The following is a 55,640-nucleotide window of genomic DNA, read 5'->3' on the forward strand; positions in this document are numbered from 1 at the left end:
CTGGGACGGCCTGACCCGCTTCCTCGATGATGGCCGGCTCGAGATGGACACCAACGGCGTCGAGAATTCGATCAGGCCAATTCCCCTCACAAGGAAGAACGCGCTATTTGCGGGCTCTATCGACGGCGCGGAAACCTGGGCCCGTATCGCCTCGCTGATCGGAACCTGCCGCCTGAACGGCGTGAACCCCGAAGCCTATATCGCGGCAACCCTCCGCAAGATCCTCGACCAGCACATGCAGAGCGATATCGCCGAGCTTATGCCCTGGAACTTCGCTGAATAGTCACGCGGCAAGCCGAAGGGTGGTCAGGCTGCGCTTACCGAAGATGATCGCGCCGAACAAGTGGCTTCCCGAGATCCTCGGCAGCGCCGTGGCCAGCCTGACGCCGGACAGCATCCAGCGCTTCGCCGATCTGATCCTGATGCGCGCCAACGCTTGCGTGGAGCGGGCGGAGAACCCGGCCGAATTCGCCTTGGCGATGTCCGGGCGCAGCAGCATGGCTGCACGCGACTGGGCGGCAGGTTTCAGCTATGCCTGTGGGCACTTCCGGTCATCCTGGCCAGCGAAGTCGACCACGCATGTCGACCGGGCGATGATGCATCGGATCTCGGACGCCATGTCGACGGGGTTCACCGCGTCAGGGGTGAAGACCCTTGGCCAGTGGATTTCCGCAAGGCACGAGGACAATTGCAGGACGTAATGGAAGCGCGTCCTCGCGACCCCCGAAACGACGAAAGCCCCCACGAGGGGGGCTTCTGTGGCGGCGGATGTTGGTGTGTGTCGTCGGGTGCTGCCGAATGTCAAAATTCGGTTGCGGTGTTGATGTGGCGTTGATGTAAACGCGCTGACTTATATCCCCAGTGTTTCGCTCGGGATTGAAGTCTTTGATAATATTGGAAAAACTGGTTGCGGGGACAGGATTTGAACCTGTGACCTTCAGGTTATGAGGGCTACCCTGTAATCAGGAATAACTTTTTTATTTCTGACAGTTAGCGGATTCGCGACATCGCAACGTCGGCGTCGTGTCGCACGGAACAGCCGCAAACATCTGTGAAGAAACGGGAATCCGCGAGACGTGTCATCCGCGCTGGCTCTTGAAGCCTTCGTAGCGCGGTCGCAGGCGGCATTGCAGGAAGCTCTCCAGCAGCGTCAGGACCGGAACGCCGAGGTGGGCCGGAAGCAGGATGTTGACCCGATCCACATTCGTCCGGATCCAGTTTCCGATCTCGGCCCGATCCGCCTCGCCCAGGCCGATATGGTCGGCATCGGCGATGATGGAGGCCGCGAGCGTGCTCTGTGCACTGCCGGGGTTGTAGTGCTGACTGGTATAGCGTGCTTGGCTCTTGGGGCCGACCTTCCCCACCTTCAGCACGTCAGACCCGTGGGTGAAGACATAGACGGCCATGGTCCCCGCTGGCAGCCGCGTGGGCGGTGCGTGGGGCGCGGGTAACGCCTCAATGCGGATATCGCCAGCCGCGAGCATGACGCCAGCCAGCCGCGCAGCGGTGGCGAAATCAGCGAGGGTCTGTTCAGGCTTCCACGTCATGGCAACAGCTTAGCCGAGCAGCTTCGCCTCGACCATGGCCATGGCCTTCTGGTGGTCGGGCGAGGGGAACAGGTGGCCATAGCGTTCCATGGTCATCTGGATCGAGGAATGGCCGGCGAAGGTCATCACTTCCTTGATCGAGAAGCCCTGCTCGATCCATAGCGACACGGCGAAGTGGCGCAGGTCGTGCCAGCGCATCGTCACCTCGACCTGTTCCAGAAGCTTGCGGAAGCGGGCCTGCGTGTTGGTGTGCTGCAGGATGCCGCCCTTCGGCGCGGGAAACACCAGCCCCAGTTCGCTTTTCGGGCAGCGCAGTTTCCAGCGGCGCAGGGCGTTCAGCACCATCGGCCCGGCCGGAATGTCGCGGAACCCGGCCCGCGATTTCGGCTCGCCCATCTGGTTGTAGGCGTCAGCGCGCTGGCGGATGTGGATGAAGCCCTTCTCGAAATCCACGTCCTGCCAGCGCAGGCCCCGCAGTTCTGACGCGCGCAACCCGCCGAGGGCCGAGACGATCAGGTGCGGTTTGAAACCCTCGTCGGCGGCCTCGATCAGGGCGCGGATCGCCTCCTTGGTCGGCACCGGGGCCTTATGCTCGATGCGGCTGGACTTGATCACCCGCACGCCTTGGGCGGCATTGGTGAACAGCTGGCCGTTGTCGATGGCGTGGTCCAGTGCCAACTTCAGCACTGACAGCGCGCGGCGGGTCAGGTGTTCGGATCTGCCGTTCAGCAGCAAGCGGTCGCGGAACTCGTTGACATGGCGGCGGGTCAGTTGGGCGATCAGCTTGTCGCCAATGCCGATCTCGGGCGCGGCGATGTGCAGGCGCACGTAGTCGCTGTAGCCGCGCAGGGTGGAGCGTTCCATCCGCCGCCCGGTCTTGCAGCGCACCTCGCAATGGTCGAGCCACGCCTTCGCAGCCTCGGCCACCGTCGTGCTGTCGCTGTCGGCCAGATAGGTGTGGTTGGCGACCAGCGAGCGGACCTTGACCAGATAGACGTCCGCATCCTTTCGGCGCGGGAACAGCTTGGACCGCCGTTTCCCCGCCTGGTCGGTGAAGTCCACTTGCCAGCGGACAAGGCCCGAGGGCAGCGTGCGTTTGCGGATTGTGGCCATCATTTCCCTCCGTGAGCGTAAGAAACGGGACCAGTTGTCAAAGCCCGTTAATGGCGATATGAACCGTCTCAGATGCACTTGCAACGGATTGTTGCGCGTGTAAAGCCCTAGTTCATGATCGGAGCCCATGACAATGACAGCCAGCGAACGGAGCGGTGCGGAAGCGCCCGAACCGCTCTTTCATGGCGACGCGGAAGCGGTGGCGGCATCGGGGATGCCCTTGCCGAGCCTACGTGTCCTGCAAGCTGCCGGTGCCATTCAGGCGCAGAAAACCCCAAAGGAGCACGGCGGCTTCAAGCGGATGTGGCGCGAGGAGGATGTGCTCATCGCCTCGATCGGTGCCGCGATCAGCGAGCACTTCGCCTGGAACATCCGGATCGTGGCCGAGGCCATGGCAAAGACGCAACGGAGCACATGGTCCGCGCTGACAGCCTCGATTGCGGGGACCATCTCGCCAGAATCAGGCGTGCTGATCCGATCATCGCCGGACGACTGGCATCTCGACCTGATCGACCGGAAGTTCCTGTTCCTGCGTGTGCCGCCTCTTTTCGCCACCATCTTCCCCGACGCGCCACCAGGAAGGGCAGACCTCATCATCGGTTACGCAAAATCGAAGGACACCTTCCAGATGCTGCCGTGGCTGCTTGGCCATCAACAGGGCCGACAGAAGCTAGCTGCGAACTACACGCCGGATCAGGTCGAACATTTTTCGAAGCTTTACAGATTCGCCATCGCGACCCGCGCCAACGCGCTGAGCATCGCAAGCATCAACATCAGCATGCAGGTTCGCGCGGCTTGGCGCCGCCTCCACGGACTTGACGCCCACTTCCTGCAGGAAGCCCTGCGCTAGAAAGGAGACCCAGCCATGACCAAACACCCCGGCCCCGTCGAAAACCTTCAGCAGACCGCAACCGAAGTGACGCTCGGCGATGACCTCCTTCGCGGCGCGGACGAGATCGCGAGGTTCATGTTCGGCGACGTAAAGCACCGCCGCAAGGTCTATTACCTGACTGGCGAGGCCCCGAGGGGCATGCCGCACTTCAAGATGGGTTCGGTGATCTGCGCCCGCAAAAGCACGCTGCTGAACTGGATCGCGCAGCAGGAGCGTTTCACCCCGGGCGAGTGACGGCAGCCGCAAATGTCCTGAGGTCCGCGATCCGGTCGCGGGCTCCATTTCCATCAGATGCACAGCGAACCCCCGCCCCATGACCCTTCAGGACAATCCGCTCAACTTCAACAACGTGCCGCCCAAGCGCAAAGGTCGTACATCCCGGCGCATATCTGTGGCCCGGGTGGCGGAACTGCTGAACGACCGGATCGCTGATCTTGCCGTGGAACTTCTCGGCACCCCGAACCGCGCCCTGTCCAGCGCGCAGCAGTTGCGCTTCGGGACCAAGGGCAGCATCGCGGTGGAAATCTCGGGGAAAGATGCCGGGCGCTGGTATGACCATGAGGCCGGAACGGGCGGCGCCGGGCCGGAACTGATCCGTCACCACTTCGGGATGGACGAAAAGGATGCATGGGACTGGGCGCGCAACTGGTTGGGCGATGCGGAAATGCCTGCCTCCTGGACCAGCGCCAAACCGGCCACGACCAAGGCCCCGACATCCGGCCCGGTCCGCACGGTGGAACTGTCGGAAGCCGAACTTGCCGCCAAGGTCGCCGAGATCCTGCGCCAGACCGAGGTTCCGAATGGCACACCCGTCCACAGCTATCTGGTCGGGCGCGGGATCGCCCTTCAGCCCCCCGACTGCATCCGCTTTCGCCGGAATGCTTATGGTAGCTATGGTGCGATGGTCGCGCTGGCAACCGATGCGGCGGGCGAGGTGCTGGCGATCCAGCAGGTCTATCTGACAGCCGAGGGCAAAAAGGCCCCGGTCAATCCGGTCAAGCGCACCAACAAGGCGGTCGAAGGCTGGGGCGAACGTTCCGCCGTGCGCCTGCCCGGCCGCGAACCTCTGGTGCTCTGCGAGGGTGTCGAAACCGCGCTGTCGGTCTGGCAGTCCACGGGTCAGGAGGTCTGGGCCTGCCTCGGCGTCTCGAACATCGGCCGCGCGCCCGTTCCCGAGAAGGCCACCGTGATCATCGCCCGCGATGGCGACGCGCCCGGCAGCAAGGCCGAGGGCATGATCACCCGCGCCGCCACCGCCCTCGCCCTGCGCGGGCTGACGGTGAGGGTCGCGACACCACCCGAGGATCAGGACTTCAACGACGTACTGCTGCGCGAGGGCGAGGAGGCCATTCGCAACCGGATCGCCGGGGCTGACCTGTTCCGCCCGGACCAGGCCGAGCAGGGCCGCAAGCGCCTCTACATCGGGTCGGACGTGGAGATGGCGAAGCGTGTGCGCGAGGATTTGACCGAACGCCATGGCCGCATCGTGCATGCCGAGGGCGAGTTCTGGCGTTACATTGGCACCCATTGGGAGGCGATCCCGGCCCACGAATTGCGCCTGCCCGTCCACACCTATGACGGCGCGAGCTTCGAGACGCCCGCGGGCGAGCCCTCGAACGTCAAGCTGACCCAGACCCGCGTCAACTCCGTCCTGAACGAATGTGCAGCCCTTTGCGCCGAACCCGGCTTCTTCGACACCCCGCCCGCTGGCATCAACTGCGCCTCGGGCTTCCTGCGCTTCGATGCGACCGGCACGCCGCATCTGGAACCGCATCACCGCAATCACCGCTGCCGCCACACCCTGCCCGGCCGCTGGGCCCCCGGCACCGCTGGTATCCCGCCCGAAGGCTCGATGCTGCGCCGTCTGCTGACCGGCAGCTTCAAGGGCGATTCTGACGCGCAGGCCAAATGCGACCTTCTGGCCGAAGTCTGCGGATCGGCCGCGCTGGGCTATGCAACGCGCCTAGTCCAGCCGCGTGCCGTCGTCCTGCATGGCAAGACCGCCGAGAACGGCAAGAGCCAGATCCTCGATCTCGCGCGCGGCCTCTTGCCCGCCAGCGCCATCTGTTGCGTTCCTGCTGCCAAGATGGGCGACGAGCGGCATGTCACCGGGCTGGTCGGGAAACTCCTGAACGCCTCCGACGAATTGTCGCCGGAAGCCATCGCCTCCAACATCTTCAAATCCGTCGTCACCGGCGAGCCGATCGAGGGGCGCGATGTCTACAAGAGTCGGGTCGAGTTCCGCTCTGTGGCGCAGAACCTGTTCGCCGCGAACCAGTTGCCGAGCTTCAAGGGCGGCGTTGATCGGGGCGTGCAGCGCCGCCTGCTGCTGATCCCCTTCACCCGCACCATCCCCCTCGAAGAACGCATCGAGGATATCGGCAAGCGCATCGCCTCCGAGGAAGCCGACCTGCTGCTGGCATGGGCGGTCGAGGGGGCTGCGCGGCTGATCCGCCAGCGCAACTTCGCCATCCCGGAAAGCTGCCGTGAGGCGCTGATCGAGTGGGTGCTGGGCGAGGACCCGGTGCTGGCATGGATCGACGCCTGCGTGAAGGTCGTGCCCATCGTGAACGGCGGCCCGATGCTCGCGACCCGCGATGCGCACCTCCGCTTCCAGAACTGGGCGCAGGCCGAGGGGTTCAAGCCCGAGAAGATCCCCGCGATCAACGGCTTCGTGCAGCGCGTCCAGGCGCAGGTGGCGGGGATCCAGCACAAGCGCACCAGCGCAGGCCGGTTCTTCCTCGGCATCACAGTGACGCAGTGGTGACGCAAGAATGACGGACTTTCAGCCGCAACCCATTGAAAGTGTTGAGATGACGCACTTGGCTTCAACCTTTTTGATAGAAGGGGAAAACCACCCAACCCTGAAGGGTCAGATTACCCCCTATATAGAATGTTCCCCGGACAGGTGCGTCATCTCAACACTATCAGAGACTTACGCCCCGCAGCCCGTCATTTCTGCGTCATTCTTGCGTCATCCGCCGCACCGCGCGGACAGGCCTGACAGGCATCAATCGGGAAGGGTCGGGAAAGCGTTGGTTCCTCCCGGGCCAATTCGTATGCGGGGGAGCGCAGCGCATAAGCCCGCCAGCGTCAGGGGGCGGAAATGACTAAACTCGACAGCGCCGAGACCAAGACCGCCTTCGCCGCCCGCGTCGGCCTGACCAAGGGGCGCATCTCGCAGCTGGTGGCCGAGGGCCTGCCGGTGCGCGCGGACGGGCGGATCGACGTGGCGGTAGGCCTCGCCTGGATTGAGGACAACCTCGACCCCGCCCGCCGCAACAAAGGTGGTGTCAGCCCTACCCCTGCCCGCGTCTCCACCACGCTGGCCGAGGCCAAGCGGCTACATGAGATCGTGAAGGTCCAACGCGCCAAGCTGGCCTTCGAGAAGGAACAGGGGCTGCTGGTGGAAACCGCCGCCGCCACCCGCACCGTCTTCGCCCGCGCGCGTGCCGAACGCGACGCGCACATGGCTTGGGTGCAGCGCACGGCGCCCCTGCTGGCGGCCGAGGTCGGGGCCGATCCGCGCGCCACCTTCGCCGCGCTGGACCGGATGATGCGCGAGCATCTCGAACACCTGGCCGACCTGCCCTTGGGGAGCTTTGGCGATGGTGCCTGACATCGACCTTGCCTGGCGGCGCGGCATACGCCCTGAACCGCCGATCCCGGTGTCGGACTGGGCCGACCGCCATCGCATCCTGCCGCCGACCTCGGCGGAACCGGGCCGGTGGCGCACGGATCGCACGCCTTATCTGCGCGCGGTGATGGACGCGCTGTCCACCTCCAGCCCCTACGAACGGGTTGTGCTGATGAAAGGCGCGCAGACCGGCGGGTCAGAGGCGGGGCTGAACTGGCTCGGCTACATCATCCAGAACGCCCCCGGCATCGCCATGCTGGTCATGCCCTCGCTCGATATGGTGCGGCGCAACACCACCGTGCGTATCGACCCGCTGATCGAGGCGACCCCTGCCCTACGCGATCTGGTCTCCGCGCCCCGTTCCCGTGATGCGGGGAACAGCCTGTTCCGCAAATCCTTTCCCGGCGGCCAGCTGGTGATGACCGGCGCCAACAGCGCGGTGGGGCTGCGATCCACCCCGGTGCGCTATCTGTTCCTCGACGAGGTGGACGGCTATCCCGGCGATGCCGATGGCGAGGGTGATCCCGTCGATCTGGCCATTCAGCGCACCACCACCTTCCGGGGACGGCGCAAGATCTACATGGTGTCCACGCCGACCCTGAAAGGTCACTCCCGCATCGAGGCGGCCTATCTCGACAGCGATCAGCGGTATTTCCACGTCCCCTGCCAGCATTGCGGCGCCATGGCCCCGATCACCTGGGCGCGCATCCGGTGGCCCGAGGGGCAGCGCGACGGCGCCTATCTGGTCTGCGAAGCCTGCGGCGGCGTGCATCATGAACACGACAAGCCTCGCCTGCTGGCCGCTGGAGAATGGCGCCCGACTGCGCTGGGCGATGGCCGCACGGCAGGGTTCCACCTGTCGTCGCTCTATTCCCCGTGGGAGACATGGGCCGAGATCGCGCAGGAGCACGCCCGCGTGGCCAAGGATCCCGCGCGCCTGCAGGTCTGGGTCAATACCAAGCTGGGCGAGTCCTGGGAGGACCAGGCGGGTGACACCGTTCCGGCTGATCCGTTGATGGCGCGACGCGAGGATTGGGGCAGCGATCTTGCCCCCGGCGTGGCCGTGCTGACGGCGGGCGTCGACGTACAGGGCGACCGGATTGAGGTGCAGATCGTCGGCTGGGGCCGCGACGAGGAAGCATGGGTCACCGACTACCGCGTCCTGTGGGGCGATCCTTCGGGCCCGCGCCTCTGGTCTGATCTGGATAGCGTGCTCAACGGCACCTATGGCGACCTCCCCGTGCGCGCCGTGGCGGTGGACACCGGCGGGCATCACACCAAGATGGCCTACGAATTCTGCCGCACCCGCCTTGCTCGCCGCGTCTGGGCGATCAAGGGTCGCGGCGGCCCCGGCATCCCGGTCTGGCCGCGCCGCCCCACGCGCAGCAACAAGGCAAAGATCCCGCTCTTCATCGTCGGCGTCGATGCCGTGAAGGACGCGGTCTATGCTCGCCTGAAACTGACCGAACCCGGCCCCGGCGCCATCCACTTCCCCCGCCGCCTCGACGCCGACTACTTCCGGCAACTGACCGCCGAACGCATCGTCACCCGCTTCGAGAAGGGCCGCCCCATCCGCTCTTGGCAACCCAAGCGCGACGGCGAACGCAACGAGGCCCTCGACACCTTCGTCTACGCCCACGCCGCCCTGCATGGCCTGATCAGCATGGGGATGCGGTTGAACGAGGAGGTGGAGGCTCATGCGGGACGCGTTACCGCATCAAACCGGGACATCATTCGATCACAATGGGTCCTACGCTGAGCATCAAGTCGCAAGCACTCGAAACGGCCACAAATCGTTAAGCGCCGATCAGAGCAAAGCCAAGACCTCTTGTGCCAGAACCTCGCTTCTGATTTCATCTTGGAGGACTACTAGAAAGGCGGAAGCATGCGCTCGTCCGGCAAAGATATCGTAGAGATGTTCGGGTTTGCTCCTGATGACACAACCGCAGAAAGCATTTCTTTCTTTAAGGACCGCCAATGCCCATTTGTGCCTGGAGCCTGCACCAAAACAAATCACGATCGGTCTGAGACATATGGAACGTGCGCCGTTACGTTAGGGTCAGCTGAAGTCATAATCTGCCCAAAGCGCCTTTATGCCAATAACTATGAGCCGTTTCAGCACGTAAAGTCGAAGATCTGGGGTGATGCCATCCCGTTAATAGTTGGCGGGACAACAGACGACCTTCGGAGGAAGGCGCTCAAACATCAAGAATGCGTAGTTGCATTTGGTCAAAACTCGGGGAGTGAAGTAACCATAAACTCAAATGGAAAGCTATCCATTGACTGGATTCTCCAACGATATCGCAACACTTCAGGTAGATTGGTTCCCATCGACTTTGCAGCGCTGGAGGTCCAAAGCATCGACATCACAGGAAACTACCGAGAAAACTTCACTGCTTACAAGAATTTGCGCGACGGAAGCCGTGTAAACTATATTCCGCCAGCCGGGCACGGCTTGAATTGGGCGAACGTTCATAAGCGACTCATCCCCCAAATTATTCGAAAAGGGAACGTCTACCACCACATGAGCAGATGCATAGCATTTGTTTTTGTCCTACCAAAGATTGTCTATGAAAAATTTGACGAAATCCTGGGAGATGTTGAGGAAGAATCAAACCACTCCAAGGATAATCTGACGGTATTCACATACTCCTTAGGAGGAAACGTCCCCGCTGGAAAAATACGCGGGTTAGTACTAAATGAGGTAAAGCATCATTCGTTGGCAAACATCGTTTTTGCATTCTCAAGCAATACGGAAGATGGAGCACCTGCAGCACTTGAGAGCAAGCTAAAGTCTCTGCTCTATTAAACCGCGAGAGACAATTGACTCGACATCCAAGGCGAGTTTTGACGCCCAGAATTATCGATGACCTCATCTCTGTAACCCAAACTTTCCTTCAATCTCAGACCTATTTCGCAGGCGAACAACGGCGGGACTGCATTTCCAACTTGTTCATATTGCTCCGTTAGCGAACCAAAAAACCGAACATGGTCTGGAAAAGACTGGATTCTCGCGGCCTCTCTAACGCTCAACACTCGATCTTGGTTAGGATGGATGTATGTTCCCCAGTGCGGGTCGCACTTGGTGAGGATCGTGCTTCCAAGTTGCTCAGGATGAAGCCGTCCATAACGCTTGGTGTGATCCGAGCGGCGCGCTCGCTTCATGCCTTTTGGAAGAAGGTCATGGGGAATGTCCCTCCAAGAACCTCCTGGCGGAATATGTTTCAAGCGATCTAAGTTCACCTTACCAAGGCGCGCACATTGGTGATTTGAAACTTTCGAACCAGCGATTCTTAATCTTTCTTGAAAATCACTTTGGGGACCAGTCAGATAATCACACAGCTCGTCACCACCGCCATTCTCAATTTGGGGAAGATCAGAGATCGCATCGCCTACGGTTACAAAGGAGCGATTGGCCGTCGCCTTCACCAAAGCCAAATCAAGGACAACGGATCGCGAAAACAAGGTCGTTGTGAAGTTTGCTCTCCCCTCAGCGAAATGCTTCGGGATTGGAAATAGCTCTAATGGCTCGACGCCAATACGGTTCGCCAAGATTATTGTACGCCAGCGCGCTTGCGGAACCCCGTAGTGAGGAGCGAAAAGAACTCTAACATCGGCGTGATAACCTAACGAGCGGAGGGCCGCTAGGATCTCCTGAACGGTTTGCCCACGCTCGAATGAAATCATGCCAGGAACGTTCTCAATTAGAATAAGCTTAGGTGAGAACTCCTCAGCAAACCGCAAATAGTCTTTGAACAAGTGGTTACGCTCATCCTCAAGCGACCGCTTAGGAGCATTTATGCTGAAGCCTTGGCACGGTGGCCCGCCGGCCAACAGATCTAGCTCCCCTTTTGCAAGGCTCAGCCGACGACGAATCTTACCGGCATCGACTTCACGGATGTCGCCAGTCTCGACTTCGGTACCGGGATGCGAGTTCTTGAGCGTCTCTGCGTAGCTGGGTGAGATCTCGTTGGCGAAAAGGCTGCTAAACCCAGCCATTTCGAGCCCCGTCGACAGTCCACCTGCACCTGCAAAAAGATCAATATGGGTCAGCAAATGGTGCACTCCTCTACGACCGACCCCATCTGTAGCATGCCCCAGCGGCCCACCGCAACGCCAGACCAAGCACGGTGTCGATTCCAAAAGTACATCACGGGGCAGCGCTGGATGGCGATCAGTTCCTCGAAGCACGACACGCAACTCGCACCTGGCGCAAGCGTCCTGCAACGCGTAGACGACGGCGCAGATTCGCGATAGGTCTTCTGCTCGGAGGGAACAAGCCGAACGGAGGCTCCGGATGCACCAAGACGCTCTCACGCACTTGTCCTTAAAGCTTCCCCATTTGCGTGAAATGTTTTCACAGCTATCACCAGTTGAACTTCCCACAAAGCAAGAGGTTGAAATTCCGCTGGCGGTAACTGAGATTATCGTTTCCCAGATGCTCTCCGGGCCATCTGCCGATGTCATTTTTTCAAGATTGATTGCAAAAGCTATCGGAACAGGGAATTCCAAGCCGTGGCATCTGACAGAGAAAGAGATTATGGAATGCGGAATCAGTAGGAGAAAAGCATTTGCAATTATTAATTTTGGAACTGCATTTGATTCTGATCCAGCCCGCTTCTCCGATTGGCCGACTCTCGCCCATGAAAGTCTGGTTCGTGAAGTAAGTGGCTTTTGGGGATTGTCGCGGTGGAGCGCTGATATCCTCGGGCTTTCATATTTCGGAAATCCTGATGTCTTTCCTGCTTCCGATGGCACTCTTGTTCGCGCAATAAAGGCTGCATGCGCAAACACTGAAGTGGGCGCAGAGGAGTGGGACATTGACGGTGCGAGTCCTTATCGTTCGCTCCTTGCCCGGTACCTTTGGAAGTCGATAGATACTGGCTTCTGGCAACAATCTGTGTGACTTTTTAAATACGCTGGCCAAGATTCTCAGCGCAACTCTGGCCTCAAGACATATCAGCATGTCTACCTTTCACTTCTACGTCACTATATCTCTTGGCAGTCTGCTGGGTGGTGATCGAAGGTTAGTTCCAATCATCCCCAGCCTTTCCCAACGGCTCTGATACCCCGGAGACGCCGCGCATGAGACACTCCGCGCAATGCGGACGCTCCTTCATCGCCTTCTCGGTCTCACGCGCACGCGCGGCTTTGACGCTGCGGGTGGCGGTCGGCGTTGGGAGGGGGCGCGGACGGTCGACGGGCTGAACACGGCGATCCTCGCGGGCGCGACCACGGCGGCGCGACGAGCCGGATGGTATGCGCGCAACAATCCGTGGGTCGCGGCAGCGGTGGACAGCCTGGTGGGCAATGTCGTCGGCGCCGGGATCAAGCCGCAATCCACCCATCCCGACCGGGCGGTGCGGGAACGACTGCAAATGCTGTGGCTGCGCTGGACCGATCAAGCCGATCCGGGCGGGCTGGCTGATTTCTACGGGCTACAGGCGATGGCCGTGCGGACGATGGTCGAGGGCGGCGAGAGTTTCGCGCGGCTGCGTGTGGTGCCCGACTCCCCTTCTGTTCCCCTCCACATCGACCTGCTGGACCGCGACCAGGTGCCGCTGGACCTGCACCGCGACCTCGGCGGCGGGGCGCGCATCCGAGCTGGCATCGAGTTCAACGCCGTTGGGCAGCGCACCGCCTATTGGGTGATGCGCGACCGGCCCGGCGATCCGCTGACCTCCCTGCGGCTGGACCCGCTGCGCATCCCCGCCAGCGATTGTCTGCACCTGTTCAAGCCGCTCGCCGCGGGCCAGTTGCGCGGCATCACCTGGCTCGCTCCGGTCCTGCTGCGCCTGCACGAGCTCGACCAGTTCGAGGATGCCGCACTGGTCAAGGCCAAGGTCGGGGCGCTGTTCACAGGCTTCATCACCGATCCCGATGGCACGGCAGGCGGGCTTTCCGGGAGCAACACCGGCGGCGCGCTCACCGTTGGCATGGAGCCCGGCAGCCTGATCCCGCTGCCGCCGGGCACCGACATCCGGTTTTCCAATCCGACCGAGCACGACGCCTATGCGCCCTTCGTGAAGAACCACCTGCGCGCCGTGGCCGCCGGGATGGGCCTGCCCTACGAACTGGTCTCGGGCGATCTGGAGGGCGTCACCTATTCCTCGATCCGCGCCGGACTGATCGAGTTCCGGCGCCGGGTCGAACAGTTGCAGCACAATGTCGTCGTGCATCTGTTCTGCCGCCCGGTCTGGGACCGCTTCGTGCGGCTGGCGGTGCTGACCGGCGATCTGCCCGCCCGCGACTTCGACCGCGATCCGGCCGCATATCTCGCCTGCGAATGGTTGCCGCCCAAATTCGACTACGTCGATCCCAAGAAGGACGTCGAGGCCGAGATCCTCGCCATCAACGCCGGGCTCAAGAGCCGGTCCCAGGCGATTTCTGAACGGGGCTACGACGCCGAACAGGTCGATGCCGAGATTGCCGCCGACAAGGCGCGCACCGACGCGCTGGGCCTGAGCTTTGGTGCGCCGCCTGTCGAGAAGGAGGACATCCCCGATGAATGACACCACGATCATCCCGACACCGATGGAATCAAACGTCGGGAACGGCAACGTTTGCCTACTCACCCGCCGCGCCGACCTGGCACCGGCCAGTGCCGATCGCGACGCTCGCACCGTGGAGGTGATCTGGTCCACCGGCGCGCCCGTGCGCCGCCGCGACATGGCTGGCCAGTACATCGAACGCCTCAGCCTTGCGCCCGAGGCAGTGGACCTGTCGCGCCTCCAAGGAGCCAGCGTGCTGGATGCACACCGGCAATCCGCCGTCCGCGATGTTCTGGGCAGCGTCCAGTCCGCCGCCGTCGATGGCCAGCGCGGCACGGCGCTGATCCGCTTCTCGGCCCGACCAGAGGTGGAACCGCTCTGGCAGGACGTCCTGTCCGGGATCCTGCGCCATGTCTCGGTCGGCTATTCGGTCGAGGAATGGTCCGAGACCACCGAGAACGGCGCGCGCGTGCTGACTGCAGTGCACTGGACGCCCCACGAGATTTCCCTTGTCCCCACCCCGGCTGACCCGGGTGCCCGCATCCGCATGGAGACCCACATGACCGACACCACCATCACCCCCGCCCCGCCCGAGGCGCAGACCCGCGCCGCGATCAACACCGAGATCCGCTCCATCGCCCGCATCGCCGGGCTTGACCAGTCCTGGATCGACGGCCAGATCGACGCTGCCGCCGATGCCGACACCGCGCGTCGTGCTGCCTTCGAGGCGCTGGCGACCCGCAGCGCACCCACGATCCGCACCGAACAGGTTCGCGTCGAGATGGGCGACAGCCACGATGACCCGGCCCTGCGCGCGCGCCAGATGGGCGAAGCTCTCTATGCCCGGATCAACCCACGCCATGACCTGAGCGAACCGGCGCGGCGCTATGCCTATGCCACGCCGGTGGACATGGCCAAGGAACTGCTGACCCTGCGCGGCGAGTCCACCATGGCGCTGTCGCCAGCGAGCCTCGTCACCCGAGCCCTGCACACGACCTCGGACTTCCCGATCATCCTCGGCAACACCGTGGGCCGGGTGCTGCGCGATGCTTACCAGGCCGCGCCCTCCGGCATCCGCCGCCTTGGTCGCCAAACCTCGGCTCGGGATTTCCGGGCTGTGAACAAGATCATGCTGGGCGAAGCCCCTCTGCTGGAAAAGCTGAACGAACACGGCGAGATCAAGGCCGGGACCATGGCCGAGGCGCGCGAGGCCTACAAGATCGAGACCTGGGCCAGGAAGATCGGCATCACCAGGCAGGTGCTGGTGAACGACGATCTGGGAACCTTCTCGGACCTCGCCCGCCGCATGGGCCAAGGGGCGGCAGAAACGGAGGCGCGGATCCTCGTCACCCTGCTGGAGGCGAACAGCGGCAACGGCCCGACCCTGTCGGACACCAAGGCGCTGTTCCATGTCGATCACGGCAACAAGGCGGCCAGTGGCGCGGTGATTTCCGATGCCACCCTGTCCGCAGCCCGGCTGGCGCTGCGCACCCAGAAGGGGATCGACGGTCGCATCATCCGCGTGACACCGAAGAACCTGCTGGTCCCGCCCGCGCTTGAGACGGTGGCCGAGAAGTGGCTGGCCACCATCGCGCCCGTCACCGCCGCCGATGTGAACCCGTTCTCGGGCGCGATGTCGCTGGTGGTCGAACCCCGCCTGACGAGTGCTACCCGCTGGTATGTCACTGCCGACCCCGGCGAGATCGACGGCCTGGAGTTCGCCTATCTCTCGGGCAACGAAGGGCCGCAGGTGGAAAGCCGGTCGGGTTGGGATGTCGACGGCGTGGAAATCCGGGTGATCCTCGATTTCGGCGCAGGCTTCATCGACCACCGCGGCTGGTTCCAGAACCCTGGGGCATAACCATGGCCGACCTCGCCCAACTCACCGCCTGGCGCGATGCCCTGATGGCCGCCCGCTATCAGGGCGTCCGCACCGTCGAATACGACGGCAAGCGGGTCACCTATGCCAGCGACGCGGAAATGGCGGCCGCGCTGGGCGACCTGAACCGCCAGATCACCGGCACCACGGCGCACATCGCCGTGGTCCGCATCCAATCTTCGAAAGGGCTCTGACCATGCAGAACTTCATCCAGAATGGGCACATCATCCGCGTGACCGCACCTGCGGGCGGCATCGCATCGGGCGAGGGATTGATCATCGGTGGCCTGTTCGGCATCGCCGCCTATTCCTCGGCCGAGGGCGATCCCGTCGAACTAGGGACCACGGGAGTCTACCAACTTCCGAAGGCGTCAGCCGCCGTGGTGACGGTCGGCACGCGTGTCGCGTGGGACAACACGGCCAAGAACATCAACGTACCGGGCGCCGGGCGCTTCCCGGTGGGCATTGCGGCAGAGGCGGCGGGCAACGGCACGACCAGCGTTGCGGTGCGGCTGGATGGCGTCGGGACCGTGGCTGCGTAATCTGCCCACAACATCGCGTTGCGGATTACAACGCGTTCTCGGGAATGACGATCTCGCGCCTCAATGTCATTCTACGTGCTTGCCCTCGCGGAACGCCATGTCGGTGATTTCGCGGAGGGGGGCGCGGTGATGGTCCAGCGTGCCGACATGCCCCCAATTCACCTCCTCGGGGCTGTAGCCGAAGTGGTCGGCGCTGTGCGCCATCAGCCGGGCCAGCATGGCGTCGATCTCGATCTTGGCGGCGATGAAGGCGTCCGCCGCGGCGTCGTTTGTCTTGGGCATGATCGTCCCCGAGTCGGTTACGAGGACATGACGGCTCTGGTTTGCTCGGAGATCAAGTTCAATCGGACACGGAACGTCCCGCGAACATCTGATGGCTTCCATGTCGCATGGGTGTTGCACGGAAGAAATCGGAACGGCTGTAAGCCTTTGGAATCGCGCGGAAAGATGTTGTTCGGTGTTGCAAACGCAAAAAGCGCCCCTTGGGGCGCCCTGCATCGGCCTAAGTCTTTGATATCTTGTTAGAAAATTTGGTTGCGGGGGTAGGATTTGAACCTACGACCTTCAGGTTATGAGCCTATATCCAAGCGATTCCAATAACTTAGAGAATACAGCCACTTAGCCAGCAACCCTTTGATATCGCGAAAATTCTGGCCCAGCATTCAGATGCATTCGCCGACATTCAACCGCAAACCGGGTACGAAACCAGCATTCGCGGGTTGATGTGGTGTTGATGTAGCGCCAACCCTATCCTGCCCGACCTTGATCGCGAGATGTCCTCTTCGTTATGACTGCCTCTTCGACGCACCCGGCCTTCAGGTGCCAATCGAACGTGCGGCCTGGATGCGGTGCCGATTTGTCAAGACCGTCCATTCGAACTTGCTGCGGCCACAGAGTCCATTGGGAAGGCCCAGCGGCCAAGCTTGGTGCATTGACGATGCGCGAGCACAATCCTCCTCAACGCAATCTCGGCAACGCATGGTGACTGCCCAAGTTTCGATACTCCGCGGGTGGCAATCGCTTTAACCCCAGCACACTGACGTTTCGGCAATCCGTCATGCTTCTCCCTTGCTACGGCGCGACAGCTCGGCGACCCATGGCGAATGGTTGCCTTCCTGAAAGACGATCGCGAGTTCTTTGCGTGGACGGGTGACGCCGACATAGAAGAGCCGTCGGGCCTCGCGCAACGCCGCGGGAGACTTTCTGTCGCGATGGGACGGGATGTCGTCCGCATTCATGCCGTAGAGGATGGCCGCGTCGAACTCACGCCCCTTGGCACTGTGCAATGTACTGAGGCTCACGCGCCCGCTGCCCTCTGTTCGCCCTGCGAAGATGTTGAGGGGCATGTCCTTGTCTTGCGCGGGGTCCGTCTTCGAGATGAGTTCGGCCAGCACCTCCCACTCGTGCTGTGGGTTGCGCGCCACCGCGCGCCAAGGTGGGAGCAACTCGCGCGAAAATCGCTGCAGCCAAGCGTGCGCGCTCTCGCCGGCGCCGACGCCGCTGTGCAGAAAGGAGATAAGCTGACGTGAGACGGTTTGCTCCTCAGCGTCGCTCGCGCGTCCACCGAACACCAGAGCGAGCGCTTGGCCGAGTAGCCGCGCATAAGGTGGGTCCGCATCGCGCCAGCCGCCCGCAACCCAAGCAGCGCAGTTCTCGACGAAGCGCGCCAAGCGCGAGCTACGCTTGATTAACGCGTTGCCATTGGTGCGAACATACGGGATGGCTTTCTCGTCGAGCGCAGCGGCGATCTTGTCGCCAAGCCAAGCAGCGCGATATAGAATTGCGACTTCTTCATGGGGATGGCGCTCAAGCAATTTCGGGAGGATCGTGGTCGCAATCGCACCTGCTTGGGCGTCATGTCCGCCTTTGACCTTCCAGAAGGCGAGATCGCCCTCCGGTGCACCGTCGGGTCCGCGATAGTCGCGCTCCTCGCCCAAGGCCCCTAGCGAGGCGCGGATAATCTTTGCACCCGAGCGATAATTAAACCGAAGTCGTACTGCGCGGACACCCGGTCGCGCGAGCAAGCTTTGCAAGAGTTCGGGGTTGGCGCCAGCGAAGCCATAGATCGACTGATCGGCGTCACCCACCGCGAACAACCGCATACCGCCCTCGAAACAGAGCAGCAGCACCAACTCATGGAGCGCGTGGCCTAGATCCTGATACTCGTCGACAAAGATGATGGGGAAGCGGGCGCGTAGCGCTTCGCGGATCCAAGGACGCGACTGAATCATGCGAAAGGCAATCAGCGGCATATCGTCGAAGTCAATGAGGCCGCGGCGGCGCAGATCAGCCTCGTAAGCTTCGATGAAGGATGCGAGCTCGGGGTTTCGCGCGCGCCACGCCTGCAGCGTTCGATCGATATCGCACCGCCGCTTCTCCTCGGCGAAACGCCAGCGTTCATGGGGATCGAACTGATCCCCGAACACCGCACGGTAGGCTGTCTCGACAGCTGTGCGCCGCTCGGCCGTGTCAGCCACGCGAAACTCGGGCGGTAGCAGCCCCGGAATGCAGCGCGCATAGGGCATGATCACCTGATTAAGAGCAAAACTGTGGACGGTTCCGATGAAGCAGCGGTCGCTTGTATGGATGCCAAGACGGGCGAGCCGAGTCTCAAGCTCAATCGCGCACTCATTGTTGTAGGTGATGCAGGCGACCCCGCGCGGGTCAACCACGTCCTCGACGAGCGCCCGTGCCATAGCGGTTGTAAGCGTCTTAGTCTTACCGCTTCCGGGGCCGGCCAGTACGACGCAGTGCCCACGCTCGCGAACCGCGATGCTTTGTTCAGGATTAAGGTCGAGCTCGGCCAGAGCCTCGACGAGTGCTCGTTGATTAGACACGGTCGGCGACAAAGGCGATGGCGGCGGAAATATAGGGCGGCGGGGTGACCCCTAACGGCATTTTCTTCGCGAGTTTGGCGCTGAGGCGCCCTTTACCTATGTCCGCGATCATGGCGAGCAGATACGCGGGCTCGACCGGAGTTCCCGCTCGCCATGCAGCTATCCTATCTGTCCGAGTCTTCCCGAATTTTTGCTCATTGAGGATGTCGAGCAAAGCGGTCCGTAGGCCGGGTGTTGCTGCCACCGCGATCTCGAAGGTCCGGTCGTTCAGAAAATAGCCGAACTTTGCCCAGGCGGCGCTGAAGGCTTCGAAATCAGACTTTTCCCAGTGTGCCCGGTCGTCCAACGTCAACTTTGGCTGGCCCGTAACAAAACAGAGGTCATCGTGTATGTCGAGCACGCGTGTCAGGCCGAGTGGCACCTTGGTCCCATCGAGCGGATCCCAGTCAGTGATGACGGCGAACGGGAGTCCAAGGCTGACCGCGAGCTTAACATAGGGGCTGAAATTGACGCCCGCGACGTTGCAAACGGTGATACCGAGCCGGTCCAGGTTTCTACCGAGCGCGTCTGCGAAAACCGGGACCAATGCCTCCTCGGCATCACCCTCGACGAAGAGCACGCCACGCGCAAACAGAAGCTCCGAGCGAGTCGCAGTCAGGTAGCGCTCAATATCGTCGAGCTCGTCAGGCGTAACCGGCAGTTGAGCAAGTGAATAGGCACATGTGGCACCGGCCTGCGCGCGCAACTGAACGATAGAGCGGAGCGGAGCGACGGCTGCTAGAGTCGGTGAGTGGCTGGTGACGATCAGCGCCTGAGCCGGATCGCTCGCGTTGAATAGCTTGTCGAACACAGCGCGCTGCAGCTGCGGATGTAGATGGGCTTCCGGTTCCTCAATGCTCAGCAGCGAATAGTTTCGCTCGTTCTTGGCGCGGCGCCACGCGAACTCGGCGAGCTTCAAAGCAATGAGTGCTACATTGGCCGAACCGAGACTGGCTTCCGACAACGTCCGCTTGCCACCGTCGATGTACATAGCGATCGCGCGAAACAGCCGAAGCGGATCAGCGGGCGCGAAACGGAGACGTGCGTCAATGTCATGGGCATTTCCGGCAAGATCGAGGATGCCTGAACGCAATGAAGCCTCCAGCGCCTGAATCGAAGGAAAGCCCTCGAGCTTCCGCGTCGCGGTTTCGAGATCGCTCGCAACGCCCTCGAGTTCAGCGCGATTAACGGCGGCAACCGCATCCTCGAGCAGAGGTCGGAGCGGTGATGCGCGCCACGACCCCAGTTGACCCTCGGCGTCACGCAAGGCGTCGAGAAGATCGATCGCGATCCGTCGGCGCACACGCGGTTGCACTGCACGGGCTTCATCGCCGCCGCCATAGACCAGAAACTCGCAGTCCTCACTCGATTGTGGCGCTCCCGCGACCTCCGCCTTCTTCCGGTAAACATAGCTCAAACGGGCGACGGTCGGATCGGCCGCCGTACGAAAGTCTGTCAGCAACGCAACCAAGGCATCGTCATCGTCGAAAGCTGCGAAGTCGAGATGCACTTCGATCACCGGATTGGCGGCGAGATCGCAGCCATCCCAGAAGTCGGTGAGCTTGAGTTGGCGCGCAGCATCAGGAAGGGTCGCATCGAGGACAAGTCGAACGGCGTACAGGAGGTTGCTCTTTCCCACGCGGTTTTCGCCTAATAGTACTACATTCCCCGCCAGCGGAATATCGATCGCCTGAAAATTACGGAAATTTCGAATACTCAACTTAGCCAGTCGCACAAGTTTTCCTTTCTCCGAGCGTCATGGCAGCACCCCCAAATCCTCCCGCTGAAACCCATCCACCATCGCGCGCAGCGCTTCCGGCGCGACCACCTCGACCTGATTCCCCCATTTGTACAGGTGCCAGACCATCTCGATCCAGCCTGAAGCGGTGAACTCGACGCGCAGGCTGCCGTCGGGTTCTTCGGTCAGCTGCTGGGTGGGGTGGAACTCGAACTCGCGCGCGACGGGCGCCGCGCTGGGCGTGAACCGCCAAGTGACAGGACCGAACTCCGCATCCGCATGGAACGATCCGAACGCCTCGGCCGCGAAGGCATCGAGGTCGAAGTCGGGATCGCGGACGAAGGATTGCCCCGTGATCGTGGCCTCGACGATCCGGTCGAAGCGAAACCGCCGATAGGCCCGTCCGTTGTCGATGTCACGAGCGATGAGATACTGCCGCGTGCCGAGCAGGAGACCATAGGGTTCGACCCTGCGCGGCTTGGGCGTGCCATCCTTCGCCCCCTTGTAGACCATCTCCAGCGAGAACGGCGCCTTGATGCCGGCAGCGATGTTGCCGAGGATCATCGGTGCAATCCGGATGCGGGGGCCTGGACGACAGGCGAAGCCTTGCGCCTCGAGGAGCGCGCCCGCATCCGCTTCCGCACGCCGGGCATGCGACGATGGCATCAGGGCGAGCAGCCTGTCGCGCAGCGCCGTCAAAGCCTTCGCGTCAAGGTCGGCCCCGTCGCGCTGCGCGCGGCGGATGCTCATGTCCAGTGCTGCGAGTTCGCTGTCACGGATGCCCTGCATGCGGACCAGCGTGGTGTCGCCGAGCTTCCACCAGCGGCGACGCTCTCGATCCGTGGTGTATCTGACACTCGGGAACGCCATCTCGAGGCCGCGGATCATGCGCTGGGCCGTGCGCTGATTGACCCTGAACTCCTCGACGACATCGGCCAGGCTGATCCCCTGGTGGCGGGCGGCCGCCATCTCGGCAAGGCGGATCAGATCAAGACTCTTCTCGAAGGCCATCGGCGCGCCCATCCACGGCAGGTTCTGACAGGGAGGCTAGGTCATAATAAACCGGAGCGCGAGTCGTTTGACGATTCGACTCCCATAAATCGCAACGGCGGCGCTCTTGATGACAACAAGCACCCCCACACCCGGCCCCCATCGGGCTTTCAAGGTGTGGGTCCAAGAGAATGGAGCGCACATGAAGCTGCCACAAAGAGAGTTCTTCACCGTTCACGAGGTCGCCGCGCGCTGGGGCTGCACCATCGCCGACATCGCAGGCTGGTCCGCCACCGGGAACATCGACATCGTCACCGGGATCCCGCCGGCCAGCTGCGGGGAACGGATCGTCGCGGGCGAGGTGATCGTCTCGGCCTTCGACATCCTGCCGATGTTCCGCCGGTGCGGGACCGGGCCACAATACTCCCGGGTTCGTCGCGTCCGAACCAGGGGCGAGACCGAATGGCTGCTGATCACGGACCCGGTCGACGGGATGGAGGTATCGGTCGCCGACCTTCTGATCGCCGGGCCGCAGGTCCAGCGCTTCGAGGAGAAGAACCAGCTGTTCCCGCGCGTGAGCGGCGGCACCGGCTCGGTCTCGCCCTATGATTGGGAGGGCATGCTGCAGGCTCTCACGCTCCGTATTCACGAGAATGGCCTGCCCGCCTCGCAGGGCGAGCTTGTGGCCGAAATGCAGGAATGGTTCGTGGCGCAGTCGGAGGGCGGGGAGGTGCCGGACGAGCGCTCGATCCGCCGCCGGATCACACCGGTCTGGCGCGGGCTCACAAGGGCACCCGCGAAGACCTGACGGCCCGGCTACTCTCAGGCAGATTTCCGATCAGCTTCCTGATCATGCACGATCTTCAGCCGTGGTCGCACCGCGCTGGCCACGGCGTCCAGCCCGGCGCGCAGGGGCGCATCAAGAAGATGCGCGTAGCGCTGGGTGGTCTGCATCTGGGTGTGCCCCAGCAGCTTGCCGATCATCTCGAGCGAAGCCCCGCCGCTGACCAGCAGCGAGGCGAAGGTGTGCCGCAGGTCATGGATGCGGACATCCTTGATCTGCGCCGCCTTCTGGATCCTGATCCAGAAGCGGCGGATTTCCTTGACGGGCTGCCCCGGCACATCGCCGGGAAAGAGCCACGGGCTGCCCTTCAGCACGAGCAGCTGGCGCTGCCGGACGATCGCAGCAACATCCTCCGAGATCGGCACGCGATGGACCTTGCGCTGCTTGGTGGTCGAGGCGGGCTTCGACCAGACGCCCAGCTCCAGATTGAACTGCTCGAAGCGCGCCTGGCGCACTTCCCCTACACGCGCGCCCGTAAGCATGCAGATCCGGATGATGCCGGCAGCGCGCTGATCGGGGTCGGCGTCCAGCGCGGCAGCGAGCCGGTCGATCTCGTCCTTGTTCAGGAACCGCTCGCGCGGGTTCTCGATGCGCCGATGGAAGCCGTTGGCGGGGTTGTCAGGGCGCATCCCCCACTCGATGGCGAGGTTGAACATCTTGCGCAGGGCTTCGCCTACGCGGTTGGCGCGCACGGGTGTGGGCTTATGGGGTTGCAGCTTGCGGGCCCGGTTGTTGGGCTTGGCCTTGTGGGGCCGCGCCCTACCCTCGGCGATCTTGGCCAGCAGCTTCTCGACATCGGCCTTCGTGATCTCGGCGACCAGCTTCCTGCCCCAGTGCGGCGCGACCAGCTTGGTCATCATGGATTTCTGATCGGCAGCATTCAGTTCCGCGAGCCGCGAGACATGCTCCCTGATGTAACGGTCGATCAGATCCTGCACGCGGGGCGCGGCTCGGATCTGGTCACGTTCGGCGAGTGGGTCGCGGCCAAGATCGACATCGCGCCGCAATTCCCGCGCGCGGTCGCGCGCGGCCGTCACCGTCCATTCCGGCCAGCGTGCAAATGTCATACGCCGCTGCCGTCCGGCAAAGCGGTAGTCGAAGGTGAAGGCGCGCCCACCGCCGCGATAGACGCAGACCGCGAAGCCCCGGATATCGTCATCGAAGATCTGGTAATCACGCCCCTCGGCAGGAATGGCGTCGCGCAGCACCTTCTCGGTCAGACGAACCCGTTTCGGCATCGAGGCACCTCCTTTCCCTGTCCATGACGCGTAGATTCGCGGCACAGGCAAGGTAATCCTCGCGCCCGACCGGCAGGGTGGCGCTGACCGGCAATGGCTCCGCCCCACCGTGCCACCCCTTGTTTCATTGGGGTTTCGCGGCGGCGCCCCCAAGCCTGGCCGGATCGATGGCGTGGCCTTAAGCGGGGCAGCGTGGCACGATAAGGCCTTTCATGAAAATTCCCGTTTGAAATCAGAGACCGGCACGGAAACCGGCATGTCACTGCCGGCCATTGCCACCCTTGCCACCCCTGAATGCGCCTGAACGTGGGCCAGCATCGCCGATTGTCCGCGAAATCGATGGATTCGGCTCCTGGCCTGGTCCGGGCACCCGGCAAAGGCGCAACTTCCCAATGCGACCGCTCCGCTGCACCGCAGCAAGAAAATCGCCAAAGCCAATAAAACAAGGGGTGGCACGGGGTCCGGCAGGTCACTGCCGGTCACTGCCGGTCAGTGCCACCCTGCCACCCCGAGGCCTGTGCTTCTGCTGGGAAACCACGTTCGCCCGCTCCGGGCGACAATCGGGAGAGAGCAGATGACACATCCTGAAGGGAGTACCGTCGCGCCTGGCACCCCGGGCGGCACGCTGTTGCAAGGCTGGATCAGCCGCACAGACCTCGCGCGCGAACTTGGCGTCTGCGAGGAAACGCTTCGTCGCTGGGCAGACGCAAGGCGCGGCCCGCCTTTCGTGAAGGCCGGCAGGAAGATCCTCTATCGGCGCACAACCGTCCTCGAATGGCTGGAGAAGCAGGAGGATGCGGCGCCCCGCCGCGCCCGCGCCGGAGGCCGGCGATGACCTCGCATCTCTCTGGCACGTGCGCCCCCACCGACAGCCAGCGAGCCTGGCCCGCGGCACGCATCGCCGAGGCGCGCGCCGTCATCGCCGACGTTGCGCATCACTCGGACCACCTGGTCCGGCTCGCTTGCAATGTGCTGAGCGCGCATGGCGAGACCGAGGCCGAGCGTCGCGACGCCCGCGCCCTCCTGTTCGTGATCGAGGCCCGCTGCCCGGCTAGGCATCGCCGTGCCCATCGCGCCGACCACGATGATGCGCCGGAGGTGCGCCGATGAAGCGCCGTGGCACACCCGAGGCCGATCTGCAGCGCGCGGTGTTGCAGGCGCTGCGCTTTGCCTTGCCCCGCACTGCCATCATCCACCATTGCGCTAACGAAGTGACCGAGGCCGGACCGCGCGGCGCGAAACGCCAGGCCATCCTCGTCGGCATGGGCGTCCATCCGGGCTTCGCCGATCTGATGATCCTCTGCGAGGGCCACGTCCTGTTCCTCGAGTTGAAATCCCTCAAGGGGCGGCTCAGCCCGAGCCAGGAGGCGTTTCGCGATGCCGTGCTGGCGCAGGGGCACGGCTGGGCAATGGTGCGCTCGCTCGACGATGCGCTGGGCGCGCTGGCGGATCATGGGTTCACCACGCGTGTCGCAGCCCCGGTGCGGAGGCCTGCGCCATGAGCCACGAGGCCACCAACTGGGCCATCAAGCAGCGCGGGCTGAAACCGACCACCAAGATCGTGCTCTGGCATCTCTGCGACCGGTTCAACCCGGATTACGGCTGCTTCCCTTCACAGGACCGGCTGGCCGAGGATTGCGAGATCAGCCGGTCGACACTGAACGAGCATCTCGGTCAGCTCGAGGCGGCAGGGCTCCTGCGCCGTGTCCCGCGCCTGCATCCCGTCACCAAGCGGCAGATGCCCACCCGCTACATTCTGGGCTTCGAGCCGGGCTTCACACCGCATGTGCCAGACCCGTGTCCGGAAATAGGACACGGAAATCTGGACGGCGGAGAAACTTGTTCGGAACCAGCGCCTTTCGAGGACGATGCGCCCGTCGAGCCAGAGCCGTGTCTGAATTCCGGACACGGTTGTTCAGCCCGAACCGTGTCCGATTTTCCGGCCGAGCCGTGTCCGGAAAATGCCGAAAGCCGTGTCCGGAATCCGGACACTAACCCTGTAAGGGAACCTCTAAGAAAACCAGTAAAGGAGGAGGAGGGCGCGCAGGCGCGCGAGGCCATCTCCGAGGAATTCTTCGGGGAGTTGATCCGGGCGCTGGGCCTAGACCCCGCCGCCCTGCCCGGTTGGTGGCAGGGCTGGCCGCCCCGCGAACATATCCGGCGCTGGCGCGACGATCTGGGGCTCGACGAGGACGCGATCCTCGCTGTCGCCGAAGCCTCTCGGCGCGATCATCCCGAACCGCCCGATGGGCCCAAGGCGCTCGACCGCGCGATGCAGCGCGCCGCCCAGCGCCTGAAGCAGACCGGCGCGGCGGTTGCGAAGAAGGGTCCGGCAACCGGCAACGGAGAGACCCGGCGCCGGAAGCGCGACGATGGCCCCAGGCCGAGCGATGACGAACTGGCGGCATTCTACGCCGATCTGGTGAACTCCGACCGTTTCCTGCCGCCCAGCACGATCAGCAACACCATGCGCGACGCCATGCTGACCCGCGGGCTCGTGACAGTCGAACGCCTGCGCGAGCGCGGGGTGCGGTGAATGGCATGGTGTCTCGTCCCCGGCACGGATTGTCCCTCTGCGCAGGCGGCGGAGGCCTGGATATGGGCCTCATGCTCGCCGAGCCCGGCTATCACACCCGGTGCTTCGTCGAATGGGAGGACTGGCCGCACGCTGTCCTCGTCGCAGCCCAGCGCGCGGGGTACTTCGCTCCGGCGCCGATCTGGACCGACCTGCGCAGCTTTGACGCCAAGCCCTTCCGAGGGGCGTTCGACATCGTCCTCGCCGGATATCCCTGCCAGCCCTTCAGCGCCGCAGGGAAACGCGGCGGCGCCGATGATCCGCGCCATCTCTGGCCCGACGTTGCCCGGGTCATCGGGGACTGCCGCCCAGCATGGGTCTTCCTCGAAAACGTCCCCGGTCACGTCACCCTCGGGCTCGAGACCGTCCTGCGAGAGCTTTGGGGCATGGGCTACACGCCTGCGGCGGGTCTGTTCAGCGCGGCAGAAGTTGGTGCGCCGCACCAGCGGCTGCGCATCTTCATCCTGGCCCACACCGATGAGCCTGCATCCCGGCACCGCAAGCTACAACCCGGCGGGGAACAGCGACTTCACCCGCAAGGCCGAGGCACTGGCGCTGGGCATCACCAGCTGGTCGACGCCAAAGGCGACGGACGGGGCGAAGGGCGGGCCCGGCCAGAGCTATGGCTCGGGCGGGACACCACCCCTGCCCGCGCAGGCAGCGCAATGGCCGACGCCGGCCGCGCAGAACTGGAAGGGCAGCTCGGAGGCGAGCATCACCCGCACGGATGGCAAGTCCCGGATGGACATCCTGCATTACCGGGCGGAGCAGGGCTTCACCCACCCGGACCCGGCGACCACGAGGCATGGCGCACGATCCTCGCTGCACGCCCCGATCTCGCGCCGGCTCTGGGCTTCGATGACTGCCTCGCATGGGCGCGTCGTCTCGCGGCGGATCCTGAAGGGTCGCGCGCGGCGCCGGCTGAACCCGCTCTTCGTCGGATGGCTGATGGGCTGGCCCATCGGGCACGCGCTCTGCGCCTGCTCGGCAACGGAGTTCACCCTCTGGCAGCAGCACATGCGTGGCGCTCTCTCGCAGCTGCCCATGGCCTCGGGCCCGTGGATCTGGCGGCCGACGGATGCGGCTCCGCGCCCGGCGCAGATGGATTTCCTTGAAGGATTGCAGCCGTGAGTTTCCACAGCAGGATTGGCCGCGCTGGCGGCACCAAGATCAAGCGCGCGCTGGGCGTACAGGCGGCGCTGGAATGGGCGTTCCGGGTCGAGAAGGCGCAGCTGGAGCTTCCGCTGCCCCAGGACGTGACCGAGGACGGCTTCGGCTTTGGTCTCGAATACGTCCTCCTCCAACGCGCCGCGCTGGGCTGCAAGGTCGACGGCGGCCAGCACAAGATCGGCGGCTACACCCACGAGGACGCCGAAGTGATCGCCGCCACCGTCGCCGGGATCCCCGACAGCCTCGGCGGCAAGCGCATGGCGATCCGCGTGGCCGAACTGGCCCGTGCCGGGCTGACACCGGACTGGATGCCGGGTGCGGTGCCACGCTGTCTGCCCGTTGAGGTGAAGCGCAACCAGCATGGCGAACGGGCCAGCACAATCGTGGTCGGCACCGAGCGCGTCCTCACCCGTGGCAAGTGGCGCACTGTCGAGGTTCTGGCCTGTCCCGTGACCTTCTCCCCGCATCCCCACCAGATCGACACCGCGCGTCGGGCCTATGACGACTGGTGGCAGGCGCTGGGCTGGATCCGGGACGGGCTGATCTCAGGCGAGATGCTGCGAGATGTGGAGGTAACATCGGCGATGCCGGTGCCACAGCCCTGGACGCGGGGGCGTGCGCCCGGATAGGAGAACATCATTGCCTTTTGGCACACAATAATTATATTGATGCCAAAGGAGAAAGTCATGCAGTTCGCCACGGTCCAACCGATCATCGCCCGCCCCGACCTTCCCGTCATCACGGATGAGGAAGCGGCAGCGCTGGCGCGGGCCACGGTGAACCTGTTCCGCGCCTGGGGCCTGACCGACGCGGAAGCCCGCACCCTGCTCGGCGACATGGCCCAGCGCACATGGGCACGCTGGAAAACCGGCGACATCGGCCGCATCGACCGTGATCTGCGTGCCCGGATGGCCATCCTGATGGGGATCCACAAGGCGCTGCGCTACCTCTTCACCGAGCCTGCCCGGGGCTATGCGTGGATCCGCAAACCCAGCGAAGCCTTTGGCGGTCACAGTGCTCTGGACATCATGCTGCGCGGCGAGATCACCGACCTGATCGACCTGCGCGCGTATCTGGATGCCGAACGGGGTGCCTGGTGAATGTGCCTGCCCGCCGCGTGACATGGCCCCGCACTGTCCGCATCATCCGCTCGATCCACCCGCCCATCGACCTCTTCGAGGACATCGCCGACCCCGCTGACTGGGAGGCGCTCGCCTCGGCCGAGGCCAAGTTCAACCCGCGCATCCGCGACAGTATCGGCGATCTCTCCAAGGTGCCGGTGGCACGCCGCGTGACCGGGCCGGGCGCGAGCTGGGTCATGGCGCCCTTCGTCCACTGCTCGCCACTGCGCCCCGGGCGCTTCTCGGACGGCAACTTCGGCCTCTACTATGCGGGTGACCGTACCGAGGTGGCCATCGCCGAGACAATTCATCACCACGCCCGCTTCATGCGGGCTACGGAGGAGGCTCCCGGCTGGACCTCGCAGTTCCGCGAGCTGATCGGGTCCATCGATGCCGATCTGGACGACGCCACCGGGCGCGCCGCTCTGCTCGACCCCGACGACTACCGCCCCTCGCAGATCTTCGGCGCCGAGCGCCGGGCGGCCGGATCGAACGGCATCACCTGGCCCAGCGTCCGCTATCCGGGCGGGCACTGCATCGCGGTTTTCTGGCCCGACGTTATCCCGATCCCGACGCAGGGGGGACATTTCGCCTACCACTGGAACGGAGCCACCGTCGATTACGTCAAGCGGCTGGAGACAGGCGAGGTGATGGCCGTGATCTGATCACACATTTAACATGCACCGCAACCCGTTCATCTGGCGCGCGAATTTCTGGATTTCCCGATCCGGCTGGAATACGGTCGGGTCAACGGCAAGAAGAGGCGAATACCCCATGGCATCCATCGACAACGGCTCCGACCTCGGGATCGAGGCCAGCCTGTTCAAGGCCGCCGACAAGCTGCGCGGCAACATGGAGCCGTCGGATTACAAGCACGTCGCCCTCGGCTTTATCTTCCTCAAGCACATCTCGGACGGTTTCGAGATGAAACGCCAGGCCCTGCTGGCCGAATACCCGGAGGGCGCCGAGGATCCCGACGAATACCTCGCCGACAACATCTTCTGGGTGCCGCAGGAGGCGCGCTGGTCCCACCTGCAAGCCAGTGCGAAGCAGCCCAGCATCGGCAAACTGATCGACGAAGCGATGATCGCCATCGAGAAGGTCAACCCGTCGCTCAAGGGCGTCCTGCCCAAGGACTACGGCCGTCCCGCGCTCAACGCCGTCATGCTGGGGGAACTGATCGACCTGATCTCGGGCATCGCGCTGGGCGAGGGCAAGGACAAGGCCCGCGATCTGCTGGGCCGGGTCTACGAATACTTCCTCGGCCAGTTCGCGGGCAGCGAGGGCAAACGCGGGGGTGAGTTCTACACCCCCCGCTCGGTCGTCCGCACCATGGTCGAGATGCTGGAACCCTACAAGGGCCGCGTCTACGACCCCTGCTGCGGATCGGGCGGCATGTTCGTGCAGTCGGAGAAGTTCGTCGAGGCCCACGGCGGCCGCCTGGGCGACATCGCCATCTACGGGCAGGAGTCGAACTACACCACTTGGCGGCTGTGCAAGATGAACCTAGCCGTGCGCGGGATCGACGCCGACATCCGCTGGAACTCCGAAGGCACCTTCCACAAGAACGAACTGCCCGACCTGCGCGCCGATGTGATCCTGGCCAACCCGCCCTTCAACATCTCGGACTGGGGCGGTGAGCGGCTGCGCGAGGATGCGCGCTGGAAATACGGGCCACCCCCCGCGGGCAACGCCAACTTCGCCTGGCTGCAGCACATCCTGCATCATCTGTCGCCCACCGGCACGGCGGGGGTGGTGCTGGCCAATGGCTCGATGTCCTCGACCCAGTCGGGCGAAGGCGAGATCAGGAAAGCCATGATCGAGGGCGAGGTCGTGGATTGCATGATCGCCCTGCCGGGGCAGCTGTTCTATTCCACCCAGATCCCGGCCTGCCTGTGGTTTCTGGCCAAGGACAAGTCGAACGGCATAGCCCGCGACCGCCGTTTGCGCGACCGGCGGGGAGAGGTACTGTTCATCGACGCCCGCAAGCTGGGCCATATGGTGGACCGCACGCGGCGCGAGTTCTCGGACACCGACATCGCGCGGATCGCCGACACCTATCACGCCTGGCGGCTGGGCGAGGGCTATGCCGACGTGCCGGGCTTCTGCAAATCGGCGAGCCTCGAGGAAATCCAGTCCCACGGCCACGTCCTGACCCCGGGCCGCTATGTGGGCGCCGAGGCGGCGGAGGAAGACGAGACGCCCTTCGCCGAGCGTTTCGCCGCCTTGCAGGAGCAACTGGAGGCGCAGTTCGCCGAGGCCGAGGACCTTACGGCAACCATCCGGGCGCGGCTGGCGGGGGTTGGGGTGTGAAGTGGGCCGTGCTTCCGCTCGGTGAACTAGCCGCCAGCTCAGACGGGGCCATTTCGATTGGTCCTTTCGGGTCAGCCATGAAAGCGGACACTTATACTGAACTTGGCGTCCCGGTGGTTCGCGGGACCAACATTTCCGATACACGTGCATGGAAAGGAGACTGGGTACATATCCCCGAGGAACTGGCAGAACGCATGAAGCGCTGTTTGGTCTTTGCGGGCGACTTGGTGCTCCCGCATAGGGGATCAATCGGCGAAGTCGCAATAATTCCCGATGACGAGCGAGGAAGATACTTCATCTCCTCCAGTTTGATGAAAATCACATTGGACAGGGAAAAAATCGAGCCCCTTTTCTGCTATTATTTTCTTCGGTCCGCTGAAGGTCGCTCCGAAATTCTTCGGTTCTCCTCCTCGGTTGGCACTCCCGGAATAGGACAGCCCTTAACGTCCCTGCGACAATTCAAGGTTCCGGTCCCACCACTCCCCGAACAGCGCGCCATTGCCGCCACCCTCGGGGCGCTGGATGACAAAATCGAGTTGAACCGGAAGATGAACGCCACGCTGGAGGCCATGGCGCGGGCGCTGTTCCGCGACTGGTTTGTCGATTTCGGCCCCACCCGCGCCAAGGCCGAAGGCCGCGCCCCCTACCTCTCCCCCGACCTCTGGTCCCTCTTCCCCGACCGCCTCGACGCCGAGGGCAAGCCGGAGGGGTGGGAGACGGGTACCTTATCTGGCCTCGTGTCGTTCAATCCGAAGGAGGCTTTGAGGAAGGGCACCGAAGCTCCCTACCTCGACATGGCCGCATTGCCGACCCAAGGCGCGAACCACGCTGAACCGACCCAGCGTGCCTTTGCCTCAGGGTCGAAGTTTCGGGATGGCGACACACTGTTGGCTCGGATCACTCCGTGTCTCGAGAATGGGAAGACCTGCCTGGTTCATGGGTTGGGGCAGGAAACCGTCGCGTGGGGATCGACCGAGTTCATTGTCATGCGTACAAGGCCCCCCCTGCCGCCTGCCTTCGGCTACCTTCTGGCACGCGACGAAGATTTCCGAAGCGCTGCAATAAGATCCATGACTGGCACCTCGGGCCGGCAGCGAGCAACCGTGGATGCCATCGCAAACCGTCCCTTCACGGTGCCGCCACAAGAAATCATGTTCGCCTTCGGAGCCTGCGTGAACGCCCTTTTCGAGCGCATAGCCAGGAACGAACGCGAATCCCGCACCCTCGCCCAGACCCGCGACCTCTTGCTGCCAAAGCTGATGTCGGGCGAGTTTCGGGTGACCGAGACCGAGACCGAGCAACCTGTCGCAATCAAAGCCTGACACAAGGAGATCGGCCATGCCGTTCATCGCCAAGACCGCTCCGATCCCCTCGCTAGCCGACGAGCATATTCGCATCGAGGAGCGCCCGATGTATGGCGGGCGGGACATTCGGGTCGGGTCGGAGGTTTTCCTGTGGTCATCCGAAACGCAGGGCGGCGTCGGGTTGTGGGGCAAGGGAACCGTCACTGCGATTGACCCTGGTGGCCCAAAACCGGCGATCACCGTCCGCATCGATCAGCGTGTGAATTCCGGCAACTTCGGCCTCATCGAGATCGCGCCGCATCGGGACAGCACGCAGGACACACCAATCGTCGGCCTGGCCCGCAAGCTCTACAAGCATGCCCACAACAAGATTGCCGGACTGACGAACGCCGAAGCAGAATTGCTGCAACAGAATTTCGAGTAGTCGGGCCGGGCATCATTCATCCCACCCAATTTAGAGGTAAAACCGCATGAGCATACCCGAAATCGATCTGCCCAACCTGAAACGCGCCATCGTCATGCGGCTCGACCGCGAGGCGAAAGAGCATTCCAAGGGCCACCAGAAGAGTTACGCAAACCGCTATTCGATGCGATCCTCCGACGGCGCACTGGTGGAGCTTATCTTCGAGAAGGGCGACAAGTCTCCGGCCAATCTGTGGGTCAAAGAGGATTTCGTGCGGGACCTTCTGGATGGCAGCATCCCGTTCACGATTTCTCCCGCATCGCAGCTGTACCAGACCGTCGGCAAGACTGGCGAGAAGCAGTACGGACGTCACTCGGCGCTTGAGGACATGATGCAACTCGGGAAGGCCGACCTCGTGTGTTTCGCGTTGCGCAACATGGCGGATCTGGACCGGGTTCTGGCGGCGCTGGCACAGGTCACGAGGCCAATCCGCGCATGACCACATTGACCGAAGCCGAAGTCGAAGCTGTCCTGCTCGATCACCTCGAGCGACTGAGCTATGCCTGCCTCAACGACACGGTTTCGGGCCCCGATGGCAGCGCGCCCGAGCGGGACGCCTATTCCGACACGATCCTGCCCCGCCGCCTGCGCGCGGCCGTCGCCCGACTGAACCCCCACATCCCCGAGGACGCGCGCGAGGATGCGATCCGGCGGGTGATTGCGGCCGAACGCCCCTCGCTGATCGTGGAAAACCGCCGCCTGCACCGGGCCCTGGTAGAGGGCGTGCCGGTCGAATACCGGGCCGAGGATGGCACGATCCGGGGCGATTCCGTGCGGCTCATGGACCCCGACGACCGGCAGAACGACTGGCTGGCCATCGCCCAGTTCACGGTGACCGAGACCGGCAACAAGCGCCGCCCGGATGTGGTGGTGTTCCTGAACGGTCTGCCTGTGGGCGTGATCGAGGTGAAGAAGCCGGGGGCCGAGGCGGCCTCGCTGACCGCAGCCTTCAATCAGTTGCAGACCTACAAGGCGCAGGTCCCGTCGCTGTTCCGCACCAACGCCGTGCTGGTGACGACCGACGGCATCCAGGCGCGCGTGGGCTCGCTCACTGCCGATCAGGAACGCTTCATGCCTTGGCGCACGACTGACGGCGCTGAGGTGGCCCCCAAGGGCGCACCCGAGATGTCGGTCCTGATCGAGGGGGTGTTCGAGCGCGGACGGCTGCTGGCCCTGATGCGCGACTTCACGGTCTTCGGCGAGACGCCGGGCGGGATCGCCAAGATCATCGCGGGCTATCACCAGTTCCACGCCGTGCGCCGCGCCGTGGACAGCACCGTGACCGCCAGCCGGGGCGGCGGCGACCGCAAGGCCGGGGTGATCTGGCACACGCAGGGCTCGGGCAAGAGCTTGCTGATGGCCTTCTATGCCGGGCAGTTGGTGCGCGAACCGGCGATGGAAAACCCGACCATCGTGGTGATCACCGACCGCAACGACCTGGACGACCAGCTCTTCGGCACCTTCGCCATGTGCCGCGACCTGATCCGCCAGACCCCGGTGCAGGCCGACAGCCGCGAGGACCTGCAGCAGGCGCTGGCGCGGGCCTCGGGCGGTGTGGTGTTCACGACGATCCAGAAATTCGCCCCCGAGAAGGGCGAGGCCTATCCGATGCTGACCGACCGGCGGAACGTGGTTGTGATCGCGGACGAGGCGCACCGCAGCCAGTACGGGTTCAAGGCCCGGATCGAGAAGACCGGCGAGATTGCCTACGGCTTTGCCAAGCACCTGCGCGACGCGCTGCCGAATGCCTCCTTCATCGGGTTCACCGGCACGCCGATCGAGAAGGACGACGTGAACACGCCCGCCGTCTTCGGCCATTACATCGACATTTACGACATCAGCCGCGCCGTCGAGGACGGGGCGACGGTGCCGATCTACTATGAGAGCCGCCTTGCCCGGATCGAACTGCCCGAAGACAAGAAGCCTCGCGTGGATGCCGAGATCGAGGCCCTGACAGAGGACGAGGCGGCCAGCGAACAGGAGCGGCTGAAGCGCAAGTGGTCGACGATCGAGGCTCTGGTCGGCGCCGAGAGGCGGCTGCGGATGGTCGCCGAGGACCTGGTCGCCCATTTCGAGGATCGCGTTGCCGCGATGGATGGCAAGGCGATGGTCGTCTGCATGAGCCGCCGCATTTGCGTGGAGCTTTACAACCAGGTCGTTGCCCTTCGCCCGGACTGGCATTCCGACGACGACAATGCCGGCCTGGTCAAGATCGTGATGACCGGCTCGGCCTCGGACCCCGAAGCCTGGCAGCCCCATATCGGCGGCAAGGCCCGGCGTGACCTGCTGGCCAAGCGCGCCAAGGACCCGAAGGATCCGCTCAAGCTCGTGATCGTGCGCGACATGTGGCTGACGGGGTTCGACGCGCCGTCGATGCACACGATGTACATCGACAAGCCGATGCGCGGCCACGGGCTGATGCAGGCCATCGCCCGGGTCAACCGGGTGTTCCGCGACAAGCCCGCCGGGCTGATCGTCGACTACATCGGCATCGCCCAGAACCTGAAATCCGCCTTGGGACAGTACTCCGCGGCGGATCAGCGGCAGGCCGGGATCGACGAGGCCGAGGCGGTGGCGGCGCTGCTGGAAAGGCTGGACGTGGTTCGAGCCATGTTTCACGGCTTCGACTACCGGCTCGGGATCACCGGCACACCGCAGCAGCGCCTGGTCACCCTGGCCGAGGCGCTGAACGTCATCCTCGCGCGGCAGGATGAGGCAGCGCAGCGCGAAACCGACAAGGAGGCGAAGAAGGCCGCCCATCGGCGGTTTCAGGATGCGGTCCTCGCTTTGTCGAAGGCCTTCGCACTCAGCTCGGCCAGCGACGCTGCCCGCGAGGTGCGCGACGAGGTCGGGTTCTTTCAGACCGTCCGAGCCGCAATGGTAAAGGCCGCTGACACGAGCGGCAGATCGGACGCGGAGCGCGATCTTGCGATCCGGCAGATCGTCAACGACGCCGTCGCCTCGACCGAGATCGTCGACATCCTCTCCGCCGCAGGTCTGTCATCGCCGGACATCTCGATCCTGTCGGACGAGTTCCTGGCGGAGGTCGGGCAGATGGAGAAGAAGAACCTCGCCCTCGAAGCACTGCGCAAGCTCCTCAACGACGAGATCAAGTCGCGTAGCCGATCGAACGTTATCGAGACACGGAAGTTCTCGGAGCGCCTCGAAGAGGCCATCGCCCGCTACCACACCAACGCAATCAGTACGGTCGAGGTGCTGCAGGAACTGATCGCCCTGGCGAAGGACGTTCGCGAGGCGAGGAACCGGGGCGAGGAAATTGGCCTTACACCCGAGGAAGTGGCCTTCTACGACGCGCTCGCTGAAAACGAGAGCGCCGTCGAGGTTCTGGGCAACGATCAGCTCAAGGTGATCGCCCACGAGTTGCTCAAGGGGCTCCAGGCCAATGCCAGTGTCGACTGGGCGCGTCGGGATAGTGCGCGCGCCCGCCTGCGCGTGCTGGTGAAGCGGATCCTGCGCAAGTACGGCTACCCACCTGATCTGGAGGACGCCGCGGTTCAGGGTATCCTCGCGCAGGCAGAGGCGATCCTTTCGGAGGCTGTGCGCTAATGGATATCGCCAAGCGTTTGAAAGGGTGCGTCTGAAGTGTCAGGAATTGCTGTTGCCAGCGAAAGACAGACCGCCGTACGCTTGCTCGCCTGCATTCAGGCGGCGGGGGAAACAATTGACGCTAGCCGCTGGGGACAAGATGTTGTTTGCGTACTGCACTCCCAGTCGCGCCTCCAAGCTCTCGACTTCTGGATGCGTAATCCTGACTACCTCGCCAATGAACTCCTAACGGAGTTTGAGACCTCCGGCGAACGCGATCTTCTGACGGTCGCGCAGCGCATATTCGATGAACGTGAACCTGATCTCCGACGCTTACCGATGGTGCGCTATCTTTTTGGGGCGTTCGAACCGCTCGACAATGCGCTGGCGATCCTGCGGGCAGCAGACCTCATTCGGATCAAGCGCGACGGTGTTCCCGGAGGCAAGATCCGCGAGCACGTCTATCTGTTGACTACCGCAGGCGAAGACGCGCTGGGCCGGATCGCCGCTGCGGCCCCCGAACTTGGCTGGTATCGTGATCGTGCCCGTATCGTGGCGCGGGTGGCAGGCGCACAGGGTGGCAAGGCGCTGAAGGACCGGCAGTATCTGCAGGCCGAATATGCTGGAACTGAGCTTAGCCATGTAATCCAACCGATCACTGATCGGGTGCTGGCACGGCTCGCAGCAATCTTGGAAGGGCTCGACGAATGAGCGGAAGTTGGCTGGAGGCGATCGCAGAAGAAGCCGGAGTGCGCCCCGTGCAGGCGGAACTAGCTCTTCGCAAACGAGGAATTGTGGCTGACAGACCTCTGCGCCCGGCGCGTACGCTGACGATACGCCGTATCGCCTTCAAGGGAGAAAAGCGCGGAACCGCACAAGGTGCGATCGACTTCGACTGGTCGGAGCTGACCGCCGGCGTCTGGGCTGTGACGAGCGAGCGAAACCTCCGTGGCAAATCGACCGTGCTGGAAATCCTGCTGTGGGCGTTACGAGGTAGGCCCAAGGGCTTGCAGGACGATGTGCGCCGGTGGTTGTCTTGGGTGTGCGTCGAATTCGATGTCGATGATCAGCGTTACGTAGTGGAGTTCGCGGTTGATGAGCGTGCTCCACATGGCAATTTGGTGCGTCGTCGCGTGTCAGGAGAAACGGACGAGCTGGATAGCTTCATTTCGGACGAGGGCTTCGAAGCCACAATGTCACGCTTCATGATGAACACGCTCGATCTCGACCCGATCACGGCGATGCAAGGCAAGGAGGACGAGCGCCAGGTCGTAGAGCATGGCTGGGCCGCGCTTTCGGGTGGTCTCTACTTCGGCGGCGACCACAAGCAGTTGCTCGGCGATGTACAGATGGCGGGCCTGCCAGCGCGTATGCTGCAGATGTATATCGGAATACCTTGGGCGACAACGGTGATGCAGGCGGGCACCGTCAAGCGCGAGCTTGAGCAAGAAGCCGAGAAAGCGTCCAAGGCTGCGAAGGCAGCGGCGAGAGAGGAGGAGACGGCACGCGCACGGATTGACGGTGAACTCCAGGCAGCGAAGAAGATTCTCGACAGCTTCGCGCAGGTGACGGGAACAGCCACCGAACTCGAACGTCTTGCTGGTGAGGTCGCTCGTCTTTCTCCGATCGCGCTCGATCTCGCTCAACGATTTGCCCGTGCCGGGACCGAAGCTACCGAACTGGAACGCCTCGCCGCGGCGGACGAGCGTGCGGTTCGTGATCTGCGCGAGAACATCGTCGCAACGCAATTCTTCAACGGCCTTCAGCCTGTTTGCTGCCCGCGCTGCGAGGCGCGCGTGTCGAGCGAACGGCTGAAGCGCGAAAGCGCTGATCTAAGTTGTTCGCTCTGTGCCGAGGAGATTCCGATCGATGCAATGGAGGGCGCGAGCGACGGGCTTGAAGCGATCGAGCAGCGTTTCGCGGCCGCCAAAGCTGCCGCCGATCGCGCGCGCGCGTATGCCAAGACACTCGGAGACAAGTCGAAGGTGAGTAGCGACGAGCTCGAGAAGGCACGCCAGGAGCTCTCCACGGCGGCGGCGAGCGCCACATTCGAAGAACGTCGAAAAGCTGAACTTGATGTCGCACGGCTGGAGGGCGCTCTGAAGGAGCGCCAGGCGCCCGCGACATCCCCCATTATTCCGCCTGACTTAGCGCTTGTCAGCGCGGCCCATGCAGAGGCAGACAAAGCCTACAAGGCTGGTCGCGGCGACATACTTGAGCGATTGAACACGGAGATTCTCTCACTGGGAAAGCAGCTTGGCGTGCAGATGCTCGAGGAAGTCAAGTTGAACACCAATGCTTCTCTTCTCCTTACCAAGGGCGGCGTGCCTACCAGCTTCAGCAAGGTGACGGCAGGCGAGCGACTGCGGTTGCGGATCGCGACTGCGGTGGCTTTGCTTCGGGTGGGAAAAGAACGTGGCCTTGGCCGCCATCCCGGACTCTTGATCGTCGATTCCCCTGCCGCTGAAGAGGTTAGTCCCGATGACCTAGCCGCCGTACTGAGCGAGCTTCAGGCGATTTCGCGTGAAACCGCTGGACTGCAGATCATCATCGGAAGCGCCAATGCCCGCGCGATTATCGATCAGCTCGGCGAGCAATGGTGCCGGTCCACGACAGGCGACGATTATCTATGGTAACGCGGTCACCATCGCGCTTCACGGCATGAGCGCGCTTGCTCTTCTCGAGGCGCGTCTGGCTAACAACCAGCCGATCACGATCGACGATCTTGGTGGCGTGGAGGAAATCCTCGCTGACGCTGATCAACTCTATGCAGCGCCTTTTCTCGACATCCTAGCTGACGTGATCAGTGCGGCCCCACCCCCCGAAAGCGCGCAGCTCCATGATTTCCTAGTTGGCGGCTTTGATGTCGCACGCGATCCGCAATCTTTCCGAGACGCAATCGACCGGCTCATCAGGAACGCGACGCTGCGCGCTGCCATAGCACAGTCGGTCGTCCCGATCTTCACGCGGCGAATTAGGCAACACGCGACAGAGCGCGAGGCACTTATCGCCGCCTATGCGCTAGAAGGACTTTTCCGTTTCGCGCTGGAAGGCGATGTAAGTCGTCACCGCCCCCTGCTCGAACTCGCCGAGGTCGCGCCCGATGTGCCGGGCCCTTTCGCCCAGCATATCGCGAAGATTGGCGGTGCCGCCTTCCATGCATGGGGCGATGACGAACTGCTGACGATGCTCCACCGGCTTCTCGACAATGAGGAAGCAGAAGGCGAAGCGGCTTTCGAACTCGGCCTGGCACATCTGGCACGCGCGCTCGATGGCGAAGATATGGCGACGATCCTTGTCGGCCTAGGCACGGCGCGGCTGGTGTTCGAGCGCGCGTGCGAGGCGGATGATGATCGGTCGGACGCGCGGGCCTATCGCTCGGCGATTGATCTCGTTCTCGGCTTTGCGGCGAACCGGAGTGCCGCTGATATGCAAGGGACGCTGACTGATCTGGTCACCGCCGCACGGGATCATTCAGCAGTTCTGCGCACCGGCAGCGTGGCACCATGGCTTGCGCCCCGTCAGGACGTGGATCTTGAATGGTTTGAACTCGCGCGCACGGTCCAGCGCGCGACCGACGATCTTGGCCGTCCGAGCTGGATCAATGCCGCCACGACCATGGATCGCATTCTCGCCGTCTATGACGCAAGCTGCACAATCGCGCACGGCGACGGACTGCGATCAGTGCTGCGGCCCCGGGTCGAGGCTTCTTTCTTACGCGAACGCGGCCTCGCCGCCCATCTCGACGATCTACTCAGTGAGGGCCAATGGCCCGATGCACAGCGAACGATCGCGCAAAATCTTCGCACCCGATTGGATGAGGCCTACCGTGCCGGTGCCGGACCGGGAAAAGCCGGGGAGAATGAGCAATATCCTCTGCTCGCGCGCATTCTCCCTGAGGGAACTTCGACTGAGCAGATTCCTTCTGACATGGTACGAGCTCTCGAGGCCAGGCTCGCAAGCCATGCCGCGCGTGGCCCTGAGCTTGCCAATCCAGTCCTGCAACGAGTGTTAGCGACGTTACGTTGTCAGTTGTCCGCCAGCAGCGAGTATACAGGCGAGGTCAAGCAGGCGTTCGACGCCATCCTCCAACAAATACTGATTTTCTGTAGTGACCGTCAAAATGCAGGGGTTCGCGATCTTGGTTCGCGAGGAGCCTATTTGCGCGCTCACGATCCGAGTGAGGCCGAGTTCCAGTCAGACCTCCGCGACTTCCTCAAGGGCAATCTGCTGGGCGCCGAGGTCTTGTCCGAAGTTAGCGGTATCGCGACCGGAAGGACCGACCTCTACATCACCCACGGCGGCCTCGCCTTCGTTATCGAACTCAAGAAGCACGATGGCGCATTTTCCCGTGTGACCGCCAACCGCTACAATGCGCAGGCAACCAGTTATCAGGCGGCCAATGTCCGACTCGGATTTCTCGGCGCACTCGAACTTGTTGATCGCCCCGGGCCGGTGCCAAGCATCGAAGAATGTCTCTGGCACAGCGCCTTTGTTCCCGAAGGTGGCTCGCTCCCCCGGCACCTCATCGTCTTCAGGGTTCCCGGCCGATTGAAATCCCCATCTGCGCTTCGCTAGAGTTTCTATACCTTTGGCATCGCGCGTTCCTGCACAATGCGGGCTATACTTCTCTTGGGACAGCCGCTCGGTGTCGACTTCTGCGTTTTCAGTGAGCTGCCCCTAGGGCCGAACACATCGCCCCCCTGCCCATGGTTCCTCCCCGGCCCGATCCGTATACGGGGGGGCTGAGCGCGGCAGTTTTCCAGCGTCTGGCCATTTCGCCGGGGAATCCACCCGGAAGCCACCTTCGCCCGCGCGTCTGAAATTCTGACTCAGGTTCAAAGACTTACGCGCCGGGGTCGCTGCCGCGGTGGATTCCAGGCCGGAAGCCAGGGAAGCCACCTCCGGGGAAGCCAGGCGACGGGAAGCCACCCTCGGGATGTGACCCACCGGAAGCTGCTGAATCCACGTCGCTTTTCCGGTTGACAGACCTGCCCCCATTGACCTACCCCTTGATCATCGAAGAATTGCGCCCGGAGGAGCCCCCTCGCGGGCGCTTTTCATTTTCCTCCCCCACATCTCGAGCCCCATCCCATGGACCTGGTCTTCTCGCCGAGCCAGATCGAAACCTGGCCGATCGACCGGCTGCGCCCCTATGCCCGCAATGCCAAGATGCATGGCGACGACCAGGTGGCGAAGATCGCCGCCAGCATGGCCAAGTTCGGCTGGACCGTGCCCTGCATGGTGGCCGACGACGGCGAGCTGATCGCGGGCCATGGGCGCGTGCTGGCGGCCACGATGCTGGGGCTGACCGAGGTGCCGGTGATCCGGCTCAGCCACCTCGACGATGCCGAGCGCCGGGCTTACCGGATCGCCGACAACAAGCTCACCGAGTTGGGGGAGTGGGACGAGGCGCTGCTGCGCGACGAGATCGCGGGGCTGCTGGCCGAGGATTTCGACTTGACGCTGCTTGGCATCAGCGATGATGACCTCGACGCGCTGTTGCGGGATCACGAAGCGCTGGGCGGCGATGGCCCCGTCGAGGGCGAGGACGATGTCCCGGAGCTGCCGGTCACGCCGGTGTCGGTGGCGGGCGACCTTTGGCAGCTTGGATCGCACCGGTTGATCTGCGGCGACAGCACCTCGGCCGATGTGGCCGGGCGGCTGCTGGGTGACGTGCGCCCCCTGCTCATGGTCACCGATCCCCCCTATGGCGTGGAGTATGACCCAAGCTGGCGCAACCAGGCAGGGGCCGCGAAGACGAAACGCACCGGCAAGGTGCTTAACGACGACCGGGCAGACTGGCGCGAGGCTTGGGCGCTGTTCCCGGGTGACGTCGCCTATGTCTGGCACGGCGCGCTCCATGCGGCGACCGTGGCTGACAGCCTGATAGCGGCGGGCTTCGCGATCCGCTCGCAGATCATCTGGGCCAAGGACCGGCTGGTCCTCAGCCGCGGCGATTACCACTGGCAGCATGAACCCTGCTGGTATGCGGTGCGCGCGAAGGGCAAGGGCCATTGGGCCGGAGACCGCAAGCAGACCACGCTGTGGCAGATCGCCAACCGGGATCAGGACGCCGACACCGTGCATGGCACGCAGAAGCCGGTTGAATGCATGCGCCGCCCGATCCTGAACAACTCCAGCCCCGGCCAGGCGGTCTATGAACCCTTCATGGGATCCGGCACCACGCTGATCGCGGCCGAGACCACGGGCCGCGTCTGCTTCGGGATCGAATTGAACCCGGCCTACGTTGATGTCGCCATCGAGCGCTGGCAGTCCTTCACCGGACTGGAGGCCGTGCTGGCGGAAACCGGCGAGACCTTCGCCGCCCTCAAGGCGAAGCGGCTCGCGGCATGAACGCGCCCCTCCTGCCCGGTCGGATCGAACACTGGCCGCTTGCGCGCCTTCGCCCCTATGCCCGCAATGCGAAAACCCACGATGCCGATCAGGTCACGAAGATCGCCGCCAGCATGGCCGAATTCGGATGGACCGTTCCCTGCCTCGTCGCGGCCGACGGCGAATTGATCGCGGGCCATGGCCGCGTCCTGGCCGCAGCGAAGCTCGGGCTGGCGGAGGCGCCGGTCATCGTGCTCGGCCACCTGACCGAGGCGCAACGTCGTGCCTATCGCATCGCCGACAACAAGCTTACCGAACTAGGCGGGTGGGACGAGGCACTCCTGCTCGAGGAACTGCGGGGCCTGCTGGCCGAGGATTTCGACCTCGGGCTGATCGGGATCCCCGAGGACGAGCTGGACGCGCTGCTGAACGATACCGATGACCGCGCGCCCATCGACGATGACGCGGCCGACACCATCCCGGAGGCCCCGGCTGACCCGATCACCCGCCCCGGCGATATCTGGGCGCTGGGCGACCACCGGCTGATCTGCGGCGATGCGACCGACCCGGCCGTGGTGGCGCGGCTGATGGATGGGGCGCAGGCAGCGCTGATGTTCACCTCCCCGCCCTACGCCCAGCAGCGCGACTATGGCGCGGCGAAGGAGAAGGTCGGTGATTGGGATGCGTTGATGCAGGGCGTCTTCGCCGCCGCGCCCGTCGCCGCCGATGCCCAGTTGCTCGTCAACCTCGGCCTCATCCATCGCGATGGCGAGTGGATCCCTTATTGGGAGGGCTGGGTCGACTGGATGCGGGCGCAGGGCTTGCGGCGGTTCGGCTGGTATGTGTGGGATCAGGGGCCCGGCCTGCCGGGTGACTGGAACGGGCGGCTGGCGCCGTCGCACGAATTCATCTTCCACTTCAACCGCCAGCCCCGCAAACCGCACAAGACGGTCGAGAGCAAGCACGCAGGCGAAACCCTCGGCGGCGGTGGTCTGCGCGGGGCCGACGGCACGGTCCATCGCAAGACCGGTTTCGGCAACGCGATCCAGAGCCACCGCATCCCCGACAGCGTCTTCCGCATCATGCGCCACAAGGGCGGGTTGGGCGCCGCCGGATCGCACCCGGCTGTCTTCCCTGTGGCGCTGGTCGAGGCGGTACTGGACGCGTTTAGCGATCCAGGCGACCTGGTGTTCGAGCCCTTCTGCGGTTCTGGTACCCAGTTGATCGCCGCACAACGCACCGGGCGGCGCTGCTGCGCGGTGGAGCTGGATCCCGTCTATTGCGACGTCGCCATGCGGCGGTGGGAGATGGCGACGGGGCGAGCGTCCCACCGGATCACCGAACAGGAGGAGGCGAGGAAACCAGCGCGCCGGTCGAGGAAGCGGGCATGACGCAGTCGCGCCGCATGTCCATGGTCGAGGCCATCACCAATGTCGTCGTGGGCTACGCGCTGGCGATCGTCACGCAGATCGTCGTGTTCCCATGGTTCGGCCTGCACCCCAGCCTCGGCGAGAACCTGGCGCTGGGCGCGATCTTCACCGGTATCTCCCTGATCCGGGGCTACACCCTGCGCAGGCTGTTCGAGCGCTGGCGCGCGCCCTGAGCGGATCGCTGGCATGTCCATGCGCTGGCTGGTAACCTCAAGACATGTCCGAAGGCTGGCAGCATATCGAGATCACCGATCACGGGACCATTGTTGTCCTGCGTCCGGTTTCGGACGAGGGGCGGGCATGGCTCGAAGAGCATGTCGGCGAGCCGGGGCCGGGCGGGGTCTACAGCTGCGAGCCACGCATGGCGCAAGACATCCTGCAGGCGGCCGCCCGCGATCTGCTGTCGTGGCAATGAGCAACCGCCGCCCTTGCGGGGCGGCGGCATGGCAAGGCAATCCGGACCTGCTCAGGCGGTCAGCTTGTAGACGGTCCCCCTGCCCTCGACTTTCTCGGCGGTGACAGGCAGGCCCAGCTTCTTCTTGAGCGCCCCGGAGATGGCACCCCTCGCGGTGTGAGCTTGCCACGACGTCGCCTCGACGATCTCGGCAATGGACGCACCCTCGGGGCGCTGAAGGAGCGCGATGATCTGCGCCTGCTTGGTGCCTGCGCGGATGGCGACGGGCTTTGGTGCCTCGGTGACCTCGGTCGTAGGTGCGACTTCCGCTCCCGTCTGTGGCTTCGCCTTCCGCGCGCTGGCGACGGCGCTGGTCACCACCGGCTCGATCCCGATGGCTTCCAGCCCGGCTTCGGTGGCGATCAGCGTGGTGCCGTGGCCGTCGCCGGTCTCGCGCCAGAGCGGCTCGCCCCGGCGGAGGTCGGCATCGACCTCCTCCAGCCAGCCGCGCTTGATCATCGCGGTGACGGCCTTCTGTGCGGCGGCGCCGTGCAGGCCTTCGGGCAGCGGCATGGCCAGATTGCCAGGGCGGGTCGCCGCGCGGCTGAGGATGAGGCTCTGGGTGTCGGTGAGCTTGGACATGGGTCGTCTCCGTGATCAGGGCCGCGATCATCGCCGGCCTTCTACGACCCCAGGCCGCGCTGGCGCGCGGCAGGAGTTCCGGCGGTGCCGGAGATCAGCGGGCGTGTTCGCCCTCGCCGAAGGCGCTGTCGGTAATGCGCTTCAGGAGGCTGGCATAGTGCTCAAGCGTGCCGACCATGGCCCAGCCGACCTCGTCGGGGTGGCAGTCGAAGTGTTCGTCGCTGAGCGCCTGCAGGCGGGCGAGCATCTCGTCGATCTCGGCCTTCTTGCCGATGAAGGCGGCCAATGCGGCTTCGGATTGCGGCGCGCCTTCTTGGCGCCGAGTTCATGGCGCGGGGTGGTGATCGGGTTGAGGCGGGTCATAGGGGTGGCTCCGTGGTGAGTTGCATCGTTTCCGTGAAACGACCATCGCTCCGGTGCGGCGATTATCGTAGCGAATTCAGAGTAATAGGATTGCTATCTGATCGCCACGTAGCGCGCCTGCGCGACGGGATCATGGCCGCAGCGCTTCGGGCTGCGCAGCCTCGGGATCCAGTTCGACCCACGCCCCATCCTGCCAGACATAGAGATGGCAGAGTTCACGGGTCGGGCGCGACAGGATCGGGGGCTCGCGAGGCGGATCGAAGCAGTCGAGCTCGTCCACCCGGACCTGCCGGACTTCCTTTGCCGCAAGGATGTCCTCAGGCGTCCACGGGGCCAGCGCGGGCAGCATGTGCGAGGGGTAGCCGTCGTAGTGGCAATAGATGTGGGCCCATTCTTCGGGCCCAAGCTGGATGGCGATCTGTGCGCGGGTGCTCATGGTGGTTCCCCTTCAGATCAGCTGCAGGCTGGCCAGCATCGTGCTGGCAGCGGCAAGCTGGGTGGTCGGCAGTTCGATCTTGATGTGCGAGATGACGTCCGAGGCCTCGGCCGCGATCCCCTCGTCGCGCAGCGCGGCCTCGATCATGCGGGCGGCGGCGTCGGGGCCCTTGAGGTTCAGCGGGTCCGGCAGTGCTGTGTGATCGATGCGGATGGTGGCGATGGCGGTCGTGGGCCTGTCCTTTCAGGGTCGGGTTTCGGAGGGAACGGTTGCGACGCCCGCGCGGCGTCCCGCCTCGAAGGCTTCTTCGAGCGCGGCGCGTATGGCCCAGACGGCGACGTCGTGGAAATCCAGCCGGTCCCAGTTCCGGGTCTCCAGCGTCTCGAGGTGGAACTGGCGCTGGGCGATCTCGAGAAGCTGTGCGTCGCGCTGGGCGGTCGGGTCGGTGTTCTTGCGGCGCGCCATGGTCAGTCCTCCCAGCGGTGTTCGGGGTAGGTGGTCCGCGCGCGGGCTTCCTCGCGCATCATCTCATGGGCCTTGGCCATCTCGACCATCCCGTCCTCCTGGCTCATCCGCCCGGACATCACCTCGTCCATCACCCAGTTCACCCGCTCCTGCGCGGGGCTGGTGTGGTTGCGCCACCCCTCGCTCATCGAGCTGTGCCCCATTCTCTCCTGTGCGCGCATGGCTCTCTCCGATCCTTGTCCAAGGGGTGCGATGCACCCGTTTCGTTGGGATCAGACTCGCTCTATCCGGGAGTGTAATCAACTGAATAAGAAGAGTATTTCCGTTTAATTCCAATATCTTGAGGATCGCCAAAGCGCCATGGAAGGCATGTCCGAACGCGCCTATGCCGCCCATTCCGGCCTCTCGCGCGGGGCGGTGCAGAAGGCGCGGAAGAACGGGCGGCTGGTGCTCTTTGCCGACGGGTCGATCAACGCCGCCGCCTCGGATGCTCGGCGCGGCACGATGACCGATCCCGACCAGAAGATGCGGTCGCGCGGCGGTGGCGAGGGGATGATCAGCGGGCCGGGAGAGACATCGTCCTACATCAAGGCCCGCACTGCGCTGACCGTCTACATGGCGCAGGACAAGCAGATCGCCATCCAGAAGAAGAAGGGCGTGCTGGTCGACCGCGCGCGCGCCGAGACGCTGGTGTTTCGCCTTGCGCGCCAAGAGCGTGATACATGGGTCACATGGCCCACCCGCGTGGCCGCGCTGATGGCCGCGCAGTTGTCCGCAGAGATGGAGAAGGCCTCGGGGGTGCCCGTGACGATCGAGACTGCGATCCTGCAGAGGGTGCTGGAAACCCATGTCCGAGAGCAGCTCGACGCCCTCGCAGACCTCCGGGTCAGCATTGCATGAAGGAGAACAGGAACACGACCTGACAGAAGACCTCGGCTTCGACGGCGCGGAAGACATCCTGCGCGCCTGGCGGCGGGGCATCCGCCCGGACGCCGATCTGACGGTGTCGGAATGGGCCGACGCGCATCGCTGGCTCAGCTCGCGGGCCTCGGCCGAGCCCGGGCGGTATCGCACCGCGCGTACGCCCTATCTGCGCGCCATCATGGATGCGCTCTCGCCCGGTCATCCCGCCCAGCGCATCTCCTTCATGAAGGCCGCGCAGGTCGGCGCGACCGAAGCCGGCAACAACTGGATCGGCTTCGTGATCCATCACGCGCCGGGGCCCATGCTGGCGGTGCTGCCCACGGTCGAGATGGCCAAGCGCACCTCGCGCGGCCGGATCGATCCGCTGATCGCAGACAGCCCGGCGCTGCGTGAACGCGTAAGCCCCGCCCGCTCGCGCGATGCCGGGAATTCCATGCTCTCGAAGGAATTCCCGGGCGGCATTCTGGTGCTGACCGGGGCTAACAGCGCGACCGGCCTGCGGTCGATGCCCGCGCGCTATGTGTTTCTGGACGAGGTCGATGCCTACCCGGCCTCGGCCGACGAGGAGGGTGACCCGGTCACGCTGGCCGAGGCCCGGACCACCACCTTCGCGCATCGGCGCAAGGTGTTCATGGTCTCGACGCCCACGATCCGGGGGCTGTCGCGCATCGAGCGGGAGTTCGAGGCCAGTGATCAGCGGCGGTTCTTCGTGCCCTGCCCGCATTGCGGCCACAGGCAATGGCTGCAGTTCGAGCGGCTGCGCTGGGCGAAGGGCCGACCGGAAACGGCGACGTACCATTGCGAAGGGTGCGAGCGCTCCATTGCCGAGCACCACAAGACGGAGATGCTGGCGCGCGGCGAATGGCGTGCAACGGCGGTGTCGGCGGACCCGGCTGCAATCGGCTTCCACCTTTCGGCGCTCTATTCGCCGATCGGGTGGAAGAGCTGGGAACAGATCGCGCGTGACTGGCTGGCCGCCCAAGGCTCGGACGAGATGCTGCGCGCGGCGCGCAACACGCTGCTGGGCGAGACCTGGATCGAGAGCGGCGAGGCCCCGGAATGGCAGCGGCTGGCGGACCGGCGCATCGCCTTCCCGGCGCAGATCCCCGCGGGCGGTCTGTTCCTGACCGCTGGGGCGGATGTGCAGAAGGACCGCATCGAGGTTGATGTCTGGGCCTGGGGCCGTGGGCTGGAAAGCTGGCTCGTCGATCACATCGTCATTCCCGGCGGGCCGGATGATCCGGCCTGCTGGGACAAGCTGACCACCCTGCTGAACCAGACATGGGCGCACGAGAACGGCGCGTTCATGACGCTGGCCAAGCTCGCCATCGACACGGGCTACGAGTCGGCGGCCGTCTATGCGTGGGCGCGCAAGCAGGGCATCGCGCAGGTGGCACCGGTGAAGGGCTTGGAAGGCTTCAACCGGGCCACGCCGGTATCCGGGCCGACCTTCGTCGATGCCACGGTGAACGGGCGGAAGCTGAAGCGCGGGGCACGGCTCTGGACGGTGGCCACCGCCACCTTCAAGGCCGAAACCTATCGCTATCTGCGCATCGAGCGGCCGACGGACGAAGACATCGCGCTGGGCGCGCCGCATCCGGCAGGGACGATCCACCTGCCCGACTGGGCCGACAGCGAATGGCTGAAGCAGCTGGTGGCCGAGCAGCTGGTCACGGTCCGCGACCGGCGTGGCTATGCCCGCCAGGAATGGCAGAAGCTCCGCGAGCGCAACGAAGCGCTGGACGCCCGGGTCTATGCACGCGCCGCAGCGTGGATCCTCGGTGCCGACCGGTTCGATGAGCGTATGTGGCGGCAGCTGGAGAAGCAGGCCGGCATCGACAGCGCGGCTGTCGCGGCTGTCCCGGCAGAGCAAGTAAAACCTGATGCGCCAGAAGCCGGGCGCATCACCGCACCCCGGCGGCGCGGCTGGAAGATCAGCACGCCCCGATACATGGAATGACCGGAACACCGATGACCCTCGATGATCTGAAGGCACGCCATTCTGCGCTGCTGGCCGCGCGCTACAGCGGCACGCGGTCGGTCAGCTATGACGGCAAGAGCATCAATTATGGCTCCGACGCCGAACTGGCCGCCGCCATCGCCGATATCGAGCGCCGGATCGCGGCGCTGGAACGGACCAGCAGGCGCGTGTTGCGCCCCTTCGCCGTGAAGGATCTTTGATGGGCGGCGCGATGAACTGGCGGCAGCGCCTCGGGGCCTTCATCGGCGGGTTCGATGCCGGCCAGCATCATCGGCGCCTGCGCGGGTTCCGCGCGACGCGGGCTCATGTCAACGCGCTGATCGCGGCTGCCGGGCCCGACATCACGGCCCGCGCGCGCTGGCTGGTGCGCAACAATGGCTATGCGGTGAATGCGGTCGAGAGCTGGGCGGCGAACACCGTGGGGGACGGGATCAAGCCGATCTCGAAGATCGGTGATGCCGCGCGCAAGGAAGAGCTGCAGCGGCTCTGGCTCGCCTGGACCGACGAGGCCGATGCCGAAGGGCTGACCGACTTCTACGGGCTCCAGCGCCGCGCCGCCCGCGAGGTATTCATGGCGGGCGAGGTGTTCTTCCGGATCCGCATGCGCCGAGCGGGTGACGGGCTGACAGTGCCGCTGCAACTGCAGATGCTGCCTGCCGAGATGCTGCCGCTCGAGCAGACCGGCACGGCGGCCAATGGCAATGCCATCCGCCAGGGGATCGAATTCGACCGGATCGGGCGGCGCGTTGCCTATCACTTCCTGCGCCGCCACCCCGGCGACAGCACCGATCCGGGGCTGGCGGGCGAGGTGGTGCGGGTGCCGGCCGCCGAGGTCATCCATGTGATCGACCCGGTCGAGGGCGGCCAGCTGCGCGGAGTCTCGAAACTGGCCCCGGCCATCGTGAAGCTGTTCCTTCTGGACCAGTATGATGATGCCGAGCTGGACCGCAAAAAGGTCGCGGCCATGTACGCGATGTTCGTGACCTCGCCCGCGCCCGAGAACCCGCTCGCGCAGGCGGAGGACGAGGACGCCCCTGCAAGTGTCGAGCTGAGCCCCGGTCAGATCGTGCGGCTGGATCCGGGCGAGGATGTGACTGTGGGCCAGCCTGCCGACAGCGGAGCAACCTATGAGCCGTTCCAGTACCGGACGCTGCTGCAGATCTCGGCCGCGCTGGGCATCCCCTACCCGTACCTCGCCAACGACATGGTGAAGGGCAACTTCTCGAACTCGCGCCTGGCGCTGATCGAATTCCGGCGCCGCGTCTCGGCCTGGCAGCATTCGGTCATGGTCTGGCAGCTCTGCCGACCTGTCTATGCCCGCTGGATGGATGCGGCCGTGCTTTCCGGTGTGCTGACGCTCCCTGGCTACGAGGCGAACCGCGCGCGGCTGCTCACTGCGGACTGGTTGCCCACGAAATGGGACTGGGTCGATCCGCTGAAGGACGCCAATGCCGAGATCGCCCAGATCGAGGCGGGGCTCAAATCCCGCACGCAGGCCATCGCCGAGCGCGGCTACGACGCCGAACAGGTCGACCGCGAGATCGCCGCGGAACGGGCGCGCGAGCGGTTGCTCGGCCTCGACTTCCGCCGCCCCGGATCGCCCGCGCAGGGCGTGCAGGCCGTGCCGCAAAGCGACGACGACACCGACACAACCGATGACGCGGAGGACCGCCCGCGCCCAGACGAGGACCGGACCTGATGCTCCACGCCCGGATTGCCGCGCGCGCCTTCAACACGCCGCTGCTGGTGGAACCCTCCAAGGCCATGGCCTTCCTGTCCGGCCTCGGTCCCCGCATCTTGGGGCGACGGGTCGAGACGGTCGATACCGTTGAAGCCGCCGATGCCACCCCCACGACCGCCCTGCCCGCTCGCGCCAGCTTGCTGGCGGGCGGTCTGGCGGCCAGCTACCGCCATCATGGCGAAGCGCCCTACCCGGTCGTCGACGGCATCGCCGTGATCGAGATCGCGGGCGTGTTGATCCATCGCGGCAGCTGGATCGGGCAATCCTCGGGCCAGACCAGCTACGAGGGGATCGCCGCACAGATCGAGGCGGCGGCCAGCGATCCGGCAGTGCGCGGCCTGGCATTGGAAATTGACAGCTTTGGCGGCGAGGTTGCCGGGGTTTTTGATCTCGCAGATCGCATTCGTGCAATTCGCACCCAAAAACCGGTCTGGGCCTTTGTCGCCGAACACGCCTTCTCGGCAGGCTATGCGCTGGCGAGCCAGGCGGATCGTATCCTGCTGCCGCGCACCGGCGCGCTGGGCAGCATCGGGGTCGTGGTGCTCCATGCCGACCTCAGCGGCCAGCTCGATCAGGACGGGGTGCGCGTGACGCTGATCCACTCGGGCCAGCACAAGGTCGATGGCAATCCGTATCAGCCGCTGCCCGAGGGCGTGCAGGGCGACATCCAGCGCGAGATCGACGTGCTGAGGTTTCTCTTCGCGGAGACCGTGGCGGCTGGGCGTTCCGGCAAGTTCAGCCATGAAGCAGCGCTGGCCACAGAGGCCGCGACATATCGCGGGGCGGATGCTGTCGCCGCAGGTCTCGCCGACGAGGTCACCGATCTGACGCGCGGCTTCGCGGCGTTCCGGCAGATGCTGTCCCGCACCGCGACACTCTCTCCCATGCGCACCACGCGCGCATCCCTTCCCCACCCCAGACAGGAGGCAATCATGGCCACCGAAAACGAACCCGACGACAGCCCGAAGGACACCGACATCGACCTGAATGATGCGGAGGACGGTGGCAGCGATGATATCGTTGCCCCACCTGACCTACCGGCTCCGCCCCCCGCAGCAGCTGTCCCAGCCGAAGCCGCCGCGCCAGCTTCCACCCAAGTCACGCCACAACCCGGCAATCTGGCCGAGCTCTCGGCGCAGCTTCGCGAGGCGGCGGCGGAGATTGCCGAGATCGCGGCGCAGGCGGGCCGCCTCGGCATCGCCATCGACGCGGCGAAGGCGCTGCGCGAGGGCACCACCCCCGAGGCCCTGCGCCGCCTGGTGCTCGAGCGCGCCAGCGCGGCCGCCGACGCGCGCGACATCGTTGCCGCTCCGCGCTCGCCGGTCCTGCCGCTGGCGAAGGAAAGCCCCATCGTCGCCGCCGCGAAGCGCGCCGCAGCATCGGGTAATCGGGCCTGAAGCCCGACAGCCCCCACCGCTCCCCCTGAAACCCGCCCCTCGCCCCCGCCGCATCCCTGCGGCGGGGTTCGTCCCCTGCATCCCTGAGAAAGGCACCCCGCCATGACCGTCCTTCATCAGCCCGCCACGATGGGCGATGTCCTCAAATACGAGGTCAACCCGAACTTCAATCGCGAGACCGTCACGCTGCTCGAGGGCACGAATTATCCCGTCGGTGCCGTGCTTGGCAGGATCACTGCCAGCGGCAAGTACAAGCTCGCCACCTCGGGCGGCTCGGACGGCGCGCAGACCGCGAGCGCCGTGCTGCTCTACGCGGTCGATGCCAGCGCGACGGACGCCATCGGCGTGGTGGTCGCGCGCGGCCCGGCCATCGTCTCGAAGGCGGCGCTGATCTTCGACGCCACCGTCGATGACGCGCCCAAGACCGCCACCAAGCATGGCGAGCTTGCCGCGCTCGGTATCGTCCCCCGCGACACCGCCTGAGCAGTCCTGCCGCGGCAGATTGCCTGAACCCGCCCCGCGCACAGCAAACCCAACCTCCCTGCCCCCCTCTTAACCCCGGAGTTCCCCATGACCATCACTCGCAACCCATTTGACGCGGGCGGCTATTCGCTCGCCGAGATGACGCAGGCCATCAACATCCTGCCCAATCTCTACACCCGGCTGGGCCAGATCGGCCTCTTCCGCTTCGAGGGCGTGACCCAACGCTCCATTGTTATCGAGCAGCGCGAGGGGGTGCTGAGCCTCCTGCCCTCGGTCCCGCTGGGCGCGCCCGCCACCGTCGGCAATCGCGAGGCGCGCTCGATGCGCAGCTTCGCGCTGCCGTGGATCCCGCATGACGACGTCATCCTGCCCGCCGATATCCAGGGAATGCCCGCGCTGGGCGTCTCGGATGCGGCCGATCCGCTGGTCGAGGTCATGAACCGCAAGCTGACGCTCATGCGCCGCAAGCATGCCCAGACCCGCGAATACATGGAGATGAATGCCCTGCGCGGCATCGTGAAGGATGGGGCAGGCACCACCCTCTACAACTACTTCACCGAATTCGGGCTCGACCAGATCTCGGTCGACTTCGTCTTCGGCACCGCCGGCACCAACATCCAGGGCAAGGTCCGCACCACGCTGCGCGCGATCGAGGACAATCTGCTCGGCGAGACCATGACCACCGCCCATGCGCTGGTCAGCTCCGAATTCTTCGACAAGCTGATCAGCCATCCCAAGACCGAGGACGCCTACAAGTTCTTCTCCGCCACCGGCGGCCAGCCCCTGCGCGAGGACATGCGCCGCGCCTTCCCCTTCGCGGGCATCCTCTTCGAGGAGTACAACGGCTCGGTCACGCTTTCGAACGGCACATCCGAACGCCTGATCCCCACCGGCGAGGGCATCGCCTTCCCCATGGGCACGTTCGACACCTTCACCACCTATGGTGGCCCGGCGAACCTGCTGGAAACCGCCAACACCGTCGGCCTGCCGCTCTACGCCCGGCAGATGATGGACGCCAAGGGCCGCTGGATCGACCTGATGACCGAGGCCTCGATCCTGCCGGTAAACAAGCGGCCCCGGCTGGCCATCCGCCTGCACAGCTCGAACTGACGGGCGCGCGCATGTCGGTCTTCGCCGCCGCCATCGACAACCTGTTCGCGGATCCCAATATCGCCCGCGATGCCACCTACGTCGCGGACGGTGGCGCACCGAAACTCGTCCGCGTGGTCACCCGCCGCTCGGACGAGGTCACCGGCTTCGGTGATGCCCGCCTCTGGTCTGAAACTACCCGCATTGACCTGCGCGTGGCCGAGGTGCCGAACCCGCGACCCGGCGACCGGATTGAAATCGAGGGCGATGCTTTCCTCATCCAGGGCGAGCCGGTCCGTGATCGCGAGCGGCTCATCTGGACTGTAGATCTGAGGCCGGCATGAGATTGCAGCTCGACATCACGCCGGACCTCGTCGCCTTGATGGCCGCCGAGATCAAGGCAGGCGAGCAGGCCGTCAGTCAGGCGGTCGGCGAGGCCGGCAACAGCGTGAAATCCTCCTGGCGCGCGCAGATCACCGGCGCAGGCCTCGGCCAGCGCCTCGCCAACACCATCCGCTCCGAGCAGTTCCCGAAAGGCCGACCCAGCCTCAGCGCGGCCGCGGTGGTCTGGTCGAAGGCCCCGGTCATCATCGGTGCCCACGACACCGGCCCGTTGATCCGCTCCCGCAACGGCTTCTGGCTGGCGATCCCCACGCCCGCCGCCGGGAAGTCCGCACGCGGTGGGCGCATCACCCCCGGCGAGTGGGAGCGGCGCTCGGGCCTGCGCCTGCGCTTCGTCTATCGCCGCACCGGCCCGAGCCTTCTGGTGGCCGAGGGGCGGCTGAATGCCCGCGGGCGCGCTGTCGCCAGCCGGTCGCGAACCGGCCGGGGCGTGACCACCGTGCCGATCTTCCTGCTCGTCCCGCAGGTGCAGCTCCGCAAGCGGCTGGACCTCGCTCGCGATGCAGCGCGGGCGCAGGAGGCGATCCCGGGCGCGATCGTTGCAAACTGGGTCGAAGGAAAGATCGGATGACACCCCGCGAAACCATCCTCTCGGCGCTGGCGGATCTGTTGCGCACGGTGCCGCATGTGCCGGTGCTGCGCAGCGAGGTGCTGCCCGAGCGCGTGCCCGCCGCTGGTTTGATGATCCTACGCGATGGCGATCCGGGTGAGCCTGGCGTCACGCTCTCGCCGCTGCGCTACCATTACCAGCACCGCGCCGAGATCGAGGCGGTCGTACAGGGCAATGATCGCGACACGACCTTCGCCGCGCTTTGCGCCAGCATTGGTGCCGTCATTGCGGGCGACCGCACTCTGGGCGGCCGCTGCGACTGGATCGAGGCGGAGGCTCCGCGCCCAGTCGATCTACCCATCGAGGGCGCGACCAGCCTTAAGGCGGCGGTGATCCCGGTGGTGCTGCATTATTCCACGGCCGACCAACTGGCCTGATCCCGACAACCCGAGGAGAAAACAATGGCACGAGCCCAGGGGGCGCGGGCGCTGATGGCGCTTGCGTTCGAGACGACCTATGGAACGCCGCCCGCGAGCGGCTTCACCCGCATGCCCTTCGCCAGCACCTCGCTCGGCGCCGAGCAGCCGCTCCTCAACTCCGAGCTTCTCGGCTACGGCCGCGATCCGCTGGCACCGATCAAGGATGCGGTGACTGCCGATGGCGATGTCGTCGTGCCGCTCGATGCGGAGGCCTTCGGCTTCTGGCTGAAGGCGGCGTTCGGTGCGCCGA

General features: G+C 64.5%; 58 protein-coding genes and 2 pseudogenes (1 of these 60 running past the window's edge). 46 read left to right on the plus strand and 14 right to left on the minus strand.

The features are described 5' to 3' along the window. Both GH815_RS12820 and GH815_RS12825 read left to right on the plus strand, forming a co-directional pair. On the plus strand, positions 1-283 hold a 283-nt coding region (locus GH815_RS12820), incomplete at its 5' end, for a transposase domain-containing protein (protein WP_153749175.1). Positions 284-326: 43 nt separating this feature from the next. Then, the gene (locus tag GH815_RS12825; protein ID WP_153749176.1) at positions 327-701 is read left to right on the plus strand and encodes a UPF0149 family protein; all 375 of its coding nucleotides are present in this window, start codon (positions 327-329) and stop codon (positions 699-701) included. Positions 702-1,079: 378 nt separating this feature from the next. Here the strand turns inward: GH815_RS12825 and GH815_RS12830 are convergent, their stop codons facing one another. Continuing rightward, positions 1,080-1,547: a hypothetical protein gene (locus GH815_RS12830; protein WP_153749177.1), complete on the minus strand. Its 468-nt coding sequence runs from the start codon at positions 1,545-1,547 to the stop codon at positions 1,080-1,082. 9 nt (positions 1,548-1,556) lie between these two features. Continuing rightward, positions 1,557-2,660, minus strand: coding sequence for a site-specific integrase (locus tag GH815_RS12835; RefSeq protein ID WP_153749178.1), 1,104 nt, complete (start codon positions 2,658-2,660; stop codon positions 1,557-1,559). 133 nt (positions 2,661-2,793) lie between these two features. Between GH815_RS12835 and GH815_RS12840 the strand changes: the two genes are divergently transcribed. The 6 genes from GH815_RS12840 (at position 2,794) to GH815_RS12865 (ending at position 9,998) form a co-directional block, all read left to right on the plus strand. Continuing rightward, a complete protein-coding gene (locus tag GH815_RS12840) occupies positions 2,794-3,510 on the plus strand; it encodes a hypothetical protein (protein ID WP_153749179.1) in 717 nt (238 codons plus the stop codon). A 15-nt stretch (positions 3,511-3,525) separates the two neighbouring features. Next, complete coding sequence (locus GH815_RS12845; protein WP_097031896.1) at positions 3,526-3,786, plus strand: hypothetical protein; 261 nt, start codon at positions 3,526-3,528, stop codon at positions 3,784-3,786. A 79-nt stretch (positions 3,787-3,865) separates the two neighbouring features. Beyond that, positions 3,866-6,319, plus strand: coding sequence for a DUF7146 domain-containing protein (locus GH815_RS12850; protein WP_153749180.1), 2,454 nt, complete (start codon positions 3,866-3,868; stop codon positions 6,317-6,319). 339 nt (positions 6,320-6,658) lie between these two features. Beyond that, a complete protein-coding gene (locus tag GH815_RS12855) occupies positions 6,659-7,171 on the plus strand; it encodes a hypothetical protein (protein WP_153749181.1) in 513 nt (170 codons plus the stop codon). 49 nt (positions 7,172-7,220) lie between these two features. Further along, the gene (locus GH815_RS12860; RefSeq protein ID WP_343030858.1) at positions 7,221-8,948 is read left to right on the plus strand and encodes a phage terminase large subunit family protein; all 1,728 of its coding nucleotides are present in this window, start codon (positions 7,221-7,223) and stop codon (positions 8,946-8,948) included. 126 nt (positions 8,949-9,074) lie between these two features. Further along, entirely contained in the window at positions 9,075-9,998 is a 924-nt protein-coding gene (locus GH815_RS12865) for a NotI family restriction endonuclease (protein ID WP_153749182.1), read from the plus strand. On the opposite strand, the gene GH815_RS12870 is transcribed toward GH815_RS12865, so the two are convergent. Further along, positions 9,995-11,245 (minus strand): DNA cytosine methyltransferase, encoded by a 1,251-nt coding sequence (locus GH815_RS12870; protein ID WP_246176421.1) that lies wholly within the window; start codon positions 11,243-11,245, stop codon positions 9,995-9,997. The genes GH815_RS12865 and GH815_RS12870 overlap by 4 nt on opposite strands. Positions 11,246-11,486: 241 nt before the next feature. Here GH815_RS12870 and GH815_RS19215 point away from each other — a divergent pair, with 241 nt between their 5' ends. The 5 genes from GH815_RS19215 to GH815_RS12895 all read left to right on the plus strand — a co-directional run bounded on the left by GH815_RS19215 (position 11,487) and on the right by GH815_RS12895 (position 16,100). Then, on the plus strand, positions 11,487-12,095 hold the full coding sequence (locus GH815_RS19215) for a DNA glycosylase family protein (RefSeq protein ID WP_246176422.1): 609 nt from the start codon (positions 11,487-11,489) through the stop codon (positions 12,093-12,095). A 196-nt stretch (positions 12,096-12,291) separates the two neighbouring features. After that, positions 12,292-13,701, plus strand: a complete 1,410-nt coding sequence (locus GH815_RS12880) for a phage portal protein (RefSeq protein ID WP_153749184.1) — start codon at positions 12,292-12,294, stop codon at positions 13,699-13,701. Further along, a complete protein-coding gene (locus GH815_RS12885) occupies positions 13,694-15,541 on the plus strand; it encodes a prohead protease/major capsid protein fusion protein (RefSeq protein ID WP_407072180.1) in 1,848 nt (615 codons plus the stop codon). Before GH815_RS12880 ends, GH815_RS12885 begins: the two co-directional genes overlap by 8 nt. 2 nt (positions 15,542-15,543) lie before the next feature. Next, positions 15,544-15,753, plus strand: coding sequence for a phage head-tail joining protein (locus tag GH815_RS12890; RefSeq protein ID WP_153749185.1), 210 nt, complete (start codon positions 15,544-15,546; stop codon positions 15,751-15,753). 2 nt (positions 15,754-15,755) lie between these two features. Then, positions 15,756-16,100, plus strand: coding sequence for a DUF2190 family protein (locus GH815_RS12895; RefSeq protein ID WP_153749186.1), 345 nt, complete (start codon positions 15,756-15,758; stop codon positions 16,098-16,100). Positions 16,101-16,166: 66 nt separating this feature from the next. Here GH815_RS12895 and GH815_RS12900 read toward each other — a convergent pair whose 3' ends face one another. From GH815_RS12900 to GH815_RS12915, 4 genes are all read right to left on the minus strand, one after another. Further along, positions 16,167-16,382, minus strand: coding sequence for a hypothetical protein (locus GH815_RS12900; RefSeq protein ID WP_153749187.1), 216 nt, complete (start codon positions 16,380-16,382; stop codon positions 16,167-16,169). Between the two features lie 773 nt (positions 16,383-17,155). Further along, positions 17,156-18,937, minus strand: a complete 1,782-nt coding sequence (locus tag GH815_RS12905) for an ATP-dependent helicase (protein WP_343030865.1) — start codon at positions 18,935-18,937, stop codon at positions 17,156-17,158. Further along, positions 18,930-20,711, minus strand: a complete 1,782-nt coding sequence (locus GH815_RS12910) for an AAA family ATPase (protein ID WP_211365081.1) — start codon at positions 20,709-20,711, stop codon at positions 18,930-18,932. Before GH815_RS12910 ends, GH815_RS12905 begins: the two co-directional genes overlap by 8 nt. Before the next feature lie 21 nt (positions 20,712-20,732). Beyond that, positions 20,733-21,737 (minus strand): helix-turn-helix transcriptional regulator, encoded by a 1,005-nt coding sequence (locus GH815_RS12915; RefSeq protein WP_153749188.1) that lies wholly within the window; start codon positions 21,735-21,737, stop codon positions 20,733-20,735. 169 nt (positions 21,738-21,906) lie between these two features. Here GH815_RS12915 and GH815_RS12920 point away from each other — a divergent pair, with 169 nt between their 5' ends. Beyond that, positions 21,907-22,512 (plus strand): hypothetical protein, encoded by a 606-nt coding sequence (locus GH815_RS12920; protein WP_153749189.1) that lies wholly within the window; start codon positions 21,907-21,909, stop codon positions 22,510-22,512. Between the two features lie 14 nt (positions 22,513-22,526). Here GH815_RS12920 and GH815_RS12925 read toward each other — a convergent pair whose 3' ends face one another. Further along, on the minus strand, positions 22,527-23,786 hold the full coding sequence (locus tag GH815_RS12925; RefSeq protein WP_153749190.1) for a tyrosine-type recombinase/integrase: 1,260 nt from the start codon (positions 23,784-23,786) through the stop codon (positions 22,527-22,529). A gap of 574 nt (positions 23,787-24,360) precedes the next feature. On the opposite strand from GH815_RS12925, the gene GH815_RS12930 reads away from it, so the two are divergent. From GH815_RS12930 to GH815_RS13025, 21 genes and pseudogenes are all read left to right on the plus strand, one after another. Continuing rightward, a complete protein-coding gene (locus GH815_RS12930; RefSeq protein ID WP_153749191.1) occupies positions 24,361-24,621 on the plus strand; it encodes a helix-turn-helix domain-containing protein in 261 nt (86 codons plus the stop codon). After that, positions 24,618-24,896 carry a hypothetical protein gene (locus GH815_RS12935; protein WP_153749192.1) on the plus strand — a complete coding sequence of 93 codons (279 nt, stop codon included), beginning with the start codon at positions 24,618-24,620 and terminating at the stop codon, positions 24,894-24,896. The genes GH815_RS12930 and GH815_RS12935 overlap by 4 nt, the downstream gene beginning before the upstream one ends. After that, a complete protein-coding gene (locus GH815_RS12940) occupies positions 24,893-25,288 on the plus strand; it encodes a VRR-NUC domain-containing protein (RefSeq protein WP_153749193.1) in 396 nt (131 codons plus the stop codon). Before GH815_RS12935 ends, GH815_RS12940 begins: the two co-directional genes overlap by 4 nt. Beyond that, a complete protein-coding gene (locus GH815_RS12945) occupies positions 25,285-26,322 on the plus strand; it encodes a helix-turn-helix domain-containing protein (protein WP_153749194.1) in 1,038 nt (345 codons plus the stop codon). Before GH815_RS12940 ends, GH815_RS12945 begins: the two co-directional genes overlap by 4 nt. Before the next feature lie 71 nt (positions 26,323-26,393). Continuing rightward, positions 26,394-26,786, plus strand: a pseudogene (locus GH815_RS19220) (DNA cytosine methyltransferase); the annotation flags it as partial. 52 nt (positions 26,787-26,838) lie between these two features. Then, positions 26,839-27,492: a DNA methyltransferase gene (locus GH815_RS19225; protein ID WP_246176423.1), complete on the plus strand. Its 654-nt coding sequence runs from the start codon at positions 26,839-26,841 to the stop codon at positions 27,490-27,492. Further along, positions 27,489-28,160 (plus strand): hypothetical protein, encoded by a 672-nt coding sequence (locus tag GH815_RS12955; RefSeq protein WP_343030860.1) that lies wholly within the window; start codon positions 27,489-27,491, stop codon positions 28,158-28,160. Before GH815_RS19225 ends, GH815_RS12955 begins: the two co-directional genes overlap by 4 nt. A gap of 57 nt (positions 28,161-28,217) precedes the next feature. Further along, positions 28,218-28,631: an MbcA/ParS/Xre antitoxin family protein gene (locus tag GH815_RS12960; RefSeq protein ID WP_153749196.1), complete on the plus strand. Its 414-nt coding sequence runs from the start codon at positions 28,218-28,220 to the stop codon at positions 28,629-28,631. A 2-nt stretch (positions 28,632-28,633) separates the two neighbouring features. Next, positions 28,634-29,317: an RES family NAD+ phosphorylase gene (locus GH815_RS12965; protein WP_343030866.1), complete on the plus strand. Its 684-nt coding sequence runs from the start codon at positions 28,634-28,636 to the stop codon at positions 29,315-29,317. A 109-nt stretch (positions 29,318-29,426) separates the two neighbouring features. Further along, a complete protein-coding gene (locus GH815_RS12970; RefSeq protein WP_153749197.1) occupies positions 29,427-30,965 on the plus strand; it encodes a class I SAM-dependent DNA methyltransferase in 1,539 nt (512 codons plus the stop codon). 77 nt (positions 30,966-31,042) lie between these two features. Next, positions 31,043-32,287, plus strand: coding sequence for a restriction endonuclease subunit S (locus tag GH815_RS12975; RefSeq protein WP_153749198.1), 1,245 nt, complete (start codon positions 31,043-31,045; stop codon positions 32,285-32,287). Between the two features lie 16 nt (positions 32,288-32,303). Continuing rightward, positions 32,304-32,693: a hypothetical protein gene (locus GH815_RS12980; RefSeq protein WP_153749199.1), complete on the plus strand. Its 390-nt coding sequence runs from the start codon at positions 32,304-32,306 to the stop codon at positions 32,691-32,693. 46 nt (positions 32,694-32,739) lie between these two features. Next, positions 32,740-33,171 (plus strand): hypothetical protein, encoded by a 432-nt coding sequence (locus GH815_RS12985; protein ID WP_153749200.1) that lies wholly within the window; start codon positions 32,740-32,742, stop codon positions 33,169-33,171. Continuing rightward, on the plus strand, positions 33,168-36,299 hold the full coding sequence (locus GH815_RS12990; RefSeq protein ID WP_153749201.1) for a type I restriction endonuclease subunit R: 3,132 nt from the start codon (positions 33,168-33,170) through the stop codon (positions 36,297-36,299). Before GH815_RS12985 ends, GH815_RS12990 begins: the two co-directional genes overlap by 4 nt. Positions 36,300-36,491: 192 nt before the next feature. Then, on the plus strand, positions 36,492-36,989 hold the full coding sequence (locus tag GH815_RS12995) for a hypothetical protein (RefSeq protein WP_153749245.1): 498 nt from the start codon (positions 36,492-36,494) through the stop codon (positions 36,987-36,989). Next, on the plus strand, positions 36,986-38,914 hold the full coding sequence (locus GH815_RS13000) for a hypothetical protein (protein WP_153749202.1): 1,929 nt from the start codon (positions 36,986-36,988) through the stop codon (positions 38,912-38,914). The genes GH815_RS12995 and GH815_RS13000 overlap by 4 nt, the downstream gene beginning before the upstream one ends. A gap of 25 nt (positions 38,915-38,939) precedes the next feature. Beyond that, the gene (locus tag GH815_RS13005; protein ID WP_153749203.1) at positions 38,940-40,856 is read left to right on the plus strand and encodes a hypothetical protein; all 1,917 of its coding nucleotides are present in this window, start codon (positions 38,940-38,942) and stop codon (positions 40,854-40,856) included. Positions 40,857-41,372: 516 nt separating this feature from the next. Next, complete coding sequence (locus GH815_RS13010; RefSeq protein ID WP_153749204.1) at positions 41,373-42,635, plus strand: site-specific DNA-methyltransferase; 1,263 nt, start codon at positions 41,373-41,375, stop codon at positions 42,633-42,635. Beyond that, positions 42,632-44,005: a site-specific DNA-methyltransferase gene (locus GH815_RS13015; RefSeq protein WP_153749205.1), complete on the plus strand. Its 1,374-nt coding sequence runs from the start codon at positions 42,632-42,634 to the stop codon at positions 44,003-44,005. Before GH815_RS13010 ends, GH815_RS13015 begins: the two co-directional genes overlap by 4 nt. After that, positions 44,002-44,217, plus strand: a complete 216-nt coding sequence (locus GH815_RS13020; protein ID WP_153749206.1) for a DUF7220 family protein — start codon at positions 44,002-44,004, stop codon at positions 44,215-44,217. The genes GH815_RS13015 and GH815_RS13020 overlap by 4 nt, the downstream gene beginning before the upstream one ends. A gap of 44 nt (positions 44,218-44,261) precedes the next feature. After that, on the plus strand, positions 44,262-44,459 hold the full coding sequence (locus GH815_RS13025; protein ID WP_153749207.1) for a hypothetical protein: 198 nt from the start codon (positions 44,262-44,264) through the stop codon (positions 44,457-44,459). A gap of 51 nt (positions 44,460-44,510) precedes the next feature. Here GH815_RS13025 and GH815_RS13030 read toward each other — a convergent pair whose 3' ends face one another. The 6 genes and pseudogenes from GH815_RS13030 to GH815_RS13055 all read right to left on the minus strand — a co-directional run bounded on the left by GH815_RS13030 (position 44,511) and on the right by GH815_RS13055 (position 46,532). Continuing rightward, entirely contained in the window at positions 44,511-45,080 is a 570-nt protein-coding gene (locus GH815_RS13030; protein ID WP_153749208.1) for a DUF3489 domain-containing protein, read from the minus strand. 94 nt (positions 45,081-45,174) lie between these two features. Then, a pseudogene (locus GH815_RS13035) lies at positions 45,175-45,443 on the minus strand (hypothetical protein). Between the two features lie 130 nt (positions 45,444-45,573). Further along, positions 45,574-45,879: a hypothetical protein gene (locus tag GH815_RS13040; RefSeq protein ID WP_153749209.1), complete on the minus strand. Its 306-nt coding sequence runs from the start codon at positions 45,877-45,879 to the stop codon at positions 45,574-45,576. 12 nt (positions 45,880-45,891) lie between these two features. Further along, positions 45,892-46,026 carry a hypothetical protein gene (locus GH815_RS19400; RefSeq protein ID WP_281354792.1) on the minus strand — a complete coding sequence of 45 codons (135 nt, stop codon included), beginning with the start codon at positions 46,024-46,026 and terminating at the stop codon, positions 45,892-45,894. A gap of 96 nt (positions 46,027-46,122) precedes the next feature. Then, positions 46,123-46,344, minus strand: a complete 222-nt coding sequence (locus GH815_RS13050) for a DUF6900 domain-containing protein (protein ID WP_153749211.1) — start codon at positions 46,342-46,344, stop codon at positions 46,123-46,125. A 2-nt stretch (positions 46,345-46,346) separates the two neighbouring features. Further along, positions 46,347-46,532, minus strand: a complete 186-nt coding sequence (locus GH815_RS13055; RefSeq protein ID WP_246176425.1) for a hypothetical protein — start codon at positions 46,530-46,532, stop codon at positions 46,347-46,349. 172 nt (positions 46,533-46,704) lie between these two features. Here GH815_RS13055 and GH815_RS13060 point away from each other — a divergent pair, with 172 nt between their 5' ends. From GH815_RS13060 to GH815_RS13110, 11 genes are all read left to right on the plus strand, one after another. Beyond that, positions 46,705-47,244 (plus strand): hypothetical protein, encoded by a 540-nt coding sequence (locus tag GH815_RS13060; RefSeq protein ID WP_153749213.1) that lies wholly within the window; start codon positions 46,705-46,707, stop codon positions 47,242-47,244. Continuing rightward, a complete protein-coding gene (locus GH815_RS13065) occupies positions 47,192-49,228 on the plus strand; it encodes a phage terminase large subunit family protein (RefSeq protein WP_153749214.1) in 2,037 nt (678 codons plus the stop codon). The genes GH815_RS13060 and GH815_RS13065 overlap by 53 nt, the downstream gene beginning before the upstream one ends. An 11-nt stretch (positions 49,229-49,239) precedes the next feature. Beyond that, a complete protein-coding gene (locus tag GH815_RS13070) occupies positions 49,240-49,449 on the plus strand; it encodes a phage head-tail joining protein (RefSeq protein WP_153749246.1) in 210 nt (69 codons plus the stop codon). 11 nt (positions 49,450-49,460) lie between these two features. Further along, positions 49,461-50,948: a phage portal protein gene (locus tag GH815_RS13075; RefSeq protein ID WP_153749247.1), complete on the plus strand. Its 1,488-nt coding sequence runs from the start codon at positions 49,461-49,463 to the stop codon at positions 50,946-50,948. Next, positions 50,948-52,387: a S49 family peptidase gene (locus GH815_RS13080; protein ID WP_153749215.1), complete on the plus strand. Its 1,440-nt coding sequence runs from the start codon at positions 50,948-50,950 to the stop codon at positions 52,385-52,387. Before GH815_RS13075 ends, GH815_RS13080 begins: the two co-directional genes overlap by 1 nt. Before the next feature lie 102 nt (positions 52,388-52,489). Further along, the gene (locus GH815_RS13085) at positions 52,490-52,870 is read left to right on the plus strand and encodes a head decoration protein (protein ID WP_153749216.1); all 381 of its coding nucleotides are present in this window, start codon (positions 52,490-52,492) and stop codon (positions 52,868-52,870) included. 87 nt (positions 52,871-52,957) lie between these two features. After that, positions 52,958-53,980, plus strand: coding sequence for a major capsid protein (locus tag GH815_RS13090; RefSeq protein ID WP_153749217.1), 1,023 nt, complete (start codon positions 52,958-52,960; stop codon positions 53,978-53,980). Between the two features lie 11 nt (positions 53,981-53,991). Beyond that, positions 53,992-54,303, plus strand: a complete 312-nt coding sequence (locus GH815_RS13095; protein WP_153749218.1) for a head-tail joining protein — start codon at positions 53,992-53,994, stop codon at positions 54,301-54,303. Beyond that, entirely contained in the window at positions 54,300-54,932 is a 633-nt protein-coding gene (locus GH815_RS13100) for a DUF6441 family protein (RefSeq protein WP_153749219.1), read from the plus strand. Before GH815_RS13095 ends, GH815_RS13100 begins: the two co-directional genes overlap by 4 nt. Continuing rightward, positions 54,929-55,348, plus strand: coding sequence for an acyl-CoA transferase (locus GH815_RS13105; RefSeq protein WP_153749220.1), 420 nt, complete (start codon positions 54,929-54,931; stop codon positions 55,346-55,348). The genes GH815_RS13100 and GH815_RS13105 overlap by 4 nt, the downstream gene beginning before the upstream one ends. 24 nt (positions 55,349-55,372) lie before the next feature. Further along, a protein-coding gene (locus GH815_RS13110) for a phage tail tube protein (RefSeq protein ID WP_153749221.1) crosses the window boundary here: on the plus strand, positions 55,373-55,640 show its beginning. Its footprint extends 674 nt past the window's final position; 268 of the gene's 942 nt are visible here — the first part of the coding sequence; it begins with the start codon at positions 55,373-55,375; its stop codon lies off the right edge, out of view.

Source organism: Rhodovulum strictum, from assembly GCF_009649175.1.
Lineage (GTDB): Bacteria > Pseudomonadota > Alphaproteobacteria > Rhodobacterales > Rhodobacteraceae > Rhodovulum > Rhodovulum strictum.

Excerpts from the sequence above, each read along its gene's own strand:
- GH815_RS12825 (WP_153749176.1), top strand. The coding sequence starts at position 327 with ATGATCGCGCCGAACAAGTGGCTTCCCGAGATCCTCGGCAGCGCCGTG.
- GH815_RS12830 (WP_153749177.1), bottom strand. The coding sequence starts at position 1,547 with ATGACGTGGAAGCCTGAACAGACCCTCGCTGATTTCGCCACCGCTGCG.
- GH815_RS12835 (WP_153749178.1), bottom strand. The coding sequence starts at position 2,660 with ATGGCCACAATCCGCAAACGCACGCTGCCCTCGGGCCTTGTCCGCTGG.
- GH815_RS12840 (WP_153749179.1), top strand. The coding sequence starts at position 2,794 with ATGACAGCCAGCGAACGGAGCGGTGCGGAAGCGCCCGAACCGCTCTTT.
- GH815_RS12845 (WP_097031896.1), top strand. The coding sequence starts at position 3,526 with ATGACCAAACACCCCGGCCCCGTCGAAAACCTTCAGCAGACCGCAACC.
- GH815_RS12850 (WP_153749180.1), top strand. The coding sequence starts at position 3,866 with ATGACCCTTCAGGACAATCCGCTCAACTTCAACAACGTGCCGCCCAAG.
- GH815_RS12855 (WP_153749181.1), top strand. The coding sequence starts at position 6,659 with ATGACTAAACTCGACAGCGCCGAGACCAAGACCGCCTTCGCCGCCCGC.
- GH815_RS12865 (WP_153749182.1), top strand. The coding sequence starts at position 9,075 with ATGCGCTCGTCCGGCAAAGATATCGTAGAGATGTTCGGGTTTGCTCCT.
- GH815_RS19215 (WP_246176422.1), top strand. The coding sequence starts at position 11,487 with ATGCACCAAGACGCTCTCACGCACTTGTCCTTAAAGCTTCCCCATTTG.
- GH815_RS12880 (WP_153749184.1), top strand. The coding sequence starts at position 12,292 with ATGCGGACGCTCCTTCATCGCCTTCTCGGTCTCACGCGCACGCGCGGC.
- GH815_RS12885 (WP_407072180.1), top strand. The coding sequence starts at position 13,694 with ATGAATGACACCACGATCATCCCGACACCGATGGAATCAAACGTCGGG.
- GH815_RS12890 (WP_153749185.1), top strand. The coding sequence starts at position 15,544 with ATGGCCGACCTCGCCCAACTCACCGCCTGGCGCGATGCCCTGATGGCC.
- GH815_RS12895 (WP_153749186.1), top strand. The coding sequence starts at position 15,756 with ATGCAGAACTTCATCCAGAATGGGCACATCATCCGCGTGACCGCACCT.
- GH815_RS12900 (WP_153749187.1), bottom strand. The coding sequence starts at position 16,382 with ATGCCCAAGACAAACGACGCCGCGGCGGACGCCTTCATCGCCGCCAAG.
- GH815_RS12915 (WP_153749188.1), bottom strand. The coding sequence starts at position 21,737 with ATGGGCGCGCCGATGGCCTTCGAGAAGAGTCTTGATCTGATCCGCCTT.
- GH815_RS12920 (WP_153749189.1), top strand. The coding sequence starts at position 21,907 with ATGAAGCTGCCACAAAGAGAGTTCTTCACCGTTCACGAGGTCGCCGCG.
- GH815_RS12925 (WP_153749190.1), bottom strand. The coding sequence starts at position 23,786 with ATGCCGAAACGGGTTCGTCTGACCGAGAAGGTGCTGCGCGACGCCATT.
- GH815_RS12930 (WP_153749191.1), top strand. The coding sequence starts at position 24,361 with ATGACACATCCTGAAGGGAGTACCGTCGCGCCTGGCACCCCGGGCGGC.
- GH815_RS12935 (WP_153749192.1), top strand. The coding sequence starts at position 24,618 with ATGACCTCGCATCTCTCTGGCACGTGCGCCCCCACCGACAGCCAGCGA.
- GH815_RS12940 (WP_153749193.1), top strand. The coding sequence starts at position 24,893 with ATGAAGCGCCGTGGCACACCCGAGGCCGATCTGCAGCGCGCGGTGTTG.
- GH815_RS12945 (WP_153749194.1), top strand. The coding sequence starts at position 25,285 with ATGAGCCACGAGGCCACCAACTGGGCCATCAAGCAGCGCGGGCTGAAA.
- GH815_RS19225 (WP_246176423.1), top strand. The coding sequence starts at position 26,839 with ATGAGCCTGCATCCCGGCACCGCAAGCTACAACCCGGCGGGGAACAGC.
- GH815_RS12960 (WP_153749196.1), top strand. The coding sequence starts at position 28,218 with ATGCAGTTCGCCACGGTCCAACCGATCATCGCCCGCCCCGACCTTCCC.
- GH815_RS12970 (WP_153749197.1), top strand. The coding sequence starts at position 29,427 with ATGGCATCCATCGACAACGGCTCCGACCTCGGGATCGAGGCCAGCCTG.
- GH815_RS12975 (WP_153749198.1), top strand. The coding sequence starts at position 31,043 with ATGAAAGCGGACACTTATACTGAACTTGGCGTCCCGGTGGTTCGCGGG.
- GH815_RS12980 (WP_153749199.1), top strand. The coding sequence starts at position 32,304 with ATGCCGTTCATCGCCAAGACCGCTCCGATCCCCTCGCTAGCCGACGAG.
- GH815_RS12985 (WP_153749200.1), top strand. The coding sequence starts at position 32,740 with ATGAGCATACCCGAAATCGATCTGCCCAACCTGAAACGCGCCATCGTC.
- GH815_RS12990 (WP_153749201.1), top strand. The coding sequence starts at position 33,168 with ATGACCACATTGACCGAAGCCGAAGTCGAAGCTGTCCTGCTCGATCAC.
- GH815_RS12995 (WP_153749245.1), top strand. The coding sequence starts at position 36,492 with ATGCGTAATCCTGACTACCTCGCCAATGAACTCCTAACGGAGTTTGAG.
- GH815_RS13000 (WP_153749202.1), top strand. The coding sequence starts at position 36,986 with ATGAGCGGAAGTTGGCTGGAGGCGATCGCAGAAGAAGCCGGAGTGCGC.
- GH815_RS13005 (WP_153749203.1), top strand. The coding sequence starts at position 38,940 with ATGAGCGCGCTTGCTCTTCTCGAGGCGCGTCTGGCTAACAACCAGCCG.
- GH815_RS13010 (WP_153749204.1), top strand. The coding sequence starts at position 41,373 with ATGGACCTGGTCTTCTCGCCGAGCCAGATCGAAACCTGGCCGATCGAC.
- GH815_RS13015 (WP_153749205.1), top strand. The coding sequence starts at position 42,632 with ATGAACGCGCCCCTCCTGCCCGGTCGGATCGAACACTGGCCGCTTGCG.
- GH815_RS13020 (WP_153749206.1), top strand. The coding sequence starts at position 44,002 with ATGACGCAGTCGCGCCGCATGTCCATGGTCGAGGCCATCACCAATGTC.
- GH815_RS13025 (WP_153749207.1), top strand. The coding sequence starts at position 44,262 with ATGTCCGAAGGCTGGCAGCATATCGAGATCACCGATCACGGGACCATT.
- GH815_RS13030 (WP_153749208.1), bottom strand. The coding sequence starts at position 45,080 with ATGTCCAAGCTCACCGACACCCAGAGCCTCATCCTCAGCCGCGCGGCG.
- GH815_RS13040 (WP_153749209.1), bottom strand. The coding sequence starts at position 45,879 with ATGAGCACCCGCGCACAGATCGCCATCCAGCTTGGGCCCGAAGAATGG.
- GH815_RS19400 (WP_281354792.1), bottom strand. The coding sequence starts at position 46,026 with ATGATCGAGGCCGCGCTGCGCGACGAGGGGATCGCGGCCGAGGCCTCG.
- GH815_RS13050 (WP_153749211.1), bottom strand. The coding sequence starts at position 46,344 with ATGGCGCGCCGCAAGAACACCGACCCGACCGCCCAGCGCGACGCACAG.
- GH815_RS13055 (WP_246176425.1), bottom strand. The coding sequence starts at position 46,532 with ATGAGCGAGGGGTGGCGCAACCACACCAGCCCCGCGCAGGAGCGGGTG.
- GH815_RS13060 (WP_153749213.1), top strand. The coding sequence starts at position 46,705 with ATGGAAGGCATGTCCGAACGCGCCTATGCCGCCCATTCCGGCCTCTCG.
- GH815_RS13065 (WP_153749214.1), top strand. The coding sequence starts at position 47,192 with ATGTCCGAGAGCAGCTCGACGCCCTCGCAGACCTCCGGGTCAGCATTG.
- GH815_RS13070 (WP_153749246.1), top strand. The coding sequence starts at position 49,240 with ATGACCCTCGATGATCTGAAGGCACGCCATTCTGCGCTGCTGGCCGCG.
- GH815_RS13075 (WP_153749247.1), top strand. The coding sequence starts at position 49,461 with ATGAACTGGCGGCAGCGCCTCGGGGCCTTCATCGGCGGGTTCGATGCC.
- GH815_RS13080 (WP_153749215.1), top strand. The coding sequence starts at position 50,948 with ATGCTCCACGCCCGGATTGCCGCGCGCGCCTTCAACACGCCGCTGCTG.
- GH815_RS13085 (WP_153749216.1), top strand. The coding sequence starts at position 52,490 with ATGACCGTCCTTCATCAGCCCGCCACGATGGGCGATGTCCTCAAATAC.
- GH815_RS13090 (WP_153749217.1), top strand. The coding sequence starts at position 52,958 with ATGACCATCACTCGCAACCCATTTGACGCGGGCGGCTATTCGCTCGCC.
- GH815_RS13095 (WP_153749218.1), top strand. The coding sequence starts at position 53,992 with ATGTCGGTCTTCGCCGCCGCCATCGACAACCTGTTCGCGGATCCCAAT.
- GH815_RS13100 (WP_153749219.1), top strand. The coding sequence starts at position 54,300 with ATGAGATTGCAGCTCGACATCACGCCGGACCTCGTCGCCTTGATGGCC.
- GH815_RS13105 (WP_153749220.1), top strand. The coding sequence starts at position 54,929 with ATGACACCCCGCGAAACCATCCTCTCGGCGCTGGCGGATCTGTTGCGC.